Consider the following 57,671-nt stretch of genomic DNA (forward strand, 5'->3'; position numbering starts at 1 on the left):
GCAATTGCTTTAGCGATAAGTTTAAAGGAAGGGATAGTTCCTCCAACAATTAACTTAGAAAACCCTGATCCATTATGTGATCTAGATTATGTAACATCTATTGCTCGCCAAGTGAAAATAAATACGGGGCTTTCTAACTCATTTGGTTTCGGAGGTCATAATGCAGCTATTGTTTTAAAGAAATACGAGTGATTCATAAAGTCGTACAGCGTATTATGCAAAAATACGGTTGGCAATGTCGAGTGAAGGTGAAAAAACGGAAACAAACTGGACAACTCTACTATATCGCAGCTAATTTATTGAACCTTAAGGCAACTGTACCTTTACAAAAGCTCGTAACCGATATAACTTACTTGCCATTTGGTCAGATACAATTGTATCTTTCAAGTATTCAAGATTTATATAATAGAGAGATTATCGCCTATTCGATTGGTGATTGTCAGATACTGATTTCATTTTGAAGAATACCTTATCTCAACTAGATGCTTTGCCCGAAAGGTGTACCCTGCACAGTGACCAAGGTTTGGTTTACATATCTTATGGCTATCAACATGCTGTTAAAGGAAAAGGCATTATCATGTGCATGTCCTGTAAAGGTACGCCCGCTGATAATGCCCCCGTCGAATCGTTTCATTTTGCATTAAAGTCTGAAACATTCTACTTAGACAGTTTATTCTACGACGGCAATCGTAGAACAAACTGTCTAAAAGTCTATATAAAGTATTATAACTATATCCAAATTCAAACCAAACTTAACAACCAGTCTCCGGTACAATAAAGACAACTGGTTGGATAAATGCTTTTTTACCTCTGCCTTATATACGGGGGTCAGTCCCATAATATCCATAACAATTTAAAATTTAATTTTCTTCTTTTACTAAACTGCCGCGTTAGTTTAAGTGTAATAATTCACAATCTTAATATTTATTTCTTCTATATGCATACCTTCTTTAGTTTTATTTATTACAGGAATGCTGCCCCTTATTTCAGGAAGAATTTTCAACTACAATCGAAATCGTATACATTTTTAGTTTACATGACAACAGACATGGTAATGAATACTTGGTTCTAGATGCCAATTGGAGAGTAGTTGTATAGGTGGCGATTTGCGGAACATTCCAAAATCGTTCCATGCAAAAATCTCAAATATGGGTCTTAGTCTAAGCCTCTTCATTAATTAAACATATCCTTTACTATACCCTAAGAAGGGAGGTGAAAAGTGTTAAATCCAATGCACTTTATTGTAGGACATCAACTGTTTCACGGTTTTAGACCCCAATTTTTTCCTCGTTTTGAAAACGGAAGGTTTCCTAGTTTTGCCTAGATACAATGGAATAGGAGGATCCCGTGACGGTTCAAGCCGTTCAAGAAATCCTTTTTAAAATTTCTGGTTTGAACGAGAAAAGTGGATAGGCTACAGTGATTTAAACAATTCTGATAGATGCTATGTAATACACAACGATAACAATTCATCCAGAAGAATATACATAAATGAAAAGATCAGACTGAACCCACCCCCAGCTGACCATTCACTATTCTTTCAACCTTGGACTTCGATAGGAATAACACAGACAAAGTTAACTAGTATAAACTAGTTAACTTTATATACAGACGCACTCAATAGTCCATTGAATAACATTAAGTGACACACTCTTCAGATAGCGAAAAATCGCCTGAAGTTTTTAAAATAATAAGTCATTCCAAATGGAGTTACCGCTCTTGCGTCGTTGGTTTCGTGAAGTTCGACGTACCCTGCTCGTGCGTCGCTGTTTTCGTGAAGTTCGACGTACTCTGCTCGTGCGTCGCTGTTTTCGTGAAGTTCGACGTACCCTGCTCGTGCATCGTTGGTTTCGTGAAGTTCGACGTACCCTACTCGTGCATCGTTGGTTTCGTGAAGTTCGACGTACCCTGCTCGTGCGTCGTTGTTTTCGTGAAGTTCGACGTACTCTGCTCGTACGTCGCTGTTTTCGTGAAGTTCGACGTACTCTGCTCGTGCATCGTTGTTTTCGTGAAGTTCGACGTACCCTGCTCGTGCGTCGTTGTTTTCGTGAAGTTCGACGTACCCTGCTCGTGCGTCGCTGGTTACTAATAGGATCCTGGTACATGAAGTGACCTAACCCTGAGTTGTTAGCCATTTCTACTGCATTCTGTATAAGTGACATATTCAAACCTCCTTTCATCTTTATTAGAGAAAGAAGGTAGATTCCTTTAAAAAAAGAATCAAACCCATGCCTCTGCACTTTTCTTTCCCTAATCGTAATATATGAGGTTGTTCTAAAGATGTTAGAGACAATCGCATAGTTTACGAAATATAAACTCTATATCTTTTTGTGGAATCTTACATTTTCGTTTTATACGAATAATTTATAAAGGAAAGGAAAGAATTCGCGTGGATAATGGCATAATAATACCTGAATATCAGCTTTTTATTCATCCTTTAGATTTAAGTGAACTTAGGAAAGATATATGGTGTGACGATCCTATCTCTGCCAAGCTAACGATTAACAAAAGAAAGTATGATATTGATATCGCTTATCGTGGCTCCCATATCCGGGATTTTCGAAAGAAGTCGTATCACATTTCGTTTAATAAGCCAAGTACGTATAGAAATACCAAAGAAATTCATATCAACGCAGAATTTAAAGATCCTTCTCTATTAAGAAATAAACTATCGCTCGATTTTTTCAATGAAATAGGGTGCTTATCGCCAAAGTCCCAATTTGTAAATTTGAAATTGAATGGGAAAAATGAGGGGCTTTATTTGGAATTAGAATCAGTGGATGAGCATTTCCTTAAGAATCGACAACTACCGCAAGGACCAATATTCTATGCGGTTGATGGCGATGCTAACTTTTCGTTGATGAGTGATCTTGATAAAGATATAAAGAAATCACTTAAGGTTGGCTATGAACTAAAATATGGGACAGAACAAGATGAATTTCATTTGCAAAAAATGATTATTGAAATTAATACCATTTCAAAAGCTGAATTTGAAAATGAAATTATGAAATACCTCAATGTTAATCAGTATCTTAGCTGGTTGGCTGGCGTTGTTCTCACCCAAAATTTTGATGGTTTTGTTCATAATTACGCATTATACCAAAATAGCGAAACTAGGCTATTCGAAGTCATCCCGTGGGATTACGATGCAACTTGGGGAAGGGATGTAAACGGGAAAGTGATGGAGGAAGACTATTTACGAATCGAAGGATTTAATACGCTTACCGCAAGAATACTAGACGTAAAAACATTTCGACGTCAATACAAAAACTTGCTAGAAGTTATTTTAAACAACCAATTTAATGTAGACTATTTGAAACCGAAAATACAAGGTATGCATGATTTAATAAGACCTTATATTCAAAAAGATCCTTATAAAAAAGACGATATCCATTTATTTGATAAGGAACCAGAGTATATATTGAATTTTATTGAAGCACGGGCGAAATATATAAGAGGGAAATTATATTCATTAAATTAAGTTGTTGCATCATCTTACAAAACCCTCTTTCCATGTGGTAAAGGGGTTACTGTCGCTTGAATTAGCACACAATTATCTGTACTGTATATAGTAAATTCGTTTAATTGGTGTTCTTCTTAAGTTGTCTTTTTATTTTAGTTATAGTTCATCAGCTAAGCGAGTTACACGGAGATTATCCCGTATAATAGTGAAGTCATTTAAGCTCCTTTCTTCAACTAAACTGCCCCGTTAGTTGAAGAAAAAAAGAGCTGTCTTAACAGCTCAAAGATCTTTTACTAAAGCACCTCGTTAGTTAAAGTATGATTCTCTACAAATTCTTAAACACTCGTAATAAATAGTGGATTACCTTATATAATAATTACCTCAAAGTGTTCAGTAAGTCTTTGTACAGAAGCGTCTGTATACACTACTCTTTTTTATTTGAACTTAATTATAAACAAAATTATTTTTTTCAACGCCCTCACCTTTATTAAGAAAGATACATATGATGCAGTTAAGACAATTCACTTTTTTACAATGATGGTAAGGGGGATAAAAAATGAATGAAAATAAAAATAATTTAAAACAATCCTCTGACTCACAAGATATTCAGATTGCTAGACTTGCATTTATTGGGGCCTCTATTTCTACATTAGGTGATGGTTTACAAGCTGTTGCTGCTGGTCTTGCACTAGAAGCTTTAGAAAAATCAAGTAATCAAGGTTCTCAAAATTCGGATGAACAATCAAAACAGTTAGACAACATGCAACAGCAGATAGACTATATAATATATGAGTTAAAACAATTCAAAAGGAAGATGAAATAAAAATATTTTCCAATGCTATATCGAAGGCATTTGGCTAATCAAAACTACTTTTACATCATACTTTATAGTGTGAAGTAATTTAACTTTACTACCCACCTTTTTTGGTACATAGGTCCCTTTCTATTTGTAAGTGGCCTTTTTCCTTTCCTCTCTCTACTTTCACCTCTCTTACTGCACAATATCTTTTAAATATTCATTCAATATAGTGATGAAATATAAAATTCCACTTTGTATATCTGTTTAAAATAACTTAATATTCCTTCTTATTCAACTAACCTGCCCCGTTAATTTAAATATATTTCTTCACAATCTTTATAGCGATATCTATATAAATAACCCATAAAAAATCAAACTTTTTCACATAACTACAACCGCAAATATATAAACGAAAATATAAGCTAAGCAACATACTGAAGAAAAAATACCGCTATCCTATACGCTAAGGATTTACCGAGATTTTGTGTATTAGGGACACTACCTGCAAAGCTGTCCCTAGAGGCAAAGTAGAAGCAATTCTTTTTGATCTATTGCTTCGTAAACAATATTGAAAAATGGAATAGTAATGATAGCATTGTTTTCAATTATGTTGAGATTCGCTGTAACAAACTCTATCACTTTAAATTGACTGGTTGTTGTTGTGTAAGTTCTTATCGAACTAGAGCACCCGTTAGTTGAATAAGAACGGTTAAACTTTTTCATATCTACCCAATTTCTTGATGGATTTAGGAACTGGACTATATGTTATAGATTTCACTTTAAAAACGCACATCTTGTTTCCCCCTAATTCCACTTATTAGGAGTCTCGTCAGATTTATGCGGATTTACAATGTCTATTAAAAGCTTCCCCAATCTCGCTTTGGGAAGCTTGGCTTTGTGCTGTTTGATAAAAATAGAACTGAAAATTCTAAGGTTCACGGGTTACTTTTTTTGCCAATGCAATATAAGCCCCTAACATTGCTAGTATTATTCCTATAATCAGATTAATAGAAAGAGTTGATTCTCCCATCATAACGCTTGCAAAGCCTCCAATTGCTGGGAACATTGCGACCATATAACTACTTTCAGCAGCACCCATATTTTTAATCAAATATAAATAAAATAACCACGCTACAAATGAAGCTAAAATAGCTAAATAGAGTAATCCAATCCAATAATTTAAAGAACTTGGTAAACTAATGTCTTTTCCACTTACTAACGTTATCAGTGTTATTAAAATAATTGCTGAAAACATTCCAATGGTGTTAGCTGTAATCGGCTCAATTTGCTTTTTATTATTATAATAAGACAAGGTATCACCAACTGACGTGATAACCGTTCCAACGAAAGCCAAAATAATTCCTAAAATAAAGTTTGAAGAAATAGTATGAATATCTGAATATAAAATAATGATTACGCTTAGTAAGCCTAGCGAACCTCCTAGGTATATTTTACGTTCTAGTTTTGTTTTAAAAACGATGCTTAGAAAAATGGGTGTGATAATAGCTTTTAAAGAAAAGATTAACGTTACTAAAGCAGCCGTACTATAAATCGTACCGTAGTACAGTAACAAATAACTTATTGCAAAGTTACAGACGCCGAAGCCAATAACTGTTAAAAAGTTAACATTTGCTTTTAGAATCTTTATTTTCTTTATCTTCAACAATATGTAGAAAAGAACAAATGCAATAATTGATCTGTATAATAATGAGGCTTCTAACGGAACTTCTGTTCCTTGAATTTTAACGGCTATAAAATTCAATCCCCATATAAGCATACATGCTATGTACATAAAATAATTCAAGTAAACCATTTCCTTTTTATATAAGAATCGTATTCTAAAAATCTCAATAAACCCTGTATAACCATTACATAATATTCCATATTATAATATAGAATGTAGCGATACGAAATTATTTTAAATATAACAAAAATTAAGCTGTGTATTAGCAATCTTTTGATTCGTTTCAGTCCTCAACTTGAATTTTTACATTTTCCCATTCACTCCATAAAACTCACAAACCAAATCGCCTTAGACTTTATAGGTTTAAAATCCGAATCGCATTATGTGTCAAATGCGACATAAAAACTCACATTACCTTCTCCAAATAAACTGCCCCTTTAGTTGAATAAAAAAAGAGCTGTATGAACAGCTCAACGATTTTTACTAAAGCACCCTTTAGTTTAAGTACAATTCTTCACAATCCTGCTAACCTTCCCTATTAAAATATAAAACAACACTTAGTTACTAATTATATTAATAATTTTCTGTTGAGCATCTTTGGCTTCAGGGATTGGCATAACAACAAACACATGATTCATTTTAGGATAAACAAAGGTATTGATTTCAATTCCTTGTTCTATTAGTTTCTCATCTAATTTTATTGCATCTGGATATAAACTTTCGTGTGTTCCAATAAAATGAGTAATTTTCCCAAGTCCTTTAAAGTCACCGTAAATTGGACTAATCAATGGGTCATTTAAATTTTTATCAGCTGCCCATAGCTTTGTAATTACCTCCATTCCTTCACTAGCTAACATCGGGTCTTTTTCTTCATATTCAGGTATAAGAGAATTTTTAAAACCCATATCAACACATGCAGATAATAAAATAATATCTTTCGGTTGAGGCAAATGGTTCATCTTTAAAAGGTGGGCCAGACCAAGTGTTATATTTCCTCCTGCCGAATCTCCCATGATGGTCAATTGATTAGAACTTTCAATGGTTCCAAGAATTGCTTTATATAGGTTGAGGATTTTTGGGTAGGTATCTTTATAGTTAAAATGAGGTACTTTAGGATAAATGGGAGCAATAATTTTTGCATTTAAAGATTGTGCCATTTTATCCATGAACAACCAGTGTAAATTTAAAGGTTGATTCGTCCAAGCACCACCATGTATATAGAAAATAACTTTTTGTTTCAAAGACTTTTGGTCATTTAAAGTGAAAACCTGTATTCCTTCGAATGCCTCCTCCTTCACATCACTTGAAAATTTAATATCATCCCCAATAACATAGCGCTGAATATTTTCAGTTCCCCTTTGCTTAACGAACCGTTTGGTATTTTCAATACTAGAAAAACTTTTTTTATTACTTTGGGAAATTAACCATTTTTCAAATTGAACACTTTCTTCAGAACGTTCTCCGTTAAAAATTTCTACACTCATTTTTTTCTCTCCTTTAAACATTTTTACTGTTCATCCTGTTTCATAACACGGAATGATTTATAATAGCCGTGTGTCTCTTTATCAGAAGTCTGTAACAAGTTAGATAGAAGGTCTTAAATTGAACGGAGGCTTAAAGTTTTCCTTTCAATTTTATTATTATATTTACAATGCCATTTAAAGTATTACTTTGCATTTTCATGATTTCTCTAATTTCCTTTAACGAGTAGCTTAATGATTAGGCATCTTTTTATAAATTTATTTTTTACAAGGTATTCTTCTTTATATAATCGATACCGTTAGAACGTCGTTTCGGAGTATACTGCATCGCGTTACGATATATACAGTATAGTTCAATAAGAAAAAGAGTTACCTAATCCAATTAACCAGAATTTTTCTTAACTACCCTGCCCATTTAGTTGAATAAGAAAAAACAACTCCAAGATCTTCTACTAAAGACCCGTTAGGAGTTATACTTCAGGAATATCCTTGAAAAAAATTATTGTTTGACGATAATACTTTATTGTTTTAGAATAATATGTAAAATAAGGAGGTTTTTACTAGTGAATCTTTTTACCAAGACCGTACTAAAATTTTTATCAGTTATCTCGCTAATTGGTCAAGTTTTATGTGCGTTTGCTGGATTAATGCTATTATTTGCGTCTGTAGCTTTATTGTTAGTACCAAACGGAGTCAAAAAACAATTGCTACAGTATGTAGATTTAAACTCAAACACAAACCTATCAATATGGTTTTTAGTACTTTCTTGCTTAGTCGCGCTAGCAATCATTGCTTGTTTGTTTATCATTCTGTACGCTCTACGTAAAATAATTGGTAATATTTACGAGCAACACTTCTTTGTTTCTCGAAATCTTAAATACCTAAAACTAATATTAATCTCGATCACTAGCTTTACCGTTTTGGACTTCATTAGTCAGCTGTTATTTGCGCAAGTACATGCGTACAATGTCAGTAATATTTTTTCAGATTCTTGGCCAAGTTTAATAGGAAACATTCTTTTATTATCCATCGTTTATACGCTTTATGTGGTTTTAAAATACGGCATATCTTTACAAGACGATTCTAACAATGTGATTTAGGTGCGCTCCTAATGATAAAAATTAATCTAGATCGAGTAATGCTAGAAAGAAAAATTTCTTCAAAAGCGTTAGCAGAAAAAATTGGTATTACCCAAGTTAACTTATCAATACTAAAAACAGGTAAAGCGCGTGGTATTCGCTTTGCCACATTAGAAAAAATCTGTCAGACATTAAATTGTCAGCCTGGTGATCTTCTTGAATATAAAGAATAAACTTACATATAACAAAACAATTGTTATATGTAAGTTTTCAACTATTCCGCAATACGGCCCGAAAGTTGAACACAAGATAAATAACACTCTTCAACTAACCTGCCCCGTTAGTTCAATAAGAAAAAAGAGCTGCCTATGCAACTCAATGATCTTCAAGTAAAGCACCCTATAGTTGAACAAGATAAAGAGTGTTATTCATTATTTGGTTTTATCACCGGTTTCCCATTACTATCTAATAGTGGGGTAATTCCCCCTGCATATCCGCTCCAACTAAATAAATAGTGAATTCCTGTTTCCCTATCTACTATTATTCTGTTTCCATTAGCCACGCCATTTTCTGAAAGGATTTCTTCAAATCTCTTCTTTGAGCCTTTATTCTTCTCTGAGTCTTTACTAAACATTTATTCGCCCCCATATTACTGAAATTTCAAATAACCCCTTTTTATACTACGATCTTAGCAGGTAATTATTACAAAAGTAGTAAAAAGGCAACGATTTTTTTAGCAACAGCACATTGTATTAACCTACCTCTTTAGTTGAATAAGAAAAACAGAGCTATCTGAACAGCTCTACAATCTTACTAAAGCCTCCGTTAGCACAACTAGACAGAGTAAAAATACCTTCAACAAAAGTTCCAGATTATTGAAAACTAATAAGACTCCATCAACGTTTTGTATTTTTTCTTTGTGTCCAGATAAAATTCTTCGTCATTAATATTAGCTCTGTATGGTGTGTACGGTTATATAAGTATTGCTATAAAGAAGCATATTAATATTTTTTACATTCCACAATTCCTTAAATTCATTAATTGGAACTTTTCGATTATAGCTATTGTTATCATCATTACAATTCACCAGATGCCTTAATGATTCTGAAAGGTAGAAATACTCCTTGTCATATCCTACGACTGGGACAAAATGCAAATTATTACGATCCTTATGTACTTTAATAAAAACAATTACGGGAGTTCCTTTACTAACTTCATACTTTAATGTATTTAAATTCCCTTTATAATAGTTTGTTTTAAATCCCTTTTTTCTTAATACCCTACGGATTCCCTTTGGATATACATTGCCTGAACTCATTTTATTAGGGAAATTAGTATATAACTCTTCACCATCGGCCTCCATTCCAAAATGACGCAACACATATGCTGTTGAAAATGCTGCACATTCCCTTTTGTTTTGTATATCTATCCTATTATTTCGTTTAATTAGATAGTTAGCCATATAATCTCTTTTTCGTAAAACAGGTAAGGGTAATGTCATTAAATATGCATTAATGATAGTTGATATAATAATCCCTAAAATAGCCGTTCTAACTATAAACATACTACTTCCCTCCATTGCTTTGGGCATAGCGAAATAATATTCTATTTCCTCCTTTCACTAACCTGCCTCGTTAGTAAAATATCAATATGTCTATATTTCAATAGAGTTGGCAATAATCCCTTTATTAATGAATTATTAGGAGGTATAAACAATGTTACTTTCAAAAGCATGGGAGGCATTTGAATCAGACAAGCGAATTGAAGGTTTTTCCCCACAGACATTAAAAGCTTATCGACTCCAAATGATAACTGCGGAAGGAAGCGCCATTTTGAAAATGGAACAAAACAGGTTATTGCATATTTTATCCCTGTACGAAGGAAGTGAATCGAATGAAGAAATTTAAAATATTTTTTGATATCGAAAAAGAGGAGCGATGGCTGAATGAGCAATTACAAAAAGGCTATCGTTGTACAAATATTAGTGAATTATGAATATACACTTTCGAAAAAACCGACAAGAGATATGTGATGCGACTGGATTATCAAGATTATTTATCAAAGAAAAAGCTTAAAGATTACAAAGGGATATACGAAGACTTCGGTTGGAATTATATAAATGACTCCTGGCTTGGTGGAACTCGATATTGGCAAAAAGAAGATGATGATCAAAATGAAATCTCCTCGGATCGCCAATCAAAGAGCAATTATTATAAAAGATTGCTGGTTTATTCATCTGGCTTAGGTATACTGTTATTGCCTTTTTCTTATATGTTTTACAAGGATTCAGGTTTATATTTAGCTGAAGGTCTTTGGAGTATGACAGGTGCATTATTTTGGAAAGCATTTTTATTTGAAACTCCATTTGCCCTTTTGAGGTCGCTTCCCACCCTTATGATTGTTTTCTGTGGTATCAGTTTCTATAAAACTTATCGAAAGTATTCAATATTAAAAGAAAAATAATGCGAGGAGGTTAATTATGAACTTTTTTTAATTCAAAGAAGTAATTGAGGATAATGTATCTACCACAGTCGGGCGCTTTAATTGAGTAAGGTTCACAAAAATTATCAAACTTTTTTTAAAAAGGATGATTCAATTTAATATAGAAAAAGCGTGTTTTGTTCAGTCTTTTTTTCAAAACACGCTTTTTCTATTCGCTCTTTTATCAAGGTTTATTAAGTTAATTTAATCAAACTTTATTCAAAAGCTACATAATACTGTTTTAATACTCGAATCTTCATCTCGTCGGAAAGTTATACAGAAAGGGTCTATATGTGCCCTGTGCCGTGGCAATGAATTGTTTATGTAGATGTAATATGATAGAAGAAAAAATTCGATAGTTCCTTTTCAATTTCATTGCTATCTTTAATCAATTGTTGCGTAAACCCCACCAAATTGTAGCTTCTTTTTTATTCTTTAAGTCCTAAAGTGATTTTATTGCTGTATACTATATACTTGAAATATTTTATTTGTAATTTTAAATTTTTTTTAAAATAGACGCAGAGTTTTATTAATATCATGAGGGGAGGAAAAATTAATGACTTTCAGTGAACGATTGCGAGAGTTGAGATTAAAAAAAGATTTAACTCAACGAGAAATGGCTGAATTATTAGAAACAACTCGACAGAATTATAATAGCATAGAAAATGGTAAAATTGAAACCTCCCACAGCGCTACAGTAAAGTTGGCAAAATTCTTTAATGTATCTACTGACTTTTTATTATGTGCAACGGATGTTCCTTATCCGTTTGCATTAGAAGAACAGTTCTTTTTAGAAAATTTACTTAACAAGGAGCTTCGTCTTTGGTTTGTAGAAGAATTGTCGCAATCTACACCACAAAACATTATGAAGTTAAAAGGTATTTGGGATATTGTTAACGATACGAGTTATGGAGTACATAAAAGAAATGAAGAGACTTGATTGGTGAATTCATTGTACAAGTGAAACTAAACAACCAGTCGTCGGTACAATACTGACAACTGGTTGAATAAATGCTTGTACTACTTTTTCTAGATTATTTTATCTTTAGATTCATTGTTACATTAGTCTTGCATAGCACAGTTGCCAGAGCAGTATACATATCCTTCGTAGCGTGCAAGATACTGTGGGTTGCCCCCAAGAACCCAATATTTAAAATTCAACGTGCCCTTCCAACCTAACCGGTCATAATAAAAAGTAGAATATGGTTTTGAAAGATCTTTAATTGTAATATCTACCTTCACATATTTAGAATGTGCTACTGTGCTCGTTGCTTTTTCCTCCAAATTAGTAGGTGTGAATGTATGGCCATTAGCGGCTAATGTCACACCGGATGAAGCGATTAAAACCAAACAACAAACAATTAAACTACCAAATATTTTCTTCATAAATATCCCTCCCGGAATTTTCAGTAAATTCAAAAAAGATACCATTCTAGTTGTTTTATGTCAAATTATAACTTTATTTATGATATTATGAAATTTAATTGTACAAACTTACTTCTTCTTTAATTGGCTTAGGACATTTGCAAATTGTTTTGAATTCTCTGCTCGGATGAAGTTATTAAACGGATTACCCTGCCCCTGAATACGCTCTATAACCGCAGGAATAGTAAACATTGTTGGTGTTAACGAATCATTGACTTCTTCCCAATCTAGCGGTGTTGAGATTAATCCTTTTTCATTCCCTCTAGGAGAATAAGGAGCGGCTAACGTATTACCCGTTTTATGCTGAACATAGTCGAGATATAATCTGTTATTCCGATTCTTCTTTAGTCGTTCAGTGGTATACCATCGTGGCTCTTGCTCACATAAAAACTCGGAAAAAATGTGTGTATCATCATAAGTAAACATATCAAAGGGTAATGGTATATAAACGTGTATACCCTTCCCTCCTGAAGTTTTTGGGAATGACTGAAGTCCAAGCTGATTGAATATAGTTTTTAAGCGTAGTGCGGCTTCTGTTGCTATAGAGAACTCATTTAAAGAAGGTGGATCTAAATCAAAGACAATTTCCGTAGGTTTATTTGTATTAATCGTATTAAAAGGTATGTGAAACTCTATAGCTAGTTGATTTCCAAGCCATAATAGTGTTTCAAGGTCATTGCAAATAATATAATTCTTACCGCGAATTTGTTTTGTAGTCACAAAATCAGGAACGTAGTCAGGACTATTTTTTTGATAAAAACTCTCTCCAGGTACTCCATGCGGGTAACGGATAACTGTAAGTAAACGATCGCGTAGAAATGGCAGCATATATGGCGCTACATGTTGTAGATATAATAAGTAATCATCCTTTTGTATGTTACTTGCTGGCCAAATTGGTTTATCTGGATGTGTTACCTCTAATGTATGAAGAAGCGGATTTAATTGTCGTTGCATGTTCTGCCAGCTGCAATCCTCCGGTTGTTTATCAAAGTTGAACTTATAGAATCGAGGTTCTCTCAATTTACCAAAAGCAAAATCTATACAAGCCACCTCTACACAAATACTTGCATCAATGCTTAAAATATCTTCAGTTATTTTCTTTCCATTCTTAATAAAGAGCGTTACTAGCGTATTAAACTCTTCTTCACTGAGCCCGTGACGGAAAGATACAACTTCTATAAGGACATCGTTTTTATAGACTGCTCCATGAAAAAAACCATTTTCCTTATTATATTTTGTAAGTATGACACTAACGTATCTCCAATTTTTAATTTTGACCCAATTGGGTGACCGTGTATCACTCTTCCACTGACTTAACTCCCTCTTGGCCACTATTCCCTCACCGTTATAATCCTTCACTAAATTATATAACTTTTGACTATCTTCAAAAACCTCAACCAGTTGCATTCGACATTTATCGACATAATTTGTAGTGAGAGGAAGTTCTAATCCTTTAAAGAGATTACTTAATTTTTCTTTTCTATCCGTATATTCTTGATTTGTGATGCTGTCTCCCTTTTCTTTCATGTAATCAAAAACTACATAATGACAAGGAAATGAGCTTGCATGCTGTTTTATCGTACTTTGACTCCTCATTCTTCCCCTGGTTTGAACAACAGAAAAATTACTTTGGAAGTTATTCATTAAATAAACTAGCTCCCCATCCAGCATTAATGGTAAATACGGTTTGATACGATCACTTATCTCATTACAAAAGCTTATGATTTCAGGGAATTTAGCGTTTAGTATGTTTCCGTTTCTGCTCTTTAAGATAGGTTCGTCCACCCATTCTAATACGCATCGGAAACCATCATATTTTCCTTCGAAGCGCCATTCAGTCGATATTGGAATTTCATCTGCTGCTGTAAGTAACATAGGCTTCAAATTACCAACCTCTTTCGATCATATTCATTCGTATCTTTTGACTATTTCAGTTATTGATACATAAAAGAAGGCGAAATATTACATAGTAGAGAACTGAATATAGGGTAAATAGTATAATAAAATAAAATAAAACCTTATATTTAGAGGGTTTAAGTTTGATTATATATAATCAAACTTTATAATCAAACTTTTATTGTATATAAAAATACATTCATTAAATCTTTATTGAGATAATGGATGTATTTTTTTGTGGTCTTTTAATAAAGATTGATAATTTATAATTAAGTTTGATAAAAAACCTGTATGGAATGCTGTTTTCTTATTCCACAATCGGGCCATATTATTGAATAACATTCTTTTATGAAAGGTTACCTTACAATGATTAAAATACTATGACAGATGAAAAGAAAAAGAAACTACTAGAAGGCGTTCGTGCTGAATCAGAGAAGTATGGATTTCCTACTATAACTAAAAATAAAAAGAAGAGAACAAACAAGGACCAAGATAGCTGAATGCTCTCCTGGTCCTTTTCTTATTTATCTATTTTGAGTAAAGCCTTTTCCATTTGACTCTCATTTTTGTACCCAATATACATCATTAAAGCATTTAATGGGCTAATTAAAAGTTTTTATTGATAATGATACCCTTCTATTCCTATTTGAGATACGTCATAACCATTTAGTTATATACCTTATGTGAAAAATATATTTCAGTAATGAACGGATGTAACATACTATTAATGACATATTAAAAATAATAACGCGGAGGCTTTTATTATGATTAAAGTTCTGTTAGGCATTACTTCTGTTACTCTCATTTGGGGATATACATGGGTTACAATGAAAATAGCCATAAGTGACATACCCCCATTTTTATTTACCTCTTTGCGTTTATTAATAGGGGCGATTGCTTTATTTATCATCCTCCTAGTACAAAGAAAAAGGCTCTCTATAGGTAAAGGTAATTTTAAAACCTATCTGGTAATGAGCTTATTAATGCCTTTAGGCTATATGGGAATAATGACTTATGGTATGCAATTTGTAGATTCAGGGAAATCTTCTGTTTTGGTGTACACAATGCCTATATTTGTCACCATTATTAGTCATTTTAAATTAAATGATAAAATTAATATGTATAAAATGATTGGATTGATATTTGGTCTAATCGGCCTTTTATTTATTTTAGGAATAGAATTTATTAATTTCGATAAAAAAGTAGTATTTGGAGAGTTATTATTATTAATTTCGGCTTTTAGTTGGGCATCAGCAAATGTTTATAACAAACTAAACTCCAAAAATAAAGACATCATTCATATGACTGCCTGGCAACTTATTATGGGAGCAATATTTTTATTCATTCTCTCTTTAATATTAGAACCAAACCCTTCAATCCAGTGGTCTAATGAAGCAATTTTATCAACATTATTTAATGGTTTATTTTCTACTGCCTTTACATTTGTAGTTTGGTATTGGGTACTAAATAAAATGGATGCTTCGAAAGCATCTATGGCATTAATGTTTGTTCCTATTTTAGGTCTTATATTCGGATGGCTACAACTTGGGGAGAAGATAACATTTAATATTATTATCGGAGCATTTTTTATATGTACTAGCATTTTTATGAATACCTATAGGTTTAAAAGAACTTCAATAAAAAAACTAAAAAAAGTGTCTTGAAAATGTTAGCTATCACCACACATTACTAATATATATATAAATTCTTACTTTTAAAATTTCAATTCGAATTGAAGAAGGGAAAGATAAATGGGTAGATAAAGTGAAAACAAGAACTAAAAATCGCTTAATTCAAGAGCTATAGGGAGATGTTAATATGAAAGGTGTTATAGTAAAAAAAGCAGGTGGTCCAAATCAACTTGAACTTGTTGACCTACCAAATCCCCAACCTGGAGAGGGAGAATTGCTTATAAGAGTTCATGCAGCAGCGGTAAATCGCACAGATATATTAACGCGTGAAGGGAAAATGGGATATTTAACAAATCCTATCTTAGGCATTGAAATTGCTGGTACAGTGGTCCAAGTCAACGGTGAGAGTTCATTTTCTATAGGTGATAGGGTAATGGGTCTCGTCAACGGCGGTGGTTACGGTGAGTATGTAGTCATGCCAGCTAATCGGGCTATGAAAATTCCTAAGTCTTTATCGTTTGAAGAAGCGGCCGCCATTCCTGAAGTATTCCTAACTGCTTACCAAACGTTATTTTGGATCGGTAAGCTTCAAAAACAAGAAACCGTCCTAATTCATGCAGGTGCAAGTGGAGTTGGGACAGCAGCTATTCAACTGGCAAAAAAACTTTGCGACGCGAAGATTATCGTTACTGCTGGTTCTAAAAGAAAGCTTGCCTTCTGCCAAGAACTTGGTGCTGATGTACTTATAAATTACAAGGAGCAGTCATTCGTCGAAGAGATACTAAAAGCCACTAATGGTAGGGGTGTAGACTTGATTTTAGACTTTATCGGCGCTGATTATTGGGAGAAAAACCTCGCAAGCATTAAAGTAGAAGGTCGGTGGGTCCTTATTGGTATACTGGGCGGAAGTGAATTGGAAAAGATAGACCTATTTACCTTGATGTCAAAGTGCATCCAATTAACAGGGACATTACTAACCCCAAGAAGTGATGAATACAAAGCTCTTTTAACCCATGACTTTGCTGAAATCGTAACACCTTATTTAGAACGCGGAGAAATAAGGCCTATTATTGACACGACGTTTTCTATCGAAACGGTAGGAAAAGCTCACACGCATATGGAAGAGAATCAGAATATTGGGAAAATTATACTTAAAGTTAAGGAGTAACTTTCCAAGGTTTGGGAGCAAAAAAAATTTGACAAACAAACCATTTACAAATCTAAGGCTCGCGGAGGAAAAAATGACCTGGGGAGGTACAGAAGTACCCTCCAGTTATTTTGCAGCCGGAGAAAACACAAATTTCCGCGAAACAAGAACCACAACCGGAGGTCGTCGCATGGAACATTGGCCTATGTATAAGTGTGCTCCCTTCGGTAAAACTAATTCCCTCAATCCGATCAAGTTTGATGCGGATTTTAACTGCTTTTTCGAAGTGAAAATCGAGCGTGAATAGAGTGAGGGAGCGGAGACTCGCTGCCAATCGAACCTTGGAATAACGGAGCCGTCCCCGGGGTCTTGTGGGGTTCCTTCGCCTGATTACAAGGAAAGGTCTAAATAGGAATCTGTGGAAAGGTGTTCAAAGAAGAAAACGCGTGGGTTTCCATGATTTCCTTCGTTAAAACCCTTTCCTGTTTGTTGCATTTTTACTTTTTAGTTAATATCTTGATCAGAAAAAGTTTCAGATTTATGAAATTGATTCATGATGTTTATAAATTCTTTTGTAGCAGGTGTTACTTCATCAAATGAGTGTGCAATTATACCGACATCACGAGTTATCTTTGGATTAATATCCTTTACGAGTAAATTATGAGCTACAGAAGAAAGTGTAAAGTTTGAAGTAACACCTATACCTAAATTATTTTTGACCATAGTAATTAAAGTTTCGACATTTTGGACTGTTAGATTCTCTTTAAATTCAATATTATTTTTTTGAAACATGTTTGATATAGCGGTTTCATGTCCTCCTTTGCAAAAAATAATTTCATTACAATATTTTACCAGATCAACGTTTTTTTCTTGACTTAATTGATGATTATGAGGAAGTATTGCGACCATATAATCATGGTAGAGTATTTCAAATTCATATGGATCAAAGGGAGATATACTAATCCCTATATCAACAGTTCGATCCTTCACCCATTCTTTTATTTGATTTGAGGTTCCTTCTGCTAATTCTATATTTACAAGTGGATATTTCGACATGAATAATGCGATGGGCTCAGGTAGAATATTTGTTGATGCAGCAGGAACAGAGCCAATCTTAACCTTACCACTGAGAAGTTTATTTTCCCGATTAGCAACTTGATATATTTTATTCTCAATACCTTTCAATTGTCTCGCTAATATAAGAATTTCTTTTCCCACTTCAGTGAGCGTTAGTCCATTTTTCTTATCCCTATTAAACAATTTAATATTCAGGGATTCCTCTAAATTTTTTACCGCCTTACTGACTGCTGGCTGTGAAATAAATAACTCTTTAGACGCCTCTGTAATATTCATTTTTTCTGCGACTTTCAAAAATATTTGAAGGTTATTCAAATTTATATTCATAACCAATTAGTTATACCTCCTATGTTAAGAGAATATCCCTTTAAATAGATATATAATGGTGTTTATGTGTGGCTTGATTTAAATTGCTAAGGTATTTAATTTTTGCACACAATAATATCATGAGCATGTCCCGTAAAGGTACGCCCGCTGATAATGCCCCCAATTTGACGTCCAAAAAGACTTCTTCCTTGTCTTTTACAATAGCGAGTATTTATTATTTTTAGTAAGTGAATACGACGTCAAAAAATGATAGTTCGCACAGATTATGCACTCCACCTGATTTCAACTGGAGCTAGATGAAGATACCGAAGAAATGAAGCTTACTTTGAATATGGATTTTCCTACCAAAATCCATATCCAATTCCACACCTCTACGTAGCGAAAGACTGCCTAAGCAGTCTTCTCACAAGTTTATCCTACATATGTTAGTTTTTCGTTGTTTTTAAACACTTCATCAATTGTACCGCCACCAAGACATACCTCGCCGTCATATAAAACAACTGCTTGTCCCGGTGTAATGGCACGAACCGGTTCTTCAAATGTAATTTGTGTACTGCCATCTTCTAAAATCTCGACTTCAACCGGAGTATCTGTTTGACGATAACGGAATTTCGCTGTGCAAAAAAATTTACGAGGTAATTTTTTTGTCGAAGTATAGCTCATTTTCACTGCTGTTAATGAAGTAGAATACAATGCATCATGGTGAAAACCTTGGCCAACAAGCAATACATTACGCTCTAGGTCTTTTCCAAGAACAAACCATGGCTCACCGTCGCCACCAATACCAAGCCCGTGACGTTGACCAAGTGTATAGTACATTAGCCCGTCATGTTGTCCCATTACCACGCCGTCCATTGTCTCCATTTTTCCAGGTTGTGCTGGTAGGAATTTACTTAGGAACTCTTTAAAGTTACGTTCGCCAATGAAGCAAATGCCTGTTGAATCTTTCTTTTTCGCTGTTGCAAGACCTGCCTCTTCAGCAATTTTACGCACTTCTTTTTTCTCAATATCACCAATTGGGAACATAACATGTTTAAGCTGCTCCTGTGTTAATTGATTTAGGAAATACGTTTGGTCTTTATTTTCATCGACACCACGAAACATTAATACTTCGCCATCACCACTCCGATCAATACGTGCATAGTGGCCCGTTGCCAGATAATCAGCACCAAGACTCATCGCATGTTCGAGGAAAGCTTTAAACTTAATTTCCTTATTGCACATAACGTCTGGATTTGGTGTGCGGCCTGCTTTATATTCTTCTAAAAAGTATGTGAAAACTTTATCCCAGTATTGCTTTTCAAAATTAACTGCATAATATGGAATACCAATTTGGTTACACACTTTAATAACATCATCATAGTCTTCTGTAGCTGTACAAACACCATTTTCGTCTGTATCATCCCAGTTTTTCATAAAAATCCCGATTACTTCATAGCCTTGTTGTTTTAACAGGTACGCAGCAACCGAAGAATCCACCCCACCCGACATGCCAACAACGACACGTATTTGCGAGGGGTCTTTTGTTTCTTTCATTAAGGTCACCTTTTCTTTTCTTAATTCACCAATCTTTTCACAATAGCTTTTTTTCCACTGCCTGTTTTATATCTTCTTCTGTCAAGCCTTAACCGAAGCTAAAACGAATTCAATTACGTAATTTTTCAGCACCATGTCCACACATTGCCATCAAGACAAGTAACGGGCCAATCGAAGCTTCTGTGCACGACGATCCACTTGATGCACAATTACCCGCCATATTAAGATTTACTAAAAACGATTCAACACATCCTGCAAAGCTTACATTGAATGCATGCGGCTACACATTTGCGTATCACCATTAACGTGGAATGTAAGTGCTTCTTCTAAGCTTATACTTCCCGTGAATCTATTTCCTTTTCTCTACGCAATTTATCCGGTGTTACATCATTTCCTAGTGAATCGAGTACAGTCATTTTTGAAAAAGTTTCGCGAACTTGTCCGCGAATTTCGCGTAAGTAGTCTTTGCGTAATACTTGTTGCTCAATCCGTTCAGCACTTGTCAAACCTTCTTCACGCTGTTTTTTCGCTAATTCATTAATACGCCCTAAGTTATTTATCATCTTATTTCATCTCTATTCTCTTCATTAATTTTGCTTATAATTTATAGCATGAGTCACTTTTAAAGGTTTTGGTGCAAAAATATCTAAACAACAGCAATTGACCTCTAAAACATGGACATTATATTCTGTTCCTACTTTTTTACAATAAACAATAATAAAATGACATATTTCCTGTACTCAACAGAAAATATGTCACTTACCCTTTATATGCTGAGTCTTTTCTTCTCATCACCTACAGTTGTTTTACCACTATGACCATTATATAAAACAACGTCATCTGGCAATGATAGAATCAAATTTAAACTTCGTATCAGGTCCTGTTCATTTCCACCTTCATATTGAGTGGATCCAATACTACCTTTAAAGATGGTATCACCAACAAACGCTATTTTATCCTGTGCATTATAATACATAACTTGATCCATTGAATGACCGGGAGTATGTGTCATCGTTACTTTAAAATTCGAATTAGCTGACAGTTCAAACGTTTCACCTGATTGTACATAGCGCACATCATCAACTATGATATGTCTATTGCATAAAGCTGATAAGTTCATTCTCGCATTTTGCACATATTCCCGCCCGAGTTCGTGCATATAAACAGGGATATTTAATTTATTTCTAATTTTATCGACTGCACCTATGTGATCAAAATGTCCATGTGTTAATAATATTTTTTCGATATGATAACCATTGGATTCTATCACATGTAATATTTTCTCTGCTTCTGCACCGGGATCAAATAAAAACCCATGTTTCGTATCCTGATCAATATATAAAAATGCATTTGCATAAAATACATCTTTTACTGTTAATTGATGTACAACGCTTCGATTATTAATTACATCCATCAATACCACAGCTCATTCCTGATAAATCATTATTCTGACTATCATCCTGCATTGCTTGTTTTAACGCCGTTTTAAATGTTTCGACATTCTGAGCACCACTCAAATTGATTTCTCCATTAATCAAGAAGTAAGGTACACCTCGGACTCCCATTGAATATGCCTGCGTTTCATCTTTACGTACATCACTTTCAAATTCATTAGAATTCAAAACTTTTTCTACTTCATTTTCACCTAGTCCATTTTTCACAGCAATTTCTTTTAGTACATTTTTATCGCTCAACTCTAAATTATCAGTGAAATAGGCTTTGAATAAATCTTTTGCAATCGTTTTGTTTCCCTGTTTTGCTGCATAGTGTGTTAAGCGATGAGCATCCATTGTGTTTGTATATCGTGTAGTATAATATTTGAAATCAATACCTTCGTTTTTACCATACTGCTCTATTTGTCTAATTCTTTCTGCCGCCATACTATTAGATAGACCATATTTTTTTGCGAAACGATCTTCTGTATTGGATACGACTTCGTAACTAGTGTTAGGATCTAATTCGAAACTTCTCATTTCAATATTTACTTGATCTTTAATTCCTAGCTCATTCATTGCTTTTTCCAATCTTGCTTCTCCAATATAACAGAAGGGACATGCATAATCTGACCATATTTCAATTTTCATTTTTATTACCTCTTTTCAAATTTTGAGATTTTTTCTAAATCCTATAGATTCGTTTCTATAAAGTTTGCTAACTCATGTATCAGTTGCTCATTGCGTTTATAGTATGTCCACTTTCCGATGCGTCTTGCTTCGACCAGACCTGCACGCTGTAAAGTTGATAAATATTGAGATGTAGTAGACTGATTCATCTCAAGCTTATCTCTAATCAGGCTTACACAGACCCCTACTTCATCCATTTCCTCTATCGCTTGTCGCTTTGTATCAAAATGCGTTGTAGGATCTTTTAACCAGTATAATATCTTCAGTCTCGCTTCATTAGATAATGCTTTAAATAAATCAACCTGATCAAATTGATTTTTCGTCATGAATTCACCTCACTGTTTCTTTATACATATCATTATATCACAATATATCGATATATAAACATGTGAGCTCGTAGTTTTTTCTTCCTTTAATACCTCAGGTTTTGGTTTTTCCTTTAGATCTTCAAACTTAAATACTTTATTAAGTCCACGATAGATATGTTTAGATTCTTTCGTAAGCAGAGGTCCCAAAATAGCCAGAATCAAGACGTAAACAGCAGCGAAAGGCTGGATAATCATCATGAGTCCGCCAGCTTGAGCCATGTTAGCTAGAATAATGGAAAATTCACCTCGGGAGACGATGGTAAGACCGATATTAGAAGAGGCTTTCGTCGAAAGTCCCGCACTTCGTCCGGCAAGCATTCCGGCTATAAAGTTACCTATGAGAGTAACGACTACGGCAATTAGGGCTAGCCAAACGGCTTCTCCACCGAGCGCCAAAGGATCAATAGATAATCCGAAGCTGAAAAAGAATATGGCACCAAAGAAATCTTTGAATGGCATAATTAAATGCTCGATTCGATTCGCGTGAGTTGTTTCTGCAAGAACCAGTCCGCGAGAAGTGCACCGATTGCTTCAGCAACGTGAATCGTTTCAGAGAACCCTGCTACGAGGAACAAAGAACCAAAAATAACGAGGCCAAACAACTCATTGTTACGAATGTTAAGCAATTTATTGAGCAAAGGTACCAGTTTGCGTCCTACAATAATCACAACGAGCATATAACCAAGTGCAATCAGTGCACTTACAATGACACCGCCAACCGAAGAGGAATCACTGAGAACAAATCCTGAAAGAATCGAAATGTATACAGCGAGGAATACATCTTCAAACATAATAATTCCAAGAATCATTTCCGTTTCAGGATTAGCGGTTCTTTTCAGATCAACCAATACTTTCGCTACAATGGCACTAGACGAAATGGTAGTAATTCCCGCAATAATTAGTGCTTCTGTGACCGGGAAATCTGACATAAAACCCAACAAGAGTCCAAGCGTAAAGTTAATACCTAAATAAATACTTCCACCAACCACAATAGATTTTCCTGATTTAATCAACCTTCCGACTGAAAATTCAAGCCTAGATAGAAGAGAAGGAAAAGTACACCTATGCGACCAAGGAATGAGATAAAGGGGTCGCTCTCAATAAAACGAAAATCGAAATGCCATATCTGGCGGTCCTACCGCCATACCAATCAAAATATAGAAAGGGATGACGGAAAACCGCAGTTTAGAGGAAATCAATCCGGCTGCCGCGATAAGTACAATTGCCAAACCGACTTCAAGTACTAAATGATCCATCGTTCACCTACTTCCAACCTATTAGATTTGTTTTCATTTTTGTTGCTAATCTCGATGATTTTATCATCGAATGGTGTAAAACTTGACGCGATTTACAGTTGTGTTAGTAAACCCATTGGTGAACCGGATATCCGTTATAACTCAGGCGCTACAACCCTTGTCGCTTTGTATCAAAATGCTTTGTAGGTTCTTTTAAGCAGTATAATATCTTCAGTCTCGCTTCATTAGATAATGCATTAAATAAATCAACCTGATTAAATTGAATTTTCGTCACGACTTCACCTCACTATCATTTTTATATACATCATCATATCACAATATTACGATATGTAAATATATAAGCTCACGATTTTTTGCATGGTGTTATCAAAAAAAAAATAGGCTAAAGAAATAATAAATGAGGTAAAAAAATAAAGCATTAACAATTGATCAGAAAGACTTCAGTATTAAAACCATTCAAAAACACCCCTCGATCTCTCGAGAGGTATTTTTGAATTTACTGCTTGTTGGAGCTATTTTGATAGCAGCTCTTTATGTCGGTTTAAATCAAAGTTGAACTGTTTTGAAAAAGTCGCACCATTTTGAAGAAAGTTTAACCGTTTTAAGCCTATCAAAAATAGAGATTATCTTGGTTCTCTCAATTTTTCAAAGGCAAAATCAATACAGGCAACCTCTAAACAAATGGAGGGATCAATACTTAAAATATCTTTAGCTGTTCTCTTTCCATTCTTGTGAAATAGCTCTACTAACGTAGAAAACTCTTCTTCGCTTAGTCCGTGGCGAAAAGATGCAATTTCTATAAGTGCATTGTTCTTATAGACAGCACCATGAAAAAAGCCATTATGCTTATTAAATTTGGTCAGTATGATGGTAACGTATTTATAGTTTTTGATTTTCACCCAATTTGACGATCGTGTATCACTCTTCCACGGACTTTGTTTCTTCTTCGCAACGATACCCTCACCGTTATAATCCTTAACTAAGTTCCATATTTTTCGACTGTCATCAAAAACCTCTATTATTTGCTAGCGGCTTTTATCGAGATAATTTAAAGTAAGTGGAAAGTTTAATCGTTTAAAGAGTTCACTTAGTTTTTGTTTTCTTTCGGTGTATTGTATGTTAGAGATATTCTCTCCTTTTTCAGTCATGTAATCAAAAACTACATTATGACAAGGGAATGAATTTGCATGCTGTACAATCGTATTTTGACTCCTCATTCGGCCCCTGGTCTGAACGACAGAAAAAATACTTTGAAAGTTATTCGTTAGATATACTAACTCCCCGTCTAAACTAAGAGGTAAAAACGGTTTGATGCGTTCTCTTATATCATTACAAAAGCTAATGATCTCCGGAAATTTAGAATTTAGAATGTTTCCGTGCCGGCTCTTTAATATAGGTTCGTCCACCCACTCCAATCCGCACCTAAAACCATCATATTTCGTTTCATATAACCATTCAGTCGATGTTGGTATTTCTTCTGCAGCTGTTAGTAGCATAGGCTTCAAATTATTACCAACCTACTTTCGATTCTATTCGTTTTTATCTTTTGACTTTTTGGTTTATTGATACATAAATGTAGTTGAAATATTACATAGTAGAAAAAAAAGAAGGTGAAATCATGCATACAGTTTGGAAAGGTAGTATTAGTTTTGGTTTAGTTAATATACCGGTTAAACTCCATACGGCCACTGAAAACAAAGATATTAAGCTTAGACAGCTTCATAAAGACTGTAATACACCAATCAGTTATAAGAAAGTTTGCGAAGGATGCAATAAAGAAGTGAAAGATGAGGATATAGTAAAGGCTTACGAATATGCAAAAAATAAGTTTGTAGTTTTAGATGCTGAAGAATTAGAAAACTTAAGAAAAGAAAATGAAGATAAAGCGGTTGAAATAATTGATTTCGTGAAAATAGAAGAGATTGATCCAATTTATTTTGACCGTTCATATTTTTTGTCTCCTGATGCAACTGGTAGCAAGGCTTATTCACTATTAAGAAAGACTTTAGAGGAATCTGGAAAAATAGGTGTAGCAAAAATTGTTATTAGATCAAAAGAACAGTTAGCGATTGTACGTGTTTATAAAGATTCTCTGGTAATGGAAACAATTCTTTTTCCAGATGAAGTACGAAATGTTGTCGATGTACCGAACATACCAAGCGAACAAACAGTAGTTAAAAAAGAATTGGATACTGCTCTATTGCTGGTTAAACAATTAACAACCGTATTTGAACCCACAAAATACACAGACGAGTATCGAACTTCATTGATGGAATTGATTGAAGAAAAGAAAAATAGTAGTACCGTAACTGCAAGTGATAGACAAAACCCAATGCCCGATAATGTTATGGATTTAATGACTGCTTTACAAGCCTCACTGGATAAAACTAAGAAGAAACCAACTCGAAAAAAGAAAACTGCAAAAGCAAAAACCTCTTAATAAAAAAAACGAATCACTCGACTTAGTTGAGTGGTTCGCTTTTTTTTCTATTTTCCTGTTACTTAATAGCACTGATGCTTAGGTTATTTTCCTTAATAGAGTCAATACTTATTTTGCGGTAATTGTAGCAATTACTCTTAATTTAGACGAACTTTTTATTTCGCTAGGAAGTATTAAACTATTAATACTGGAAACTAAAGAGACATTTGAACCATGATAAAATGCTTGAGTAACAAACTTTGAACAATAATTTGATCCTATGTTATCGATGTTATGACTCAAAAGATTATACGATTGAGCACTACTAATATTTTTTGTTGCCCAGGTTGCAGCACCACTAGCACCACTAGTTGGTCTTAGAACTGTTATTGTATTACCTGTAGGATGTCTATCAAAAAATTCTTTAGTAATTGTTGATCTACCTGCTGGAGTTCCAGTTAGAACTTCCTTAACCTTGAAATCAGTACCAATTATTACAGTATGACCAACTAAGCCGGTTGACCATCCTTTGGAAGTATATAAAACATCACCTGGGTACATTTCTAAGGTAGAATTAGGATAAAGAGGATTCCCAACACTAAGAGGTTCTTTTTCTTTTTCTTGTTCAGATTCAATTTCATTTTCTACATTTTGGGTTTCGTGTTCTGCTGCCTGAACTGAATTTGATAACCCCGAAAAAACAATAAAAAAGACAAATAATGCAGAAATTAGTAATAATATTTTTCTCATAAAGTAGCCCCCTAGTTATTTTTTATCTATTACCATATAATAGCATATATTAACCGCATTACAAATATATTATAAAATTGGATATTATTTACTTTTTTATAAGGAGGTGACACATTTGCGTAAAATAAAAAAAATTATAGCGATTGTTCTACTTGTACTTATCCTTGTTTCTGCTTTAAAAATCCAAAATATTAGAACTACTTACGAAGAGAGAGTGAATAGTTATCTCTTGAATGAACAGGGCTATGAAAAGAAAGAAATTAAATCTATTAAAACAAAATATAACTTTAAAATGCCTCCATTCTATACAATAGTAATTTTTGAAGATGAGCCTTTTGTTAAATATTGCTATTTCGCTCACAACGAAGGCAGAGTAAAGCAATTCGATTATATTCTTACAGAAGAGGCGAAAAAAATAGATATTGATGAATCTAAATTAAAGCATTATGTACCTTATGAGTAACATCCATTGCTGTTCCAAATAAGAAAACGGGTTATCAATGTGACAAGGATTATGCAAAAACCTCGTAACTAAAAAAGCGTTTACTCTAATTATTGTTTTTGAGTAAACGCTTTTTTGCTATTTTTCTTATTTTGTTGTAAGTGTTTAGAAAGGTAGAATATAGTTTGTAAAAGCATAGAATGTAGTGACCATAAATAATAATCACCTACTATCAATTGCTTACAAATTGGCCAAGGTTTCTAGATCTGCTCACCTGTTAAAATCCAATCCACAGCAACATCAAAGTATATTGCAAGCAGTTTGATTGCTTCAATTTGTGGTAGAATTTGATCAGTTTCCCATGCTTTGATTTGAATATCAGGATAATTAATATCTCTAGCTAATACGTCTAACGATAATTCAGCGTTTTCACGTAATATTCTTAACCTATTTGCTATACTTTTCAATTTACTCCCTCTTTTTAATCAAAAATATTTATCTATCTCCATATTTTCATCTGATTGATTGCAGCCATACTAAATAAGAAAATAATGGCAATAAAAAAAGCTTTGTTATAATAGAGAGCAGGATGTAACAACAAAATACCCAACATTAATGAGGTTCCCCCATTAGTAAGACCTTGTATTCTTCTATATATATGCCCTTCTCGATTATTGGTTGTTTTACTTTTTAAAAATTTGTTGTTTCCTTCTAATAGCGTTTTATCGATTCTAATTCTTATACCCAGGAATCTAATCCAATATAAATAAGAGATAAAGAATAATATAAATGATAATAACTTGGTTAATATTAATGTAGTTGGCTGCTGAAAACAATTGATGGTGAAAAGCGATAGTGCTAGACCAAAAAGGTTTAATAGAACTTGTTCAAAATGAAAATAGTTTTTTAATTGCATGCTTTCTCCTAAACATATTAATTATTAGATAATCTATTTAACTTCGTTTAATATATCAAGTGTTATTAGCATCTTAGAATTTCATTTTTCATATCATCAAGCTGATTAAAATAAATCTTATCAAAAGCTTTCTCTTCTATAATTCTTTTTCGATTTTCTCTCAATAGTTCTTGTACATCTGATATGTTCTGAATCATTTTCAACATTTCATTTTTGATTTCTACCGGTATATCATAGGCTTTATGTAAGGTCATAGTAGCCCAGGCCATTTGATGTGCTGCGTTTCCCATATAAGCTAGTGTTTGAAAAATATAATCTTCATCTAACCCCATTTCTTTCAATTGAACTTGATCAAATTGATTAAAACATTTCGTTTTCGTTTTAGTTATAGCCATTTCCATTACCCCTTTGGATAGTTTGTATTTTTAGATAACACTATTTTAATTCAAGAATATTAAACCAACAAAAAAGCACGCATTATCCCTTAGGATAGTGCGTGCTTCGCAATATAGTAGTATTGTATCACGTTTTAGTTTGAAAAACCGATTTTTCTTCAATAAAATACTGCCTTTTTATACTATAGTATCGATAATATAGCTGGAGAATAATGAACAACTTGTAAGATCTTTGAGTTAAGACTGCTTTAGCTAATGAGATTGCTGCTTCTTCCCTCCCTATTCTTATCCAATGTGTCTTTTGTAAATGTTCATGATAATTAAGTTCTTCTATTAATTGATTTGCTCTAGGGTATTTTTCAAACATAATAAACAACCTTTCATATGTATTGTTAAATTCATTTTATTTGAAATTTGTAAAAATGAATAATTTTATTGAATTTTTAAAAAGGTGTGGCTAAATAAAAGTCGCAATAATTTGAACTAATCAAAAGGCTAAGTAAATCATTAGTGGTCTTTGAGAAGAACATTTAGATAAGATAAATCTAATTTTGCTCTATTTAAATTTGTTTCATTTTTATTTAATGTGAATATTATTATGGCATTATTGAATGCTTCTTTGGATTCGGTATAATTTCCTTTTTTCTTTGAGAGCATTCCTATCATATGATAAATTTCACCTAGCGAATATATCAATTGATTAGACTCAATGTAGTAAAGAATTTCTTGGCATACTTTTAATGATTCATCATATAATTTTAATCTATACATACAATTTGCAAGGTTATATCCTACTCTAGGAAGTAGAGTAGGATCTTCTAAAAAATGTTGAGTTTTAATTTTTCTGTATATAACTTTATAAATATTATAGGCGTCATCCACATTGTTATACGATAAATATATTAGTCCAGTAGAATTCAATATATTAATATCTAGTTCAGATGTACAGTTCTCTAAGTTTACAAGGCTTTTTAATATATTCAATGCATCATCTAGTTTATTCTCTTTTTTATGCAGAAGTATAGATTTATGCCAGTCTATATGCTTTTTAAACTCTTTTTTACTAAATGTACTACTAAGTTCTTCTTTCACCTTGTTACATTCCTCTAGTACTAATTCTAATGCCAAATAGTCTTCTGTATAAGTGAATTCTCTGCAAAGTTTTTTTAGTTTTTGCACTTCTGCATTAAAAGGAAATAGAGCTTTTAACGGAATTTCTAATTTCATACAGATGTCATTTAAGATTTCAATTCTTGGTAATTGTTTTCCTTTTTCCAGTCTATATATCGTGGAATCATCACATATATTTTCAGCTAACTCCTTTATTGTGAGTCCTTTAGATCTTCTAAAATATGACACTTTTTCCCCTAATTTATCCACTATCTATTCCTCCTTAATGACACAATTATGCAAAACATCCTATTTCTTATAAGTTTATATTACATTATTATGAAGTTAGTCGTACATAAAAAGGAGGGGAAACAAAAAAATGAAAATAAGGAAAGTAATAGTATCACTCCTACTTACATTTGGTTTAATTGTTAATTTCTCAAGTAACTTTAATATTCACAATCCCTCGTCTACTAATACTAATATTATTAAATCAGATGATTTACCGATTGACGGGAAACACTAATAACAACATAAGAATTTGACAATAAAAAAGCATGTCCCAAATTATAAAGGGACATGCTTTTAAGGATGTTATGAAACTACACCACTTGAACTGCAAAGAAAGTCTGTATTTAAAGTGTGAGAACTAACAAGACCTACATAAGTCAATTGACCACCAATAGTGAATGTGTAAGTTCTACCTCCATCAATGATTCGTGCATCGACTCCAGTTGTTTTCCAAGTACCAGATGAAGCACTTACGCCAAGACCAGAGTAGTTAGTAAATACCTGGCGACCATTGGATAATGTTGTAGTAAATGTAGCTTTTACTGTCATAGAGACACTAGATGAACCATGACTAATATTTATCTTATGTGAAGCTGAAGATGTAGAGAATGGTGTAATACCAGAGTTTGGGACTCCTACAGCATTAGCTTGTGTAGCATCAACTGCCCGTTGTTTAAATACTTCTGGCGAAACCCATTCATCTTCCTTAAATTCACCAATTGGAGCAACTTCGATCCCTACAAGGCTGTTTCCCCATTCAACAGTAGATTTTACTTCATTTAAAATCTCTACATATTGTTCATGTAACGCCTCTTTTTGCCCTTGAGTTAAAGCTTCAGCTGCTGATGCTTTATTATTTGCGATAATGAAAATACAAGCAAAAGCAAATAAAGCACTAAGGACCTTTGAAAATCTTTTCGATACCATTTTTTCATCTCCTAACCAATGTATTTTAGGCCTGATTCTTTCTTGGCTTACTCTTAATATAAGTGAATATAACCCTGAAATAAATAGGATGTTTTGCAAAATTGTGTCAATTGAATTGGCATAATGAAGAATCCTGGTAGTATTTAATTCAAGATATCTAATTATATTTCGAAAATAGGTGATTTTATACAAATAAAAAAACCTTCACCCTTTAATGGAAGTATTGGAATATTGCCATACTGTATCATTGCCAGATACCAAAACGGGATGTTCTTTCCCTTCTTTGTCAGTTCCAACTACTTTAAAATCACCACTGATACTATCTTTGTCTCCCCAAAAATGCCACATATCCTTATTTACTTTATTAGCAATAATCTTTTCTTCTACTGCTTCACCTTTTTTACCCGAGCCAACCAAGAAACCAACTTTCCCTTCTTCACCAATCAACAAAAACTCACCTTTTGTCCCATCGCCAAAAGTAACGGGTAATGAAAAAGTAGGACTAACCTCCCGCGTTTCGTTCGTATCAGTATTGTTACAACCGACAAGTGTCATTAAGAATAGCAAAGAAATCAACATAATCATTTTGTTCCTCATATTGCTCCCCCTTATCAACTAGACATTTTCTGTCATTAAATAATTTAGTTAAACTCTTCTTAGATGAACGATATCCTATACACTACTTCAACATTCTTATAAATATCCCTTCTTATTCAACTAACCTTCCCCGTTAGTTCAATAAAGAAAAAAGAGCTGCATTTGCAATTCAATGATCTTCAAGAAAAGCACCCGTTAGTTTAAGTGCATTATTTCACAAACTCTAGATATCCTTTCAGATATTACAGGAATGCTGCCTTGTTAGTTCAATAAGTTTAAGAAAACAAGCATCAATTTTTCTTGAATCTTAGGTGGACGCTTTTAGTACCATGCGTGTACATATAGGGGAGTATTTTAAGTCAAGTACATGTTTTGGATATGACCCATCATTTTGTTGGCTTAAGCCTTGGCATTATTTCATCAACTAAAAGTATATTAGAGATTAACCATTCAAGCGGAAAAGATTAATCAACAAATTCGAGGTTTATATTACCATTATTAGTGCTGACGTTTAATGTCTTATCTCCTCTACTTTTATTTGCAGGCAAATTACTCTCTCCTTTTTTTGCCTCGCTTAATATAGCGAAATCCTCATAAGAACCTACAATTGAGCCACTAATATCGCCATTTTTTGTTTCTAAAGTTACTGTAGTACCTGCGTTCAACTTGTCCAGTTGGATATTACCGTTGTTTATCTTAATATTCACATCACCAGCAAATGAAAGTGGGGGCAATTCAATCTCTTCGTTTGATGTTTTTAAAATCAGATTTTCTATAGACGCATCAGGTATCCATACCTGAATAGTCCTGTTTTCTTGAGCAGATTTCCCACCAATATAATCGTCCCAATCTTTATGACTTGCATACACCATGGATAATTCTTTTCCGTCAGATAAATCAATTTTATAAAACTCTTTTTCACTTTCATTATAAGAAATATGAATTTTTTCATCTTCAGACTGAAAAATTTCTATTTTTCTATCTTTAACGTCAATTGTAATAGTATCAACTTCTGCAGCTGAAGTGACATAACTTTTTTCCTCATATGTTATAGGTTCAGAGGAACAGCCAGCTAGTATTACTGAGAATGTAATTAGTACACTCATAGCAAGTTTTTTTATAGCATTTATCATTTTTAAACTCTCCTATTTTAAATCGATCTTCTTTTTAATACAGCTAACCCTACAAGCGCCAATACCATACTGATGGAAAGACAAACACTGATGTGCAACAAAGCGTTTCCATTAAACATAATTTATGGCTATTTTATACACAATTAAACAAGCAGCAGAAAAAGTAAGCATGACTAGTGAAACCTTGAGGCATTATGATCGAATAGGTTTAGTAAAGCCATGTCATAAAGATGAACAAACTGGATATCGGTACTATTCTGATCAGGAGCTCGTACAACTTCAAACAATTGAACTGCTCAAAACAATGGATTTAAATTTGATGGAGATAAAAGACATTTTGCAGCAGAATGAACTCCTCAGAATTATTGCACTTTTAAAACAGGCAGAAAAAAAGGCAGATGAGAAAATCGCTCGCCTGCAATACGCAAAATCAAGAATTAAACGTGCCTATACAAATTATGAAAATAAGTTAAACAGCGTAGATAACCAAAATGGGGAATTCTTTGTCAAACATCTATCAGAAAGGGTAATCATGCTTTCTGATAAATTGGAATACCCTACGATAAAAAATTTATGGAATTATCACAATCATTTTTATAAGCAAATTGAAGAAGAGTTGCAACCACAATTTTTGTTCGAAGATATGGCAGGAATGTTTACAACACCAGAAAAAACGCGGTTGTTTACCATTTGCTTAAAATATCCTTCAATAGAGGGGTTAACAATACTACCAGAGGGTAATTATTTATGTGCCAATTGCACCGAAGAGAATAAGGATATGGTATTGCAGAAATTACTTCAAAAGGCAAAGACAGAATTTGGTGTGTGCCCAGATGTCGTTCTTCACTGCATCGTGATAGTTGGGGTTTTGCAATGGAATTATCAGATACAACTGCTCATACAGTGAGGCATATTCATGCACATAGTGCAAAATAAGTAAATGCAACAATTATCATAAGGTATTCTTTTATGGATGCTTGGTGTAGCTAGTTATCTTAATAGTTATACAAAAAATCGGAAGATCACAACTAGTGATACATCCGATTTTTTGTTTTATATGTATAGCGATAATAAAGTTGTTTTCTTCTTAATAGAACTAACACCCCTGTAGTGCAACAAAAATCTCTATAATGCAAGTAACTTTGAAAGAAAATTACAGCTTGTACATCGTCTGGTACAACTTCTCATTCGCTAATGCTTAGTGTTGAATTACTAGAGTTACAAGCTGTTAAAATAATTGATGTGAATAACATTAATACTGTTTTTCTCAAACTTTTTTCTTCCGCCCCTTAAATTAATGAAGACACCTTACCTTATTTTTCATTAATACCTTCTTCAACTAAACTGCTCCGTTAGTTCAATAAAGAAAAAAGAGCTGCATATGCAACTCAATGATCTTCAAGTAAAGCACCCGTTAGTTGAATAGCATCATTTTGAGGAAACTCCTCATAAAAAAAGACTCCTATAATTAGGTGTCTAATTTTGTTTATTTTTTTGTTTTAGAAACGGTACTACTACGATAGAAACCGCTAATGACATTAGTGGGAAAATAATATTCCAAGATGTAAAACAAGATGTGAAACTGATTTCTAATTCAGGATAATAGTGTTTCATATACCAAATTTCGTATAGAGCATTCAGGAACAATGTTATTAAAGGTGCAATAAAAACCTTTTTAGCAAGAGCAGATGCTATAACACCTAATCCAATGACTATCAAGGGAACAATAAACAACTGCATCAGAAAAGGGTCTATCAATCTCATAATATCCCTCCTTTTAATCAAATCGATTAACTAAGTATTACTTGTTGAAGTAAACTTCTTCGATAGTTGAATAGCAACAGTCTTTTCGAAAACAGCCTAAGGAAAAACACCTTATTGTGTAATTTTACACTATAAGGTGTTTTTCTTCAATATTCTGTAGTTTTATTATTTGATTAATAATCTCCTGCCAAAGAGGATTCGAACAAATAGGTGACGATTATTATTTCTGATTCTTATTTAACTAAACTGCCCCGTTAGTTGAAGAACAAACATCCTTGAGAAAACATCCTTAAATAATGGTAATCACGAGAAATATTTAAGTAAAGATATATCAACAAGAGCCTACCTTAACGATTTTAAAAACTGGACTGGTATAACAGCATACAATTTCCGTAAGGCATTAGTTTCAGATATGCATGAGCGTTTAGCTGATTTTGCTACAATAGCAAAGCAAACATGACATAAGTCGATAAAGACAATAAATGACCACTATCTGAAAGTCTCGAATCGTACCGTAGATAAATTTTCACCTTAAATCAAAAAGAATGATTAATTAGATGAATATCACCTGTCCTTTCTATAACAATACATATTATAGGTTTAGAAAGGAGGGAATTTATTATGGGATATCAAAATTATGGTAACAACTATGGTAATAACTATGGTAACCGTAACAATTCATCATTCGTTTTAATCGTTGTCCTATTCATTCTTCTAATTATTGTCGGCGCTAGCTTCCTGCATTAATCTACAGCCTTTTTTTGTAGCTAGCCCATAATAATAATTGTAATGTTAAGGTATTTTAGCCTTACACATCTCTTTTCTCTCACCGAGGGTCACTTGCCAACGAGTGACCCTTTTTATAGTCTCTTTCCTCATTTACAGCACATTTACTGTTGATAAATTTCTAACTTTAATCAAATAAAGAAAGTGAGGAATAGATCAACTCCCTCACTCTCTTTACGTTAGTTGAATAAAAAAAGAGCTGTCTAAACAGCTCTACGCACTTCAACTAAAGCACCCTTTAGTTGAAGTACATTTTTTCACAAACTCATATTAGTTCGCAACTAAGAGTTAAGAACATAATTGATAAATTCTGCTTTTGCTCTAGTGTACGCTTCACGATCATTGTTATATTTTTTTGCTAAATTTCTTTTAAGAATAGCGTATTCATCAATAAACTGCCGATTAGTCCGTAATAAATCACGAAAAAGTAGCTGATTATCCCACCGTTCTTCTCCCTCAAGTAAAATATGTAAATGTACTACTCTTTTATCGTTAATTACTTTCACAAAAAATCTTTGCCAAGGTCGATTGTCTAAGTTAGGTGGTACATAATGCCAGTCGTGATTAGCTAACCATGAAGATATTTCTTTAATTTTTTGAAATGAATCAATTTTAGCCATTAAATCAATGATTGGTTTAGCTGGTAAATTAGGAATTGATGTACTTCCATAATGTTGAATTTCCGTTATGCCGAAAGTTGAAAGCAGATTAAGAAGAAGTGCTTTTTCCTGAGTACCTTTTTCTATCCACTTGGGATTTGGTTCGACAATGTCTATTCTCTCATTAGCCCAAACCGGCCATGTGCTTTCATCATGAATATCTTTCATTTTACTCCCCCTCAAGATTTTATTTTTTCAGTTTCAGTAAAATCCTTGTACCTGCATTTTTTTACAAACCTGCCCCGTTAGTTAAGTATATTTCTTCACAATCTTTATAGTGTTATTAACATACATATCCAATAAAAAATCACCTCTAAGAGAAAAACTACACCAAAGTAAATGAACAAAATTTTGATATAATTTAATTGTGTTGATCTCCAAGAAAAAGAATTCTAAAAGTCATGTTTTATAGTAAATGAAAAGTTGAAAAGAAAGCATATTTAAAAAATACTTTTTTTAGTAATTTAGGATACAGTTTTTTCAAAAACTTTGATTATTCTTTAGCAGCTCTTCTTATAGGTTTAAAATAAAGTTTGACCAAAAACACCTCGCAAACCCACATTTTACGACAAATAAAAAGAATCCATTCTGAAAAAAGATTGATCAAGAATGGAATCATTCCTCGTGAATTATTATACAATTTTTGTAAAAAGTTTGTTCATTTTCTACATGTATGTCTCCTCAATTGCGCCCTTTTCTTAAATAAACAAGAAGTCGAAAACGCTAAAAAACTCTCAATAAATTGTTATCTTAATACGAACCTCTTCTTCTTATCCATTGCGTCGCAACCCATTTTTCACCTTTGATAACAGGTTCACTACCATGTAGAGTGAGCTCATTTAATGATGCATCCTGATAAAAATATTCGAAATATACCGCCATTCCTCTTTTCGGCGATACAGAAAGGTTGAGTTTTGGAAAGAAAGTCTCTCCTCCTTCTTCTACATCATTTAGGTACATGACAAGGGTACTAATACGATTATTATTTGCTGCTTCACTGTTTTCTGCAAAAAAATCATAATGTGCTTTATATTCTTGGCCGACTGTATACTTTAAAATATGTAACCCTTCTCCATGTTCAACAGGAACATTCATGATTGAAGCGATTCGTCTTTCGATTCTAGTAAGGGCCTCACTTTCTTCTAAAAACGTACCACTACTTGTCCGAATGTTATTTATTTTGCGCGAAACTCCAATTTTAGAACGCTTCATTTTATTTTCAGATATTTCAATCAGCTCTTCACATTCTTCATTACTTAATACATTTGCTAACACGACAATAAGAGGCTCTTCTAATCTTGAAATAATTTGGATTTCTCTATCTTCTGTTACAATTGTGTTTCCAATGTGTTGAAAAATCGTTAGTTCCTTATGTTTAATTGTTTGATCTCCCATTTTTCTTTTCCCCATCTCTGATTGGATACCATAAATATATCATATTTTTCTTTATATTCAGTTTTTTCAAAAAAAAAAAAAAAGCGAGGATGTTCCGTTTTATTTAAACATTATCATAAAAAATCCTCGATTAAATTTTGAAGAAAAATTATTAAGGGGCAAATTTATGATGGAAAATTGGTGGTATTGGTTGTTTAGTGCGTTATTTTTCGGATTCATCATTTTTTTTCGCCCAAAGGGGTAAAAACTTACCGCTTGGCTTTAGCTACTTCTGCTGCCAACTCCATTCATCCACCTACTTTTTCTATAAAATAAAAAACACAACCAATTGGATGTGCCTTAGTATTTAATACAATTATTCGATTTCATTTTCTATTTTCTTGTGCGATTGTTTTGCACCATTTTCCGATAAATTTTCTTCGATAGCTCGCAATACTTCAATGTGATCAGTTAGTTGCTTAGTTTTCCCTTGTAAATTTCCTAATTTAGTAATAAATTAGCTAATTAAATCTCGACAATAAACCAATTCCTGTTCTATAGCCTCAAGTGATAGATTTATTTGTTCCAATTCAATCAACCTCCTACGACAATTATACAAATCGTAAGAAGTGGAATAATTAATAATTCCCTGCTTTTTTATAAACATAACAGTATAAATTACAATTCGTCACGGCGCTTTATGAGCGAAACTAGTACTTTTTCCCCTCACTTTTTATATCTTCTTTTATTTCATCATATAAATAATCTTCTTCAGTTACTTCCCCAAATTCGATTAATTTTCTCTTTTCTTCTTTCCACTCTTCCTCGGTATATTTATAATATGTTTTTCTTGCATCATCACAGCTTTTTCCATCAACACCTTGCCAAAATGCATAGGCATTTTCACATTTAGAGATAAATTCGCCCGCTTTTTCCTCATTAATTCTCTGCATATCTTCAGCACAACTCTTTAGGACAAAGATTAACAATACAATTAAAAATATGAAACAGAAATATTTAAAAACATATCGCCCTATTTTTCTTTTCTTTTTCATTTCACATCACCTATTTATATTAGATATTTATTGATACAGGGTTTAAAAGTAGAATATTATTATATTACACTAATATTTTCTACTTTAAAATAGGCTTTATTATTCCTGTAATTAGCGGTGTGGGTGGAGGCGAGCTTTTCTTCGCCACAATCAGTCAGCTCTTTTATAATAACTCCAACTGGATGTGAATCTACTTCGGTTGTTTAATTTCCTTCTTCATCTGTTCCGTCCTTTTGCATCTTTTCTTCTACGTCCTTAGCATCAACGAATAACTCACAGCGATTATATCCTTCGCCACTATCGCCAATTTTAATAACACGACGGTCAACCTGCAAGTCGACGCTATTTGTATCGTTTACGGTGTACAATTGTGTAATTGGGGCTACTTTTTGACCTAGGTTGATCACATGCTCTAATACCTTGCCGAACCGTGAAAACTTTGGTTTTTGTTGAGATTGTACGTCTCCGACAATTTCAAATGTGATTTTGTTCAATCCACTTCCCCCACTGTTCGGTTATATTCCTCTGTCAAAGGCTCATCACAAAAGTTTTTTGTAAACACCAAGAGGATACTTTCCTAAAAAATCAAGAGTATTAACCTTAAAATTAAATTTTTCTTTTATTGGACAAATTGCACAACTTCTTTTCATTTTAAACCATATGTTATCAATGTAAGGCATTCAAATTGGAAAGGAGGTCTTGAAAATGAGTAATATGAGAGATGTTTGTAAGTGTGATAATCAACATCACCATGAGAAAGAAGAACATCGTTGTAACGGTTGTGTATGTGATCAATTAAGACGATTACAAACGGCGACTGAAGTAGATGTTTTCTTAAGAGGTGGTACAGTATTAGAAGATGTCGTTTTTATTAGCTTAGACCGGAAAAATTGTTGCGCAATCTTTACTGATCCAACAACTGAACCTGGTTCAACACTAATCGTAGACTGCGAAGAAATTCAAGCTATTCGAATTGAAGCAGCTTAATAAGTAATAAGTGGTCTCTTTCTTTATGAAAGAGGCCTTTCTAATTAGCCAGAGAATCATCGGAATTTATTTTAGCGTAGGCTATCAACCGTACATAAAAAAGTATTTGCCATTGTATAATCGTAAAAACTTAAACGTAAAGTGTTTTGTTTTATTCCAGTTAGTTTGTAGCGATTTAGGAATAATTCATACGGATTCAACAGAATTCGCAAGAATTAGAAAATGAAGTTGTAGCATATGATTATTTCGAGAAAGACGAGTTAAGAGGATTTTTGGATGCTTCATTACCTTTTGGAAAAGCTGAAAATCGCTTCATTTTCAACTTGCTTACATGTACTGGAATGCGTTAATGTGAGTTATTAGTTTTAAAATGGTCCGATATCGATTATAATAATGCTACAATAAGTATTGCGAAAACTCTGTATAATCCGAACGGAAATACTCTTAAGTATGAAATTACGACACCAATATACGAGTTATCGACATTGAGCAAGAACTTATTGTGTTACTTAATTAGTATTATGAAGTGCAAATACCTTGATATCGACAATTGGGGATAATTACTACGAATTAGTTTTTTTGGTCACTAGGATAGATCCACCATACTTTAGTTATCCTTATCATTTGAAAACCGTGAATACTAGAAATCAATACTTAGAAAAATGAATACGATTGAAAAGCATTTAACAACACATTCTTTTAGACATACTTGCTCTTCTTTATTAGCTGAGGGAAATGTTCCACTCGAACTAATAATGGCTCGATTAGGGCATGAATCTGTTGAAACTACAAAGAAAGTGGCTTCAAAAAAATTCAATGAATTGATGAGAAATCTAGAAACTTCATAATAATTTTTATTTTAGGCATCATGATGGCATCAATACTTTAGTAATATTCTTAAAAACCTTGTCATATCAGGGTTTAATGAATACTCTTCCATCATTCCGCATATAATATGTGATGGATTTCATGCTTGACATTCTGTTTCATTTGGGAGGAACCTACATGCAACAAGGAAAAGTAAAATGGTTCAATAACGAAAAAGGTTATGGTTTTATTGAGTACAATGATGGTGAAGATGTATTCGTCCATTTCACAGGCATCCAAGAGGAAGGTTTCCGCACCTTAGAAGAGGGACAAGATGTTAGCTTCGAAATTATTGAAGGTAATCGAGGTCCACAAGCAGCAAACGTAAATAAAATATAGTGATTACAGCTATTCTACAAGTTTAACTTGAGAATAGCTTTTTTTATTGTGTGTAATTTAAGAACATCTTTTATAGCATTCATAAAGTTTGAATTTAATATTTATTTCATCAAAATTTTTTTGCCAGTTTTATATAAAATAGAATAATAAATTGATTGTAATTTCAAAACTAATCTAAATATCAACATTGTTCTTTAAAAATGTGAAAACCAAATGCTATATTAAAGTATAATCTGTAGGAAAAATAAAAAGGCGTATCAAAGTCTAAAAAAACTTTAGAAACGCCTTCAAATTATAAAGCTACTTTTTTCACTTCGAGTCTTACAATTTGATGCATATTGGTGTCTTGAATGGTAAATTCATAACCTTCAGCTTCATGCTTCTCACCCTTCAAGATGCGATCATGATTTGTCATGAACCAGCCTCCAATTGTATCGATATCTTCGTCATTAATATCGATATTTAAGAGTGCCTCTACTTCTTCCAGTCTCAGCTTTGCATCAAGATTATAATGATTTTCTGCTATTTTCTGCACTTCAGGTAACTCATCATAGTCAAATTCATCCTTGATATCACCGACAATTTCTTCAATTATATCTTCAATTGTTACAAGGCCAGATGTACCACCATACTCATCCATAAGAATTGCCATATGAATGCGCTTTAATTGAAATTTAAGTAATAAATCACTAATCGGAACCGTTTCAATAATACGAATAACAGGTTGCATAAAGTGTGTTATCTGTTTTAAAGCATTTTTTTCATCTAAAATAAAAGCTGTTAACAGCTGTTTCATATTAACAATACCAACAATATGATCCTTATCCCCGTCGACGACAGGATAACGCGTATATTGTTCTACATTAATCACATCAAATACTTCCTTAAGCGTTAAATGTTGATCAAGGCTAACAATTTCCGTTCTAGGAACCATAATTTCTTTTGCAATACGATCATCGAATTCAAAAATACGGTTCACAAAACTATATTCAGAGCGATTAATCTCACCACTTTTATAACTATCTGACAAAATCATCCGCAACTCTTCTTCACTATGAGCAACTTCCGATTCTGACTGCATTTTCAAACCAAATAATGCGGTCAAGCCTCTTGCAGAACCATTTAAAAGTTTAATGACTGGATACATAATATTGTGGAATAAAATAAGTGATCCAGCTGTTTGCAGTGTAACGGTTTCAGCCTGTTGAATTGCTAATGTTTTTGGTGCAAGCTCTCCGACTACAACATGCAAAAAAGTTACGATTGAGAACGCAATAATAAATGACACCACGGAAGAAATACGAGCATCTAAGCTGAATATCTCAAACAATGGTTTCAGTATAGCTTCAATAGTAGGTTTCCCCAACCATCCAAGCCCTAATGCCGTAATCGTAATGCCAAGCTGGCAAGCTGATAAATATTCATCTAAATTATTCGTGACCTTTTTTGCTCTTAAAGCCTTTTTATTCCCTTCAAGGACAAGCTGGTCAATTCTAGTTGATCTCACCTTTACTATCGCAAATTCCGCTGCTACGAAAAACGCAGTAAGTGCAATTAGTATTACGAAAACAACTAACTTAATGGCTATATCATTGTCCAATCATGTTCTTTATATCTGATCTGATCCTTATTTCAGATTCAGAATAAAGAATTCACCTCCTGTAAAATAAGTTACTATTACTAATCTATATGAAAGTATATGTAAATTGCAATTAAGAAGATGATTATTTTTAAAATTTTTTCATTTATCTGAACTTTTTTTATTTATTTTTTTAAAAATTACAGAATTTTTTTCATCTGGTAAACTCAAAACTTTCATTATTATCTTAAAATATTTAATTTATCATAGTCTTTTAAAAAAATCATTCTATCGTACTGATATGATATCGGATTATCCTTTTCTTTAAATATTTTATTGAGAAGATGCTGTTTACCTAGGGCGTAAAGTTATTTGAATGTTTTTAAGTCATAATGTAAAAAAAAGAGCTCCTTTAAATCGTTTGATCGACTTAAAGGCGCTACTTCAATTAATTATCATTTTAAGTTTGTTGCTGATAATGCGAAAAATTCATTGTATAATGCTTGTAAAATTTTGTTTTCAAATTCTTTACGAACACCAAATACAAGGCTGACTTCTGATGACCCTTGATTGATCATTTCAATATTTGCTCCTGTTTTTGAAATGGCTGTTGCCGCACGCGCTGCTAGACCTGTATTGTTATTCATGCCTTCTCCAACGATTACAATCATTGAAAAATCATGGCGGAAATGCACGTCGTCTGCCTGCAATTCTGTTTCAACACGTTTTACGATACGATCTTCTTTTTCAGAAGTTAACTGGTGACTTCGAATAATAACAGAAATATCATCTAAACCTGATGGTGTATGCTCATATGATATATTCTCATCTTCTAATATTTGAAGTAATTTACGACCAAAACCAATTTCCCGGTTCATCAAATATTTACTAACGTATAAAATCGAGAATCCACTATCAGCTGAAATACCAGTTACTGGGCTATGATTTGATTCACGAACAGACACTATTCTCGTTCCCGGTGCTGATGGATTATTTGTATTTTTGATACAAACTGGAATACCAATTTTATACACCGGCATTAGTGCTTCATCATGGAAAACCGAGAAACCCGCATATGATAATTCACGCATTTCACGATATGTAATCTCTTGTATTTCAACTGGACAATTTACGACTTTAGGATTTGCACAGAATACGGAATCGACATCAGTAAAGTTTTCATATAACTCAGCTTTTACCGCTGCGGCTAAAATTGACCCTGTAATATCAGAACCTCCACGTTCAAATGTACGTAGTACGCCCTCTTCTGTATAACCAAAGAATCCAGGGAACACGACGATTTCTTGAGAATCTTTTAAGACACTCAAATTATCGTATGCTTTTGGCAACGCCTGTGCTCGAGCAGGCAGATCATTTACGATTAAGCCAGCTTCAAGGGGACTCATGTATTTTGCTTTTAGTCCAATACTATCGAAGTAAGCTGCAATCATTTTCGCATTATTGTCTTCTCCACTCGCCTTTAAGCTATCCATCAACTGTTCATCCGCAACCGAACCTGCTTCTGCAATACGTTTTCGTAAGTCTGACTCAATGACTTCACAAATGACATGATCTAAACCCAGTCCATTTGCATTGCTTTCATAGCGCTTTATAACATTTTTTAGTTTTTCTTCTACCGCATCTTGTTGCAATGCAGCATTCGCCAACTCAATTAATAAATCTGTTACTTTTATGTCATCATTAAACCGTTTACCCGGTGCTGAAACGACAATCAGACGTCTTGTAGGATCTGATTGTACGATTGCCGCTACCTTTTTGATTTGTTCTGCACTTGCAACAGATGTTCCACCAAATTTACATACTTTCATTTAATCATATCCTTACATTGTTTATTTACTCATTTGTATTCTCAATAAAAACATTTGTATATTCACAGTGTACAAACACTAACTGAAGTAGTCAATAAATTTTTACAACTCTATACAAAGAATTGTTGCAATTGAACAATTATTATCATTATTCAGTTATTGTTATCAACATGTTACTAGCATCCGTCTGTTATTTCAACAATAAAAAACACCAAGAGACTAATCTCAAGGTGTTTTAACATTGAAGTAGGTTATTTTGTATAAACTTTTAAAAGTTCTTCGCCTAAAAAGTGTAATTGCTCCCCAATCGTACATGACTCGATACAAAATCGGTGGGCACCAGACTTCCCTCGGTCTTTACGAAGTTGATTTTTAACGAAGCAACCTTCACAATAATTTTCCATCATTTCGTCAATTTCTTTTATGACGGTTACTTTGTTCATCAAATCGATTCACCTCTAAATTTCAATAATTTTTATTTTACTACTTGGAGCATTTAGTTACAATTATTAGCTTTCTACAATTGCTTTTTAGTTTACGCTATCCAAACTAGTCCTATTCCTTTTCTGCACCTTTTCATATTTCTCTACATCAAATATACTTAAGTAATAAATATGATGTAGCAGGTGACTAAATGATTGAATTATATATTGATGCAGCAACTGCTGGAAACCCTGGTCCTAGCGCAATAGGAATATTCATTAAAGGTGAAGGTCAATTAATTAAAATTGGTGAATCTATAGGGGAAAATGATAATCACACTACAGAATTCATCGCACTTGTTCGCGGATTAACAGAAGCGTTAAAATTATCTACGGGTATGATCTCTGTTCGTTCTGATTCTAAAATAGTTGTCGCATCTATTGAAAAGGAATATGTAAAAAATGAAGCATATAAACCATATTTAGAAGAAGCGCTTGAGCTTTCAAAAAAATTCGATTTATTTTTCATTAAATGGATTCCTAGTTCTGAAAATCGTGCAGCAGATACACTTGCAAGAGAAGCATTGCGTTCATATCAAAAAAAGCAAACTCGTTAATGGAGTTTGCTTTTTGCTATTTCACTTCAGTTAATTGCTTTTTCAATTGCGTCAACATAAATGCTATTGCTCCAATCGCAACAACAAATGCTGCAGCAAGATAAACTTCTACATAACCATAATGTGTGGCGATAATACCAAGAAGCCATGACCCTAAGGCAATCCCTACATCAAATAGTGTAAAGAATGTAGCAGTAGCATAGCCAGTACGTCTAGGATCGGTGGATTGAATCGTCATTGATTGGAAACTTGGTACAAGTGCTCCGTAACCAAGTCCAATTAATACTCCCGCGAGCATGAATAACACTGGCCCATTGACATAAGCTAGCGTAATTAATCCTAGTATAAAAAGGATAAAACCTGGAATAATAACAAATTTAGGTCCTTTTTGATCATACAGGCGTCCTGTAAGTGGACGGGTTAACAGCATGGCTGCTGCGTAAACTGCATAAAATAAACTAGCAACTTCCATCAAACCCTTTTGTTTTGCGTAAACAGATAAGAAAGATAATACACTAGCATAAGCAATTGCAACAAAACATGCTAAAGCAGCTGTAGGTAATGCCTTCTTCTCGAATAAATCTGAAAAGGCTATCGAAAATTTTTGTTGTTTAGTGCCCTGTGGAATATCATCTAATTTAATCGATAGCGCTGCAATACCTCCTATTAAAATAACTGCACTCATAATAATGAACAAAATTTCGAAATTTAAATACTGAATGACCAAAAGACCAACAAAAGGTCCAAGTACTACCGCTAAGTTTAGTGACATTGTAAAATATCCAAGTCCCGCACCCTTACGAGATGGTGGAACGATATCTGCAGCTATAGAATTATTTGCTGTCGTTAATATGCTAAAGAAAATCCCTTGTATAAAGCGCAGTAATAATAAAAGTGCAAACGGCTTAAAGAATAAGTATAGTACGGTACATACAAAGTAACCGATTAAACTAATATAAAGCAGTTTACGCTTTCCAAAATGCTCTAAAACTTTCCCCGTAAATGGGCGTGTAATAATTGCAGATAGTAGGAAGATAGATAATAATAAACCGGCATCACTATCAGAACGGTTTAAATCTTCAGTTGCATAAAGTGGTAACACGGAAACTAATCCGTAAAAAACAAAAAACACGGCCATATTCGTACAGAAAAGACTAATAAACCGTTTCGTCCAAATTTTTTCTAACTTTTCCAATGATTCGCTCTTCCTTTCAACTTACATATCAGCTCTAGCAGCTGCTGTTGTTCCTCATCATTAAACGTTTCTATCAAACCCTCCTCAAATTGCAATACTGAAGCTAAAACATCAGGGAATTTTTTCTTACCTTCTTCGGAAAAGGATACTATTTTTTCTCGACGATCTTCCCCTTCTGTTCGCACAATCCAATCAAGCTGCTCTAGTCTTGCAACAGTTCGTGTCACAGTAGGTGCCTCAACCTTTAAGTACTTCCAGATGTCTGTTAATGACATCGGTCCATTTTTATTAATCGTATAGAGAATCGTCCACTGACTGCTATAAAGGTCATGCTCTTTTAAACAACTGTTTAATTTATTTGTAATATCTCGAGTAGTTTGAAAGATTTCATGAAATAAAGGATTCATTTGTATACCTCCACATTTTATTTACCTAAGTAAATAATAATTTAATTTTATTCCTACTAATATCGTTTGTAAAGAGGGATTTATATTCATAATTAAAAAAGAGGCTACTCTTATGTTGATTTCCCAACGCAGAATTGCCCCTCATATTATTAAAATTATTAATTTAATCCAATACCCATTCTATAATGTGATGAAGTAAAGAGAAAGTTAAATGATTCCCCGATTCCATCCATTTCTTATACTTTTTCTTTTCTTGAAAACAACAGGAGACTTAAAACAATAAGTAAAACAAACCCAGCAATAGTAGAAGGAATAAACCCAATCCTATCATCTAAATATAAACAGGTGAATAGAGGTAAACTTATCAATAAGAACATTTTTATAAAATACTTTTTAGACATTTAATACCTCCTTTATTAGCCTATCTTTATAATACCTTTAATTTCCACTTTACCCAAATAATTAATAAAAATCACTTTATATCAAACATATTAATCACTACTTCAACAAAAAACCGTAAGAGCAATTTCACTCTTACGGTTTACTATAGATAACTTAATTTTCAAATTTAAGTTTTTGTCTAACAAATTAACTCTAAGTTTTTTCAGCTCTTTTGATTGACTGTTATATTTAAAAAGGCGCCTATTGCACCACTAAAACCATGGTCTTCTAAGAAGATAGGCGTTTTCTTTTTTAAAATTGTGTAGTTGGCGATAACTTTTTTTAATGCTTCGTTTTCGTTTAGAGTTGTACCAATATATATAATATGTTCGACTTGATTTTGTTCTGCTAGCTGGATACTTAATGTTGTGATGACTTCCCCTACTAGGCCTTGCACTGTTGCTAAAATATTTTCAATAGGGTGATTCTTCGTTTCATCAATTCCCATTTTACCAAAGTTACTTGCCGTTAAAGTACCTGCAATCGGAGTATCCATCCCTTGATAAATATCTTGTACTAGAAGATCAATTTCTTGTCTTTCACCATACTGTGCCTTTTTAATAATTTCATGATAGTCGTATATTCCTGTCGTTAATGCTGCCAGTCCGACTAGTGTTCCTCCACCAATACCAGTACCACCAACACGATTATGTGTTTCACCATCCATAAAATGAATGGATGTACCTGTACCAACATTTGTAATGATGCTGCGGTCAAATTGATGACCATGCTGAATTAGTTGATATCGAACCCCTTTTAATGTAGCTTCAAATTCAACTATGTAATGGATGGATTTTACTTCTTTTAGTAAATGTTTAACTTGCTCTGCTCTTCCGCCTGTTAAGCCAATCTCTTCTATTTCAGGGTGATTGCTAATCCAGTCCGTTACAGCTTGTAAGTGATTCGAAGGGAAATGCTCTAACACTAGCTCGCCAAATTCATTTTCATAAGCTAATTTTGTTAGTGTACCCCCTGCGTCTATTCCAATTGCCTTAGTCATACCATTCTCCTTTGTGATCGCCCAATCTAAACTTTACTGCTATGTGCAGTTTTGTGCAATGATTTCCTACGATGTTATCATTTTTTCTAAAATTCTAATCACTTATTTTGAAAAAACTATATTCCCTGCAACAACTGTCTTAAGTGCAATAGCGTTTGGAATTTCATCTAATTCGCAAACAAATAAGTCTTTGTCGAAAATAGAAAAGTCCGCATCATATCCCGGTTGAATGGTACCCCTTACCTGTTCCTTGCTAATTACCTTGGCGCTACCAGTTGTATAGAGGGAAATTGCCTCAAAACGTGTAAGTTTTTCTGTTGGGATATATCCTTCATGGCTTTCCTCATGCTTTTTGCGAGCGATTGCAGCATGAATACCAAGCAAAGGATTCGCATCTTCAATCGGTGCATCGGAACCTCCTGCACATATCAATCCTTTATCTAAAAAACGTTTAAATGGATAGGTCAATTCAGCTCGCTTTGGACCGATTTTATCAACAACCCATGGGAAATCAGAAAGGATAAATTGTGGTTGAATATCTAAAATAACGGGCAATTTACTCATTCGTTCAATCAGTAAGTCATTAACAACACTGCAATGAATAAGCCTATCTTTTTTTCCATTCGTTATAGGATTAGCTTCGATTGCTGTCAATACTTGTTCAAGAGCGGCATCACCAATTATATGGACTGCCACAGCTTCACCATAAGAACGTGCCAATTTTACAAGTTGATCAAGTTGTTTAGAGGTATGGATGAATAACCCTTTATTTTGTGGCTGATTTTCATATGGTTCAAGTAATGCAGCTGTTGCACCACCAAGTGCACCATCAGAGAAAATCTTCATCGCACCGGGTTCTACAAATGGCTCAGTAAAAGTTGCGTTTGAGGTCATCATTTGTTCGAACGCAAGATGATGCCTTAATAAATGTGCTCTAAAATTTTTCCTTTTACCTATAATTTCATTAAAAGCATTCAGCGGATTGGAAAAATGCCCATAATAACTCATATCTTCAGTATGTCCACCAGTTAAACCAAGTGACAGCAAATGATTTACGGCTAACTCTAATGTATTTGTTAAAGAATATTCTTGCTCTACAGGTATTTGATCTAATACTTTGTAAAGCGCTTGATCATATAATAGTCCCGTTAATAATCCATTTTCATCTCGACCAATTTCACCACCTTCTGGATTTGGCGTTTCTTGAGTAATATTACCAGCAGCCATTGCTGAAGTATTCGCAAGAACGACATGTCTGCATATACGTTTTAGGACGATCGGTTCTTGACGAATAGCATCCAATTCTTGAACAGTTGGAATGCGAATATCATTAAATTGATTTTCATCCCAACCTTCAGCGATTAACCATTCTTCACTAGAACAATTAGCAGCTGCTTGTTTAATAACATCTAGCAACTCATCAGAAGATTTCACATTTGTTAAATCCAGTCGCAACAGTTTTTCTCCATAGCCAATCATATGTAAATGACTATCAACAAACCCTGGATACATCACGGCTCCTTGCAAATCAATATCCTCTTCTGCTTGGGTTTTTAGCTCTTCGTACGTTCCTACTTTTTTAACCTTACCACTCTCAACAAGTACCGCTTCGACTGTATCCCCATCATGTTGCATCGTGTAAATTGTACCACCAAACCATAATTGTCCCATTTCCCCTGTCCTTCCTCTAAATAAGTTTTTCGAAATATTCTTATTATATCATTTTGAACAAAAAGGACGCATTGATAAGGTAGGTAATCTAGACGTCAATTCTCATTATTATTTAATAAAACTTAATTGACTGATTGTATTTTCTTTTACTAAACTCCACTTTCTATTAAATGTATAAAAATAAACACGACTCTTTCCCCAAGTAATCTCTACAAAGTTTATAAAAGATATAATAAAGGGAAAATTCGTAATTTATGCTTAGGTTTTTATTACACAAAAAAAGAAGGACGAACAAAGTTCGCCCTTCTTACCACAATTCAACATTAATTATTGACTTGTTAATTTTGTATATATTGAGAAAAGTTTTTGGATTTCATCTTCTGAAAGAATTTTGAAATATTCTTGTCGCATTTCAGCACCTAACAAACTAGCTTCCTCTAAGATTTCTAACCCTAGTGGTGTAATTTGAATATAAGAAATTCTTCTATCATATGAATCCTGACATCGAACACAATATTGATTGTGAATTAGTTTTTCTGCTAAATGTGTTAAAGAAGGCGGTGCAAACTCAAGGTATTTTGCAATATCCGAAGGTTTACTTTTACCATGTTCTTTTAAATAGCTCAATACTAATATATGTGATATCCCTATATTAACTTTAAATAACTTTTTCCAAGCTAAAATCATGTTCTCATTTGCTTTATCAAGTACATGGACAAGGTCAAATAGGGTAGGATTATTTTTCAATGGCATCCAACTCCATATACAAAATTATTGTGCTGAGAATCCACCATCGATTACAAGTTCAGAACCAGTAATAAATGAAGCTTCATCAGATGCTAAAAAGATTGCAGCGTTTGCAATATCAGCTGGTTGTCCAAGACGAGAAAGTGGAGTCGCTTTAACCATAGATTCTACGTATGCAGCAGAATCTTTTAATACAGCAGTCATTGGTGTTTCGATAATTCCTGGGAATACTGCGTTTACACGTACGCCAAATTTACCGAATGCAGTTGCAGCAGCTTTAGAAATAGCACGAACAGAACCTTTAGAAGCAGAGTATGCATTTAAGCCCATGCCAATTTGAGCTGTGAATGAAGAAATGTTAACGATTGAACCCTTTCCATTTTCTTTCATTACTGCAGAAACGTGTTTCATACCTAAGAAAGGTCCGAATGCGTTAATATTGTGCATTAATGACCAGTCATCAACTGTAATAGCATCCATTGGTTTTTCTGATGAAATTCCAGCGTTATTAACAAGGATATCAATTTTACCAAATTTTTCAACGATATTTTCAACTAGCTCTTTCCAGTTTGCATCATCCATAACATTTAATTTCATTCCGAAAATGTTTTTTCCGTTGTCGATTGCAGCGATTGCAGCATCGTTAATATCAGCTGCAATAACAATTGCGCCTTCTTGAGCAAATAATTCTACCATTTTTGCTCCAATACCTGATGCTCCACCTGTTATGATTGTTACTTTATTATCTAATCTACCCATTATAAAAACTCCTTTTATAGAAAATATTTAGATGTCTAAGGATTTATGTGAAACTAAATTTATTAGACAACTAAATATTATCACGTTTAAATATTTAACACAAAACATTTATTTTATTTCTATAAGATTTATTTGTTTATACGGATTTAGTTGTATCTTTTTCACTATTTGATATACGATAGTATGGAAGATTTTTTGATTGAACGGAGGAAGACAAAATGTCAGAACAAAAAGCACTCTATAAAGAAGCGATGAGCGTTTTAAAAGCAACAAGTCGCACTTTTTTTATTCCTATTACATTTTTGCAAAAAGAATTGAAAACAACTGTTGCAACAGCATATTTATGCATGCGAGCTATTGATGAAATTGAAGACCATGAGGATTTAGATATCGCCGTTAAAAGCGATCTTTTACGCCAAGTAAGTACTATGTTATTAAAACCATTTGATAATGAAGCTTACTTATTATTACTTAAACCATATGAAAATATACTGCCTGAAGTAACAATCCGACTTGGTGATTGGCTGGCACTATGTCCTGAAGATATTCGCGAGACAATCGCTGCTTCTACAAGTGAAATGGCTGAAGGTATGGCTAAGTGGGCAGACAAAAATTGGGTTGTTAAAACAAGAGAAGATTTAGACGACTACACATACTACGTAGCAGGTCTTGTTGGGACGATGCTATCTGATATTTGGCGCTGGGGTGCTGGCATCGAAACAGACCGTGAATTAGCAATCGGTTACGGACGTGGTTTACAAGCGGTGAACATTTTACGTAACCAAGAAGAGGACGATGAACGTGGTGTAAGCTTCATGCCAGATGGTTGGACACGCGATGATCTATTCAAATACGCTGAGGAAAACTTGGCTAAAGGTGATTTGTATAATAAAAGCATTAAAAAACGTAGCATCTTAATGTTCTGTAAAATTCCTTTGGCACTTGCACATAAAACATTACAAGCTATGCTTAACGGTCATGAGAAAATGACACGTCAAGAGGTTGAACAAACTGTTGAGGAAGTAACGAAGGCAGATTAACCTATAATATTATACTAAAAGAAATACACAATACAAAAAAATTGGCCGAGTAGAAAAATTAATCTACTTCGGCTTTTCTATTACAAAATATTTAAGAATTAGATAAAGCAAGTACTTCCTCAATCCCTGAAATCATATCATACGCGCCTTTAGAAGTATTTACACAGACGACAATTTTGAGATCTCGCTTAGGGTAAAATGCAGCATGGAAATTAACTCCTGGATCATAACCCATTAACAAATACTTAGATACTTCTTCATCGTTTTTTTCAATCCAAATTCCGTAACCATATGATAGCCCTTCAACTTCATGAGCATGAGGCGTTAACATTTGTTTGGTTATGCTTTCACTCAAAAGTTTATAGTTTGTTAACGATTCCCATAGCTTCATCATATCTGGTGCAGTAACATAAGCTCCGCCATCAGACCCTCCCTTTACAGGTAGAGAGTATATATTCGTTTTCCATGTACCATCAGAAAAATCAATATATCCAATCGCTGTTTTTGCAGGCAAAGCATCCATTTCAAAATATCCAGAGTCAAGCATTCCTGCTCGTTGGAAAATATTCGTTTCAACATATTCGCTAAAGCTCATACCAGTTATTTGTTCGATAATTAAACCAAGCAAAATATATCCCGAATTATTATATTGAAATTTTGCACCTGCAGGATATTTCATTTCCTCATTTTTAAACAATGGTAAGAAATCTTGTAAGTTTCTTATATGGTACATAGGTGTCTTAATCCATAGTTCTTCAAAATCATTCATTACTTCTTCATCAAAATAATCCGGAATACCAGAAGTATGCGTAAGCAAATGGTGAACTGTAATATTTTCATCAAAATGCGGAAATTCAAATGGTAAACAATTTTGTAATTTCGAATCAAAGGAGAGCTCTCCTTTTTCGATAAGCTGACAAATGGCGATAGCTGTGAAAACTTTACAACCAGAGGCGATGCCGTATTTTGTATTTACTTCATTTTCAATTTTTTCACTTCGATTTGAGTAGCCGAAACTTATACTAGCTAGTGAATCAGTTCCCTGCTTCGTAAAAATGGTACCTGAAAATTGAATCTTTTGTTGAACAGACTCTATCTTCCTTAACAGATTTTCTAGTTTCATATGTGATTCCCCCTGCGCAGCAGAATTAGTCTATTAAAATCTTCTCACTTCAAACTACCATAAATAGAAATATTTTGGTATTATTTTCTATTTAATTATCTATTTTAATTTACTTTTTTAAATAATCTCTTCTTAACTCTTCAGGCACCATGTTAACACTAGTGGCCTAAATAATATGCATTGTATTTGCCATTCGTGATAGCTAAGCTATAATCCGATTCATAATCTACAACTTCTACGCCTTTTTCTCTTCGTAACTTCTTTTTCCAGTCTTTTGTATCTGCAGACATATGTACAGTTACTTGAAAGCCAAGTTTTGCACTCATTATTCCAAATTCAACCCTAAATTGTTCGTTGATCCAAAGGAAATAGAATATTTTGAAAACAGAGTATGTACCTCTTTAGAAGCAAGGAATTCATATGAATCTACTATCGTCAGTAAATCGTCTTCTAATGCTATTTTTCTACATGTTTTAGAACTTCCTAAATGCCACGACGCGCTTTAATCGAGCCTGAGACAGGCAATGTATTATCGCATTTTAATAAGTGTTTCCCTCTCATCAGTTACTTGGTAATAACTATTTAAAAGGCTCTTTATTTCAGCTATTTTTACAATCTTCGATTCAATAATTCCCTTTGAACTAGTTGTTTCAGGAAAAGCATTTTCTATAAAACGAGCAAAACGCAGCAGTCTCTCTACTGCGTTATCAATAGCTTCTCGCCCTATTTCATTATTAGTATTACTCAACTCAGAATATGGGCTGAATTTTTCGTTTAACCAAAGTATTTCTTTAGGAGTTTTACCCTCTTTAATTGTGGAAAAGCATTAACCAAATTATTAAAATCAATTGAAATCAAAGTTATTTCATCCAAGTTCACGATTTCGTCAAAATTTCTTTGCATAAACGGCGGAAAGCTTCGGCAAATTCAAAATTAGCCTCTTTTGAACGTTTTTTTGGCCCCTTCGTTCTACCACCAGCTTGCCTTATTTTCTGACCTAGATGTCTTGTAAAAAGTAATTGTTCTATATTATCCGATGTGTAATTTCTTCCGTTTTGATCAATAGCATAACCAGATTTAGCCAATACCATAGCTGCCAAACCATAATCTTGAGTAACTACTATGTCACCCTTTTGTAAGCGGTTAACTAGTACAAAATCAACAGCATCGCTCCCTTTTGAAACCATAACCGTATCCGCACCTTCGCGCTCAATTTGATGGGCAGTATCACAAAAAATGGTTACTTTCAATTGGAATTCCTGAGCTATTTTTATTATTAAATCAACAACAGGACAGCCATCTGCATCTATCAAAATTTCAGTCATATTTATAACCTCATTTACATTTTATTTACTTATCATTTACACTTGTATGATATTTCAAAATCATTACTTTTGACACCGTTATCGTGCATATATATTCATTTTAATTGTATATTCATAAATATTACAATATTGAATTATTGGAAAAAGAGCGCTACTATGTTCTAATAGGTCAAATATTACTGGGGGTATTCACAATGGTCACAATTACAACAGAATCAAAGCAAATTGCAACACAGTATATCGATGATGTGTTTAACAATTTGAAAAAACACCACTCACATGAGCCTGAGTTTTTACAAGCTGTTAAAGAAATCATTTATTCATTAACTCCTGTTTTTGCTAAACGTCCTGAATTAATGGATGCAAGTTTATTAGAACGCATCATCGAACCAGAACGTGTAGTAAAATTCCGTGTTTCATGGGTAGACGATAGTGGTAAGGTACAAGTTAACCGTGGTTATCGTGTACAATACAGCAGTGCAATTGGACCTTACAAAGGCGGACTTCGTTTCCATCCATCGGTAAACGAAAGTATTATTAAATTCCTAGGTTTTGAACAAATTTTCAAAAACTCGTTAACTGGCCAACCTATCGGGGGTGCAAAAGGTGGTTCAGACTTCGACCCTAAAGGGAAATCAGATGCTGAAATCATGCGCTTCTGTCAAGCTTTTATGACAGAATTACACAAATATATTGGACCAGATGTTGATGTACCTGCTGGTGATATCGGCGTAGGAGCCCGTGAAATCGGCTTCCTTTTTGGTCAGTACAACCGCATTCGTGGTGCTTATGAAGCAGGTGTTATTACGGGTAAATTGCCACGCTTTGGTGGTAGTTTAGCACGTAAAGAAGCAACTGGCTATGGTACAGTTTATTTCGTTCAAGAAATGCTAAAAGAAATTGATACTACATTCCAAGATGCAACAGTTGTAGTTTCTGGTTCTGGTAATGTTTCAGTATACGCTATTGAGAAAGCACAACAACTAGGTGCAAAAGTTGTAGCATGTAGCGACTCAAACGGCTATATCTTTGATCCAAATGGTATTAACTTAGATACTGTTAAACAAATTAAAGAAGTTGAACAAGGCCGCATTAAGGAATATGTGGAACGTCATCCTGAGGCTACTTTTAGTGAAGGTTGTTCTGGTATTTGGACTATTCCATGTGACATTGCTCTACCGTGCGCTACTCAAAATGAAATTGATGAAGAATCCGCTAAAACACTCGTTACAAACGGAGTAAAAGCAATCGGTGAAGGTGCGAACATGCCTTCAACTCTGAAAGCAATTCAAATTTATCTAGAAAACAAAGTTCTTTTTGCACCTGCTAAAGCAGCAAATGCAGGCGGTGTTGCGGTTTCAGCACTTGAAATGGCTCAAAATAGCATGCGTATATTCTGGACTTTTGAAGAAGTCGACGAAAAATTACATGATATTATGAAGTCAATTTATAGTAACAGCGTAGATGCTGCAAAAGAATATGGTTATGAAGGTAATTTACTAATTGGTGCGAATATCGCAGGTTTCTTAAAAGTAGCAGATGCAATGATTGCTCAAGGTGTTATTTAATTTTAACACTTCCTATAGTTAATCTTCAAAGCAGTAAATCCGAATGGGTTTACTGCTTTTTAGATAAATATTCGTCTTTTTTACATAGATTCCCCTTTATTATGAAAAAAACTATCATTTATACTCTAAATAACTTACAATAACTATGAAACGGAGGCTGAATGTATGGAACTTAAATATCAAGGGAAAACTAAAGATGTGTATCAATTAGAGGATGGTCCTCTATTATTAAAATTCAAAGATGATGTAACTGGTGAAAACGGTGTGTTTGATCCGGGTGCGAATACTGTTGGCTTAACAATTGATGGTGCAGGTCGTGCAGGTTTAAGTCTCACTACATTCTTTTATAAAAAGTTAAATGCAATTGAAGTCCCTACTCATTTCATTTCTTCTGATATAGAAAATGCGACAATGACTGTAAAGCCAGCAACTGTCTTTGGTAAAGGACTTGAAGTTATTTGCCGATTCCGTGCTGTTGGTAGCTTTTTACGACGCTACGGCGCTTATGTAGAAGAAGGACAAAAACTAGAGTCTTTCGTTGAAGTTACGATTAAAGATGATGATCGTTTAGATCCACCTATCTCGGCTGATGCATTAGCTGAACTTCAAATTCTTTCTCTTGAAGAATATGAAACTTTAAAACAACGTACTGTAGAAATTTCAAACTTCGTTAAAGCGGAACTAGCTAAAAAAGGTTTGGAACTTTATGATATAAAATTAGAATTTGGTCGCGATGCTAAAACTGGCGAAATTTTATTAATCGATGAAATTTCTGGTGGAAATATGCGCGCTTACAAAGGTTCAGACTATATTGAACCACTTGAACTTGAAAAAATTATGCTTTCAAAATAAGCAGTCCTCAAAGCTAGCCGATATATTGGCTAGCTTTTTTTTACAGGGAATAAACTATTTATAGTGAATTATTTTACTTTACTAAATATTTTCAATATAATGAAGATAATTCGAGATTCGTAATTTTAAAGGAGAGATTAATAATGAAAAAGAGTTTTGCACCACGTAATTTAATACCTGTTGAACAAACTTGGGACTTATCACCTCTTATTGATTCTATTGAGACATACAATGCTGGAATTGCTCAAATTGAAAAAGACGCACTTTTATTTAATCAAAAATACACTGGTAATATTATTGATTCTTCATCTGTCGTACAAGTATTGACAGACTATGAGAAACTAAATGAACAATTCGTTCCTTTTGGTGCTTATGCTAGCCTTTCATTAGAAGTAGATCAAACGAATGATGATGCACAGATGCGTGCAAGTAAGTTTGGATCAATAGCTTCAAAAATCGGTAGTCAATTATCATTCGTACATAGTGATCTTTCAGCGCTATCTACTGAAATT

General features: G+C 33.6%; 62 protein-coding genes and 6 pseudogenes (2 of these 68 running past the window's edge). 25 read left to right on the top strand and 43 right to left on the bottom strand.

The features are described from left to right. Both fabF and BK137_RS22560 read left to right on the top strand, forming a co-directional pair. Positions 1-192 carry the 3' end of a beta-ketoacyl-ACP synthase II gene (fabF, locus tag BK137_RS01065; RefSeq protein ID WP_038190389.1) on the top strand. 1,044 nt of this gene lie to the left of the window's left edge, so only the last 192 of its 1,236 coding nucleotides appear in the window; its start codon lies off the left edge, out of view; its stop codon occupies positions 190-192. Beyond that, positions 177-778 (top strand): annotated as a pseudogene (locus BK137_RS22560) (IS3 family transposase); the annotation flags it as partial. The gene fabF and the pseudogene BK137_RS22560, both read left to right, overlap by 16 nt. 904 nt (positions 779-1,682) lie before the next feature. On the opposite strand, the gene BK137_RS21790 reads toward BK137_RS22560, so the two are convergent. Next, positions 1,683-2,162, bottom strand: a complete 480-nt coding sequence (locus BK137_RS21790; protein ID WP_143690970.1) for a CotG/ExsB N-terminal domain-containing protein — start codon at positions 2,160-2,162, stop codon at positions 1,683-1,685. Positions 2,163-2,389: 227 nt separating this feature from the next. Here BK137_RS21790 and BK137_RS01075 point away from each other — a divergent pair, with 227 nt between their 5' ends. Both BK137_RS01075 and BK137_RS01080 read left to right on the top strand, forming a co-directional pair. Continuing rightward, a complete protein-coding gene (locus BK137_RS01075; protein ID WP_038190393.1) occupies positions 2,390-3,481 on the top strand; it encodes a CotH kinase family protein in 1,092 nt (363 codons plus the stop codon). 538 nt (positions 3,482-4,019) lie between these two features. Further along, a complete protein-coding gene (locus BK137_RS01080; protein WP_038190398.1) occupies positions 4,020-4,286 on the top strand; it encodes a hypothetical protein in 267 nt (88 codons plus the stop codon). A 904-nt stretch (positions 4,287-5,190) separates the two neighbouring features. Here the strand turns inward: BK137_RS01080 and BK137_RS01085 are convergent. Next, on the bottom strand, positions 5,191-6,066 hold the full coding sequence (locus BK137_RS01085) for a DMT family transporter (protein ID WP_038190401.1): 876 nt from the start codon (positions 6,064-6,066) through the stop codon (positions 5,191-5,193). A 437-nt stretch (positions 6,067-6,503) separates the two neighbouring features. After that, positions 6,504-7,430 (bottom strand): alpha/beta hydrolase fold domain-containing protein, encoded by a 927-nt coding sequence (locus tag BK137_RS01090; protein WP_038190403.1) that lies wholly within the window; start codon positions 7,428-7,430, stop codon positions 6,504-6,506. A 560-nt stretch (positions 7,431-7,990) separates the two neighbouring features. On the opposite strand from BK137_RS01090, the gene BK137_RS01095 reads away from it, so the two are divergent. Then, complete coding sequence (locus tag BK137_RS01095; protein ID WP_038190404.1) at positions 7,991-8,527, top strand: DUF2975 domain-containing protein; 537 nt, start codon at positions 7,991-7,993, stop codon at positions 8,525-8,527. Between the two features lie 11 nt (positions 8,528-8,538). After that, positions 8,539-8,739, top strand: a complete 201-nt coding sequence (locus BK137_RS01100; protein WP_038190405.1) for a helix-turn-helix domain-containing protein — start codon at positions 8,539-8,541, stop codon at positions 8,737-8,739. Positions 8,740-8,930: 191 nt separating this feature from the next. Here BK137_RS01100 and BK137_RS01105 read toward each other — a convergent pair whose 3' ends face one another. Further along, positions 8,931-9,140: a DUF6440 family protein gene (locus tag BK137_RS01105; RefSeq protein ID WP_038190406.1), complete on the bottom strand. Its 210-nt coding sequence runs from the start codon at positions 9,138-9,140 to the stop codon at positions 8,931-8,933. A 315-nt stretch (positions 9,141-9,455) separates the two neighbouring features. Further along, complete coding sequence (locus BK137_RS01110) at positions 9,456-10,070, bottom strand: cysteine peptidase family C39 domain-containing protein (protein ID WP_038190407.1); 615 nt, start codon at positions 10,068-10,070, stop codon at positions 9,456-9,458. Between the two features lie 232 nt (positions 10,071-10,302). Here BK137_RS01110 and BK137_RS22110 point away from each other — a divergent pair. The 3 genes and pseudogenes from BK137_RS22110 to BK137_RS01125 form a co-directional block, all read left to right on the top strand. Further along, positions 10,303-10,413: pseudogene (locus BK137_RS22110) on the top strand (PadR family transcriptional regulator); the annotation flags it as partial. After that, a pseudogene (locus BK137_RS01120) lies at positions 10,400-10,969 on the top strand (DUF2812 domain-containing protein). The pseudogenes BK137_RS22110 and BK137_RS01120, both read left to right, overlap by 14 nt. A 574-nt stretch (positions 10,970-11,543) precedes the next feature. Further along, the gene (locus tag BK137_RS01125) at positions 11,544-11,927 is read left to right on the top strand and encodes a helix-turn-helix domain-containing protein (RefSeq protein WP_051448843.1); all 384 of its coding nucleotides are present in this window, start codon (positions 11,544-11,546) and stop codon (positions 11,925-11,927) included. A gap of 122 nt (positions 11,928-12,049) precedes the next feature. Here BK137_RS01125 and BK137_RS01130 read toward each other — a convergent pair whose 3' ends face one another. After that, positions 12,050-12,373: a hypothetical protein gene (locus BK137_RS01130; RefSeq protein WP_038190409.1), complete on the bottom strand. Its 324-nt coding sequence runs from the start codon at positions 12,371-12,373 to the stop codon at positions 12,050-12,052. A gap of 108 nt (positions 12,374-12,481) precedes the next feature. Beyond that, positions 12,482-14,287, bottom strand: a complete 1,806-nt coding sequence (locus BK137_RS01135; protein WP_235175785.1) for a DNA ligase D — start codon at positions 14,285-14,287, stop codon at positions 12,482-12,484. Positions 14,288-15,072: 785 nt separating this feature from the next. On the opposite strand from BK137_RS01135, the gene BK137_RS01140 reads away from it, so the two are divergent. The 3 genes from BK137_RS01140 to BK137_RS01150 all read left to right on the top strand — a co-directional run bounded on the left by BK137_RS01140 (position 15,073) and on the right by BK137_RS01150 (position 17,393). Beyond that, positions 15,073-15,972 carry a DMT family transporter gene (locus tag BK137_RS01140; RefSeq protein ID WP_038190414.1) on the top strand — a complete coding sequence of 300 codons (900 nt, stop codon included), beginning with the start codon at positions 15,073-15,075 and terminating at the stop codon, positions 15,970-15,972. Between the two features lie 154 nt (positions 15,973-16,126). Further along, positions 16,127-17,107, top strand: a complete 981-nt coding sequence (locus BK137_RS01145; protein WP_038190416.1) for an NAD(P)H-quinone oxidoreductase — start codon at positions 16,127-16,129, stop codon at positions 17,105-17,107. Positions 17,108-17,135: 28 nt separating this feature from the next. Beyond that, a complete protein-coding gene (locus BK137_RS01150; protein ID WP_143690971.1) occupies positions 17,136-17,393 on the top strand; it encodes a hypothetical protein in 258 nt (85 codons plus the stop codon). A 197-nt stretch (positions 17,394-17,590) separates the two neighbouring features. Here the strand turns inward: BK137_RS01150 and BK137_RS01155 are convergent, their stop codons facing one another. The 10 genes and pseudogenes from BK137_RS01155 to BK137_RS01195 form a co-directional block, all read right to left on the bottom strand. Further along, the gene (locus tag BK137_RS01155; RefSeq protein ID WP_038191171.1) at positions 17,591-18,490 is read right to left on the bottom strand and encodes a LysR family transcriptional regulator; all 900 of its coding nucleotides are present in this window, start codon (positions 18,488-18,490) and stop codon (positions 17,591-17,593) included. A gap of 411 nt (positions 18,491-18,901) precedes the next feature. After that, a complete protein-coding gene (mnmA, locus tag BK137_RS01160) occupies positions 18,902-20,026 on the bottom strand; it encodes a tRNA 2-thiouridine(34) synthase MnmA (protein ID WP_038190421.1) in 1,125 nt (374 codons plus the stop codon). 332 nt (positions 20,027-20,358) lie between these two features. After that, a complete protein-coding gene (locus BK137_RS01165) occupies positions 20,359-20,589 on the bottom strand; it encodes a DUF896 domain-containing protein (RefSeq protein WP_038190423.1) in 231 nt (76 codons plus the stop codon). Positions 20,590-20,792: 203 nt separating this feature from the next. Continuing rightward, entirely contained in the window at positions 20,793-21,440 is a 648-nt protein-coding gene (locus tag BK137_RS01170) for an MBL fold metallo-hydrolase (RefSeq protein ID WP_038190425.1), read from the bottom strand. Beyond that, positions 21,427-22,110 carry a DsbA family oxidoreductase gene (locus BK137_RS01175; RefSeq protein ID WP_038190427.1) on the bottom strand — a complete coding sequence of 228 codons (684 nt, stop codon included), beginning with the start codon at positions 22,108-22,110 and terminating at the stop codon, positions 21,427-21,429. The genes BK137_RS01170 and BK137_RS01175 overlap by 14 nt, the downstream gene beginning before the upstream one ends. 41 nt (positions 22,111-22,151) lie before the next feature. Continuing rightward, positions 22,152-22,475, bottom strand: a complete 324-nt coding sequence (locus BK137_RS01180) for an ArsR/SmtB family transcription factor (RefSeq protein WP_038190435.1) — start codon at positions 22,473-22,475, stop codon at positions 22,152-22,154. Positions 22,476-22,484: 9 nt separating this feature from the next. Then, positions 22,485-23,773, bottom strand: a pseudogene (locus BK137_RS01185) (cation:proton antiporter). A 148-nt stretch (positions 23,774-23,921) separates the two neighbouring features. After that, positions 23,922-24,047, bottom strand: coding sequence for a hypothetical protein (locus BK137_RS22775; protein WP_268746474.1), 126 nt, complete (start codon positions 24,045-24,047; stop codon positions 23,922-23,924). A 349-nt stretch (positions 24,048-24,396) separates the two neighbouring features. Then, entirely contained in the window at positions 24,397-24,672 is a 276-nt protein-coding gene (locus tag BK137_RS01190) for a hypothetical protein (RefSeq protein WP_051448844.1), read from the bottom strand. Next, positions 24,673-25,269 (bottom strand): annotated as a pseudogene (locus BK137_RS01195) (ATP-dependent DNA ligase); the annotation flags it as partial. A 122-nt stretch (positions 25,270-25,391) separates the two neighbouring features. On the opposite strand from BK137_RS01195, the gene ku reads away from it, so the two are divergent. After that, positions 25,392-26,213, top strand: coding sequence for a non-homologous end joining protein Ku (gene ku, locus BK137_RS01200; RefSeq protein WP_038190436.1), 822 nt, complete (start codon positions 25,392-25,394; stop codon positions 26,211-26,213). 108 nt (positions 26,214-26,321) lie between these two features. On the opposite strand, the gene BK137_RS01205 is transcribed toward ku, so the two are convergent. Continuing rightward, a complete protein-coding gene (locus tag BK137_RS01205; RefSeq protein ID WP_051448846.1) occupies positions 26,322-26,942 on the bottom strand; it encodes a hypothetical protein in 621 nt (206 codons plus the stop codon). 115 nt (positions 26,943-27,057) lie between these two features. Between BK137_RS01205 and BK137_RS01210 the strand changes: the two genes are divergently transcribed. Further along, positions 27,058-27,405: a DUF3139 domain-containing protein gene (locus tag BK137_RS01210; RefSeq protein WP_038190437.1), complete on the top strand. Its 348-nt coding sequence runs from the start codon at positions 27,058-27,060 to the stop codon at positions 27,403-27,405. A gap of 239 nt (positions 27,406-27,644) precedes the next feature. Here the strand turns inward: BK137_RS01210 and BK137_RS01215 are convergent, their stop codons facing one another. The 4 genes from BK137_RS01215 to BK137_RS01235 form a co-directional block, all read right to left on the bottom strand. Further along, positions 27,645-27,851, bottom strand: a complete 207-nt coding sequence (locus BK137_RS01215) for a helix-turn-helix domain-containing protein (protein WP_038190438.1) — start codon at positions 27,849-27,851, stop codon at positions 27,645-27,647. 32 nt (positions 27,852-27,883) lie between these two features. Continuing rightward, positions 27,884-28,300, bottom strand: a complete 417-nt coding sequence (locus BK137_RS01220) for a hypothetical protein (RefSeq protein WP_038190439.1) — start codon at positions 28,298-28,300, stop codon at positions 27,884-27,886. 65 nt (positions 28,301-28,365) lie between these two features. After that, entirely contained in the window at positions 28,366-28,695 is a 330-nt protein-coding gene (locus BK137_RS01225) for a hypothetical protein (RefSeq protein WP_051448847.1), read from the bottom strand. Positions 28,696-29,202: 507 nt separating this feature from the next. After that, the gene (locus tag BK137_RS01235) at positions 29,203-30,075 is read right to left on the bottom strand and encodes a helix-turn-helix domain-containing protein (RefSeq protein WP_038190441.1); all 873 of its coding nucleotides are present in this window, start codon (positions 30,073-30,075) and stop codon (positions 29,203-29,205) included. Between the two features lie 109 nt (positions 30,076-30,184). On the opposite strand from BK137_RS01235, the gene BK137_RS22115 reads away from it, so the two are divergent. Further along, positions 30,185-30,331: a hypothetical protein gene (locus BK137_RS22115; protein ID WP_155981206.1), complete on the top strand. Its 147-nt coding sequence runs from the start codon at positions 30,185-30,187 to the stop codon at positions 30,329-30,331. A 68-nt stretch (positions 30,332-30,399) separates the two neighbouring features. Here BK137_RS22115 and BK137_RS01240 read toward each other — a convergent pair whose 3' ends face one another. From BK137_RS01240 to BK137_RS01250, 3 genes are all read right to left on the bottom strand, one after another. Continuing rightward, positions 30,400-31,023, bottom strand: coding sequence for a hypothetical protein (locus tag BK137_RS01240; RefSeq protein WP_038190442.1), 624 nt, complete (start codon positions 31,021-31,023; stop codon positions 30,400-30,402). A 204-nt stretch (positions 31,024-31,227) separates the two neighbouring features. Further along, the gene (locus BK137_RS01245; protein WP_038190443.1) at positions 31,228-31,620 is read right to left on the bottom strand and encodes a hypothetical protein; all 393 of its coding nucleotides are present in this window, start codon (positions 31,618-31,620) and stop codon (positions 31,228-31,230) included. Positions 31,621-32,084: 464 nt separating this feature from the next. After that, positions 32,085-32,753: a DUF4097 family beta strand repeat-containing protein gene (locus BK137_RS01250; protein WP_038190444.1), complete on the bottom strand. Its 669-nt coding sequence runs from the start codon at positions 32,751-32,753 to the stop codon at positions 32,085-32,087. Positions 32,754-32,877: 124 nt separating this feature from the next. Between BK137_RS01250 and BK137_RS01255 the strand changes: the two genes are divergently transcribed. After that, positions 32,878-33,660 carry a MerR family transcriptional regulator gene (locus BK137_RS01255; protein ID WP_076033962.1) on the top strand — a complete coding sequence of 261 codons (783 nt, stop codon included), beginning with the start codon at positions 32,878-32,880 and terminating at the stop codon, positions 33,658-33,660. Positions 33,661-34,229: 569 nt separating this feature from the next. Here the strand turns inward: BK137_RS01255 and BK137_RS01260 are convergent. After that, the gene (locus tag BK137_RS01260) at positions 34,230-34,517 is read right to left on the bottom strand and encodes a DUF2651 family protein (RefSeq protein ID WP_038190446.1); all 288 of its coding nucleotides are present in this window, start codon (positions 34,515-34,517) and stop codon (positions 34,230-34,232) included. A gap of 675 nt (positions 34,518-35,192) precedes the next feature. Between BK137_RS01260 and BK137_RS22930 the strand changes: the two are divergent. After that, positions 35,193-35,264 (top strand): annotated as a pseudogene (locus BK137_RS22930) (YjcZ family sporulation protein); the annotation flags it as partial. 320 nt (positions 35,265-35,584) lie between these two features. On the opposite strand, the gene BK137_RS01270 reads toward BK137_RS22930, so the two are convergent. The 4 genes from BK137_RS01270 to BK137_RS01285 all read right to left on the bottom strand — a co-directional run bounded on the left by BK137_RS01270 (position 35,585) and on the right by BK137_RS01285 (position 38,885). Further along, the gene (locus BK137_RS01270) at positions 35,585-36,130 is read right to left on the bottom strand and encodes a GrpB family protein (protein WP_038190447.1); all 546 of its coding nucleotides are present in this window, start codon (positions 36,128-36,130) and stop codon (positions 35,585-35,587) included. Positions 36,131-36,712: 582 nt separating this feature from the next. Beyond that, positions 36,713-37,357 (bottom strand): 2OG-Fe(II) oxygenase, encoded by a 645-nt coding sequence (locus BK137_RS01275; RefSeq protein ID WP_038190448.1) that lies wholly within the window; start codon positions 37,355-37,357, stop codon positions 36,713-36,715. A 689-nt stretch (positions 37,358-38,046) separates the two neighbouring features. Next, entirely contained in the window at positions 38,047-38,391 is a 345-nt protein-coding gene (locus BK137_RS01280) for a hypothetical protein (RefSeq protein ID WP_051448849.1), read from the bottom strand. Positions 38,392-38,594: 203 nt separating this feature from the next. Then, complete coding sequence (locus BK137_RS01285) at positions 38,595-38,885, bottom strand: hypothetical protein (RefSeq protein ID WP_038190449.1); 291 nt, start codon at positions 38,883-38,885, stop codon at positions 38,595-38,597. A 211-nt stretch (positions 38,886-39,096) separates the two neighbouring features. Here BK137_RS01285 and BK137_RS01290 point away from each other — a divergent pair, with 211 nt between their 5' ends. From BK137_RS01290 to BK137_RS01300, 3 genes are all read left to right on the top strand, one after another. Beyond that, entirely contained in the window at positions 39,097-39,378 is a 282-nt protein-coding gene (locus BK137_RS01290; protein WP_412104703.1) for a hydrolase, read from the top strand. Positions 39,379-40,040: 662 nt separating this feature from the next. Continuing rightward, positions 40,041-40,226: a tyrosine-type recombinase/integrase gene (locus BK137_RS22935; protein ID WP_076033964.1), complete on the top strand. Its 186-nt coding sequence runs from the start codon at positions 40,041-40,043 to the stop codon at positions 40,224-40,226. Between the two features lie 157 nt (positions 40,227-40,383). Further along, positions 40,384-40,584 (top strand): cold-shock protein, encoded by a 201-nt coding sequence (locus tag BK137_RS01300; RefSeq protein WP_038190452.1) that lies wholly within the window; start codon positions 40,384-40,386, stop codon positions 40,582-40,584. Between the two features lie 292 nt (positions 40,585-40,876). Here BK137_RS01300 and BK137_RS01305 read toward each other — a convergent pair whose 3' ends face one another. The 3 genes from BK137_RS01305 to BK137_RS01315 all read right to left on the bottom strand — a co-directional run bounded on the left by BK137_RS01305 (position 40,877) and on the right by BK137_RS01315 (position 44,435). Further along, positions 40,877-42,184, bottom strand: a complete 1,308-nt coding sequence (locus BK137_RS01305) for a hemolysin family protein (protein WP_038190456.1) — start codon at positions 42,182-42,184, stop codon at positions 40,877-40,879. Positions 42,185-42,618: 434 nt separating this feature from the next. Continuing rightward, positions 42,619-43,992: an aspartate kinase gene (locus tag BK137_RS01310; RefSeq protein WP_038190459.1), complete on the bottom strand. Its 1,374-nt coding sequence runs from the start codon at positions 43,990-43,992 to the stop codon at positions 42,619-42,621. Positions 43,993-44,243: 251 nt separating this feature from the next. After that, a complete protein-coding gene (locus BK137_RS01315; RefSeq protein ID WP_038190462.1) occupies positions 44,244-44,435 on the bottom strand; it encodes a zinc-finger domain-containing protein in 192 nt (63 codons plus the stop codon). Positions 44,436-44,626: 191 nt separating this feature from the next. On the opposite strand from BK137_RS01315, the gene BK137_RS01320 reads away from it, so the two are divergent. Further along, the gene (locus BK137_RS01320; RefSeq protein ID WP_038190466.1) at positions 44,627-45,031 is read left to right on the top strand and encodes a ribonuclease HI family protein; all 405 of its coding nucleotides are present in this window, start codon (positions 44,627-44,629) and stop codon (positions 45,029-45,031) included. Positions 45,032-45,047: 16 nt separating this feature from the next. On the opposite strand, the gene BK137_RS01325 is transcribed toward BK137_RS01320, so the two are convergent. The 7 genes from BK137_RS01325 to BK137_RS01350 all read right to left on the bottom strand — a co-directional run bounded on the left by BK137_RS01325 (position 45,048) and on the right by BK137_RS01350 (position 51,251). After that, complete coding sequence (locus BK137_RS01325; RefSeq protein ID WP_038190469.1) at positions 45,048-46,226, bottom strand: MFS transporter; 1,179 nt, start codon at positions 46,224-46,226, stop codon at positions 45,048-45,050. Next, positions 46,214-46,633, bottom strand: a complete 420-nt coding sequence (locus BK137_RS01330) for a MarR family winged helix-turn-helix transcriptional regulator (RefSeq protein ID WP_038190472.1) — start codon at positions 46,631-46,633, stop codon at positions 46,214-46,216. Before BK137_RS01330 ends, BK137_RS01325 begins: the two co-directional genes overlap by 13 nt. A gap of 236 nt (positions 46,634-46,869) precedes the next feature. Then, positions 46,870-47,034 carry a hypothetical protein gene (locus tag BK137_RS22120; RefSeq protein ID WP_155981207.1) on the bottom strand — a complete coding sequence of 55 codons (165 nt, stop codon included), beginning with the start codon at positions 47,032-47,034 and terminating at the stop codon, positions 46,870-46,872. A 203-nt stretch (positions 47,035-47,237) separates the two neighbouring features. Next, positions 47,238-48,074, bottom strand: a complete 837-nt coding sequence (gene coaW, locus BK137_RS01335) for a type II pantothenate kinase (protein WP_038190476.1) — start codon at positions 48,072-48,074, stop codon at positions 47,238-47,240. 102 nt (positions 48,075-48,176) lie between these two features. Next, complete coding sequence (locus BK137_RS01340; RefSeq protein ID WP_038190479.1) at positions 48,177-49,745, bottom strand: amidohydrolase; 1,569 nt, start codon at positions 49,743-49,745, stop codon at positions 48,177-48,179. 327 nt (positions 49,746-50,072) lie between these two features. Continuing rightward, positions 50,073-50,492 carry a MarR family winged helix-turn-helix transcriptional regulator gene (locus BK137_RS01345; RefSeq protein WP_235175776.1) on the bottom strand — a complete coding sequence of 140 codons (420 nt, stop codon included), beginning with the start codon at positions 50,490-50,492 and terminating at the stop codon, positions 50,073-50,075. A gap of 24 nt (positions 50,493-50,516) precedes the next feature. Continuing rightward, the gene (locus BK137_RS01350) at positions 50,517-51,251 is read right to left on the bottom strand and encodes an SDR family NAD(P)-dependent oxidoreductase (protein WP_038190490.1); all 735 of its coding nucleotides are present in this window, start codon (positions 51,249-51,251) and stop codon (positions 50,517-50,519) included. Positions 51,252-51,469: 218 nt separating this feature from the next. Between BK137_RS01350 and BK137_RS01355 the strand changes: the two genes are divergently transcribed. After that, complete coding sequence (locus tag BK137_RS01355) at positions 51,470-52,291, top strand: squalene/phytoene synthase family protein (RefSeq protein WP_038190491.1); 822 nt, start codon at positions 51,470-51,472, stop codon at positions 52,289-52,291. A 91-nt stretch (positions 52,292-52,382) separates the two neighbouring features. On the opposite strand, the gene BK137_RS01360 is transcribed toward BK137_RS01355, so the two are convergent. From BK137_RS01360 to BK137_RS01365, 3 genes are all read right to left on the bottom strand, one after another. Beyond that, on the bottom strand, positions 52,383-53,414 hold the full coding sequence (locus tag BK137_RS01360; protein WP_038190494.1) for a serine hydrolase domain-containing protein: 1,032 nt from the start codon (positions 53,412-53,414) through the stop codon (positions 52,383-52,385). Between the two features lie 158 nt (positions 53,415-53,572). Continuing rightward, on the bottom strand, positions 53,573-53,740 hold the full coding sequence (locus BK137_RS22125; protein ID WP_155981208.1) for a hypothetical protein: 168 nt from the start codon (positions 53,738-53,740) through the stop codon (positions 53,573-53,575). Positions 53,741-54,289: 549 nt separating this feature from the next. Continuing rightward, a complete protein-coding gene (locus BK137_RS01365; RefSeq protein WP_038190498.1) occupies positions 54,290-54,739 on the bottom strand; it encodes a YaiI/YqxD family protein in 450 nt (149 codons plus the stop codon). A 194-nt stretch (positions 54,740-54,933) separates the two neighbouring features. On the opposite strand from BK137_RS01365, the gene gdhA reads away from it, so the two are divergent. The 3 genes from gdhA to pepF form a co-directional block, all read left to right on the top strand. Further along, on the top strand, positions 54,934-56,307 hold the full coding sequence (gdhA, locus tag BK137_RS01370; RefSeq protein ID WP_038190501.1) for an NADP-specific glutamate dehydrogenase: 1,374 nt from the start codon (positions 54,934-54,936) through the stop codon (positions 56,305-56,307). 165 nt (positions 56,308-56,472) lie between these two features. Next, positions 56,473-57,159 carry a phosphoribosylaminoimidazolesuccinocarboxamide synthase gene (locus BK137_RS01375; protein WP_038190505.1) on the top strand — a complete coding sequence of 229 codons (687 nt, stop codon included), beginning with the start codon at positions 56,473-56,475 and terminating at the stop codon, positions 57,157-57,159. 143 nt (positions 57,160-57,302) lie between these two features. Next, a protein-coding gene (gene pepF / locus BK137_RS01380) for an oligoendopeptidase F (protein WP_038190509.1) crosses the window boundary here: on the top strand, positions 57,303-57,671 show its 5' end (the start). 1,455 nt of this gene lie beyond the right edge of the window; the window shows 369 of its 1,824 coding nt (coding positions 1-369); it begins with the start codon at positions 57,303-57,305; the stop codon falls past the right edge of the window.

It is taken from the genome of Viridibacillus arenosi (genome assembly GCF_001955655.1).
Taxonomy (GTDB): Bacteria; Bacillota; Bacilli; order Bacillales_A; family Planococcaceae; genus Viridibacillus; species Viridibacillus arenosi.

Excerpts from the sequence above, each read along its gene's own strand:
- BK137_RS21790 (WP_143690970.1), bottom strand. The coding sequence starts at position 2,162 with ATGTCACTTATACAGAATGCAGTAGAAATGGCTAACAACTCAGGGTTA.
- BK137_RS01080 (WP_038190398.1), top strand. The coding sequence starts at position 4,020 with ATGAATGAAAATAAAAATAATTTAAAACAATCCTCTGACTCACAAGAT.
- BK137_RS01090 (WP_038190403.1), bottom strand. The coding sequence starts at position 7,430 with ATGAGTGTAGAAATTTTTAACGGAGAACGTTCTGAAGAAAGTGTTCAA.
- BK137_RS01100 (WP_038190405.1), top strand. The coding sequence starts at position 8,539 with ATGATAAAAATTAATCTAGATCGAGTAATGCTAGAAAGAAAAATTTCT.
- BK137_RS01105 (WP_038190406.1), bottom strand. The coding sequence starts at position 9,140 with ATGTTTAGTAAAGACTCAGAGAAGAATAAAGGCTCAAAGAAGAGATTT.
- BK137_RS01110 (WP_038190407.1), bottom strand. The coding sequence starts at position 10,070 with ATGTTTATAGTTAGAACGGCTATTTTAGGGATTATTATATCAACTATC.
- BK137_RS01125 (WP_051448843.1), top strand. The coding sequence starts at position 11,544 with ATGACTTTCAGTGAACGATTGCGAGAGTTGAGATTAAAAAAAGATTTA.
- BK137_RS01130 (WP_038190409.1), bottom strand. The coding sequence starts at position 12,373 with ATGAAGAAAATATTTGGTAGTTTAATTGTTTGTTGTTTGGTTTTAATC.
- BK137_RS01135 (WP_235175785.1), bottom strand. The coding sequence starts at position 14,287 with ATGTTACTTACAGCAGCAGATGAAATTCCAATATCGACTGAATGGCGC.
- BK137_RS01140 (WP_038190414.1), top strand. The coding sequence starts at position 15,073 with ATGATTAAAGTTCTGTTAGGCATTACTTCTGTTACTCTCATTTGGGGA.
- BK137_RS01145 (WP_038190416.1), top strand. The coding sequence starts at position 16,127 with ATGAAAGGTGTTATAGTAAAAAAAGCAGGTGGTCCAAATCAACTTGAA.
- BK137_RS01155 (WP_038191171.1), bottom strand. The coding sequence starts at position 18,490 with ATGAATATAAATTTGAATAACCTTCAAATATTTTTGAAAGTCGCAGAA.
- mnmA (WP_038190421.1), bottom strand. The coding sequence starts at position 20,026 with ATGAAAGAAACAAAAGACCCCTCGCAAATACGTGTCGTTGTTGGCATG.
- BK137_RS01165 (WP_038190423.1), bottom strand. The coding sequence starts at position 20,589 with ATGATAAATAACTTAGGGCGTATTAATGAATTAGCGAAAAAACAGCGT.
- BK137_RS01170 (WP_038190425.1), bottom strand. The coding sequence starts at position 21,440 with ATGGATGTAATTAATAATCGAAGCGTTGTACATCAATTAACAGTAAAA.
- BK137_RS01175 (WP_038190427.1), bottom strand. The coding sequence starts at position 22,110 with ATGAAAATTGAAATATGGTCAGATTATGCATGTCCCTTCTGTTATATT.
- BK137_RS01180 (WP_038190435.1), bottom strand. The coding sequence starts at position 22,475 with ATGACGAAAAATCAATTTGATCAGGTTGATTTATTTAAAGCATTATCT.
- ku (WP_038190436.1), top strand. The coding sequence starts at position 25,392 with ATGCATACAGTTTGGAAAGGTAGTATTAGTTTTGGTTTAGTTAATATA.
- BK137_RS01205 (WP_051448846.1), bottom strand. The coding sequence starts at position 26,942 with ATGAGAAAAATATTATTACTAATTTCTGCATTATTTGTCTTTTTTATT.
- BK137_RS01220 (WP_038190439.1), bottom strand. The coding sequence starts at position 28,300 with ATGCAATTAAAAAACTATTTTCATTTTGAACAAGTTCTATTAAACCTT.
- BK137_RS01225 (WP_051448847.1), bottom strand. The coding sequence starts at position 28,695 with ATGGCTATAACTAAAACGAAAACGAAATGTTTTAATCAATTTGATCAA.
- BK137_RS22115 (WP_155981206.1), top strand. The coding sequence starts at position 30,185 with ATGAAAATAAGGAAAGTAATAGTATCACTCCTACTTACATTTGGTTTA.
- BK137_RS01240 (WP_038190442.1), bottom strand. The coding sequence starts at position 31,023 with ATGGTATCGAAAAGATTTTCAAAGGTCCTTAGTGCTTTATTTGCTTTT.
- BK137_RS01245 (WP_038190443.1), bottom strand. The coding sequence starts at position 31,620 with ATGAGGAACAAAATGATTATGTTGATTTCTTTGCTATTCTTAATGACA.
- BK137_RS01250 (WP_038190444.1), bottom strand. The coding sequence starts at position 32,753 with ATGATAAATGCTATAAAAAAACTTGCTATGAGTGTACTAATTACATTC.
- BK137_RS01255 (WP_076033962.1), top strand. The coding sequence starts at position 32,878 with ATGGCTATTTTATACACAATTAAACAAGCAGCAGAAAAAGTAAGCATG.
- BK137_RS01260 (WP_038190446.1), bottom strand. The coding sequence starts at position 34,517 with ATGAGATTGATAGACCCTTTTCTGATGCAGTTGTTTATTGTTCCCTTG.
- BK137_RS01270 (WP_038190447.1), bottom strand. The coding sequence starts at position 36,130 with ATGAAAGATATTCATGATGAAAGCACATGGCCGGTTTGGGCTAATGAG.
- BK137_RS01275 (WP_038190448.1), bottom strand. The coding sequence starts at position 37,357 with ATGGGAGATCAAACAATTAAACATAAGGAACTAACGATTTTTCAACAC.
- BK137_RS01280 (WP_051448849.1), bottom strand. The coding sequence starts at position 38,391 with ATGAAAAAGAAAAGAAAAATAGGGCGATATGTTTTTAAATATTTCTGT.
- BK137_RS01290 (WP_412104703.1), top strand. The coding sequence starts at position 39,097 with ATGAGTAATATGAGAGATGTTTGTAAGTGTGATAATCAACATCACCAT.
- BK137_RS22935 (WP_076033964.1), top strand. The coding sequence starts at position 40,041 with ATGAATACGATTGAAAAGCATTTAACAACACATTCTTTTAGACATACT.
- BK137_RS01300 (WP_038190452.1), top strand. The coding sequence starts at position 40,384 with ATGCAACAAGGAAAAGTAAAATGGTTCAATAACGAAAAAGGTTATGGT.
- BK137_RS01310 (WP_038190459.1), bottom strand. The coding sequence starts at position 43,992 with ATGAAAGTATGTAAATTTGGTGGAACATCTGTTGCAAGTGCAGAACAA.
- BK137_RS01315 (WP_038190462.1), bottom strand. The coding sequence starts at position 44,435 with ATGAACAAAGTAACCGTCATAAAAGAAATTGACGAAATGATGGAAAAT.
- BK137_RS01320 (WP_038190466.1), top strand. The coding sequence starts at position 44,627 with ATGATTGAATTATATATTGATGCAGCAACTGCTGGAAACCCTGGTCCT.
- BK137_RS01330 (WP_038190472.1), bottom strand. The coding sequence starts at position 46,633 with ATGAATCCTTTATTTCATGAAATCTTTCAAACTACTCGAGATATTACA.
- BK137_RS22120 (WP_155981207.1), bottom strand. The coding sequence starts at position 47,034 with ATGTCTAAAAAGTATTTTATAAAAATGTTCTTATTGATAAGTTTACCT.
- coaW (WP_038190476.1), bottom strand. The coding sequence starts at position 48,074 with ATGACTAAGGCAATTGGAATAGACGCAGGGGGTACACTAACAAAATTA.
- BK137_RS01340 (WP_038190479.1), bottom strand. The coding sequence starts at position 49,745 with ATGGGACAATTATGGTTTGGTGGTACAATTTACACGATGCAACATGAT.
- BK137_RS01350 (WP_038190490.1), bottom strand. The coding sequence starts at position 51,251 with ATGGGTAGATTAGATAATAAAGTAACAATCATAACAGGTGGAGCATCA.
- BK137_RS01355 (WP_038190491.1), top strand. The coding sequence starts at position 51,470 with ATGTCAGAACAAAAAGCACTCTATAAAGAAGCGATGAGCGTTTTAAAA.
- BK137_RS01360 (WP_038190494.1), bottom strand. The coding sequence starts at position 53,414 with ATGAAACTAGAAAATCTGTTAAGGAAGATAGAGTCTGTTCAACAAAAG.
- BK137_RS22125 (WP_155981208.1), bottom strand. The coding sequence starts at position 53,740 with ATGAGTGCAAAACTTGGCTTTCAAGTAACTGTACATATGTCTGCAGAT.
- BK137_RS01365 (WP_038190498.1), bottom strand. The coding sequence starts at position 54,739 with ATGACTGAAATTTTGATAGATGCAGATGGCTGTCCTGTTGTTGATTTA.
- gdhA (WP_038190501.1), top strand. The coding sequence starts at position 54,934 with ATGGTCACAATTACAACAGAATCAAAGCAAATTGCAACACAGTATATC.
- BK137_RS01375 (WP_038190505.1), top strand. The coding sequence starts at position 56,473 with ATGGAACTTAAATATCAAGGGAAAACTAAAGATGTGTATCAATTAGAG.